The organism is Actinomadura fibrosa (assembly GCF_900659615.1).
In the GTDB taxonomy this organism is placed as follows: Bacteria; Actinomycetota; Actinomycetes; order Streptosporangiales; family Streptosporangiaceae; genus Spirillospora; species Spirillospora fibrosa.
Map to the genome: position 1 here is coordinate 1 of NZ_CAACUY010000064.1, position 42722 is coordinate 42722.

The 42722-nt window shown below is 73.9% G+C and carries 38 protein-coding genes and 1 pseudogene; 30 read left to right on the forward strand and 9 right to left on the reverse strand.

What is annotated here, in order from left to right; genetic code table 11:
• The 5 genes from E1300_RS22065 to cutA all read left to right on the forward strand — a co-directional run.
• Window positions 1–661: PucR family transcriptional regulator (locus E1300_RS22065; protein ID WP_131758935.1), on the forward strand; the 661-nt coding region annotated here is incomplete at its 5' end.
• 244 nt (window positions 662–905) lie between these two features.
• Window positions 906–2363, forward strand: a complete 1458-nt coding sequence (locus E1300_RS22070; protein WP_131758936.1) for a uracil-xanthine permease family protein — start codon at window positions 906–908, stop codon at window positions 2361–2363.
• 12 nt (window positions 2364–2375) lie between these two features.
• On the forward strand, window positions 2376–3239 hold the full coding sequence (locus E1300_RS22075; protein ID WP_131758937.1) for an FAD binding domain-containing protein: 864 nt from the start codon (window positions 2376–2378) through the stop codon (window positions 3237–3239).
• Between the two features lie 18 nt (window positions 3240–3257).
• Window positions 3258–3752, forward strand: a complete 495-nt coding sequence (locus E1300_RS22080; RefSeq protein WP_131758938.1) for a (2Fe-2S)-binding protein — start codon at window positions 3258–3260, stop codon at window positions 3750–3752.
• A complete protein-coding gene (gene cutA, locus E1300_RS22085; RefSeq protein WP_131758939.1) occupies window positions 3752–6148 on the forward strand; it encodes an aerobic carbon-monoxide dehydrogenase large subunit in 2397 nt (798 codons plus the stop codon). The genes E1300_RS22080 and cutA overlap by 1 nt, the downstream gene beginning before the upstream one ends.
• Before the next feature lie 114 nt (window positions 6149–6262).
• Here the strand turns inward: cutA and E1300_RS22090 are convergent, their stop codons facing one another.
• A complete protein-coding gene (locus E1300_RS22090; protein ID WP_131758940.1) occupies window positions 6263–7105 on the reverse strand; it encodes a polysaccharide deacetylase family protein in 843 nt (280 codons plus the stop codon).
• Window positions 7106–7307: 202 nt separating this feature from the next.
• Here E1300_RS22090 and E1300_RS22095 point away from each other — a divergent pair, with 202 nt between their 5' ends.
• Window positions 7308–7991, forward strand: a complete 684-nt coding sequence (locus E1300_RS22095; RefSeq protein ID WP_131758941.1) for an SRPBCC family protein — start codon at window positions 7308–7310, stop codon at window positions 7989–7991.
• 43 nt (window positions 7992–8034) lie between these two features.
• On the opposite strand, the gene E1300_RS22100 is transcribed toward E1300_RS22095, so the two are convergent.
• From E1300_RS22100 to E1300_RS22110, 3 genes and pseudogenes are all read right to left on the reverse strand, one after another.
• Window positions 8035–8844: an ABC transporter permease gene (locus tag E1300_RS22100; protein ID WP_131758942.1), complete on the reverse strand. Its 810-nt coding sequence runs from the start codon at window positions 8842–8844 to the stop codon at window positions 8035–8037.
• Window positions 8845–9086: 242 nt separating this feature from the next.
• A pseudogene (locus E1300_RS22105) lies at window positions 9087–9986 on the reverse strand (ABC transporter ATP-binding protein); the annotation flags it as partial.
• Window positions 9987–10092: 106 nt separating this feature from the next.
• Window positions 10093–10467: an FKBP-type peptidyl-prolyl cis-trans isomerase gene (locus tag E1300_RS22110; protein WP_131758944.1), complete on the reverse strand. Its 375-nt coding sequence runs from the start codon at window positions 10465–10467 to the stop codon at window positions 10093–10095.
• A 137-nt stretch (window positions 10468–10604) separates the two neighbouring features.
• On the opposite strand from E1300_RS22110, the gene E1300_RS22115 reads away from it, so the two are divergent.
• From E1300_RS22115 to E1300_RS22125, 3 genes are all read left to right on the forward strand, one after another.
• Window positions 10605–12641, forward strand: coding sequence for a hydantoinase/oxoprolinase family protein (locus E1300_RS22115; protein ID WP_131758945.1), 2037 nt, complete (start codon window positions 10605–10607; stop codon window positions 12639–12641).
• Window positions 12638–14575, forward strand: coding sequence for a hydantoinase B/oxoprolinase family protein (locus E1300_RS22120; protein ID WP_242619316.1), 1938 nt, complete (start codon window positions 12638–12640; stop codon window positions 14573–14575). The genes E1300_RS22115 and E1300_RS22120 overlap by 4 nt, the downstream gene beginning before the upstream one ends.
• 110 nt (window positions 14576–14685) lie before the next feature.
• Entirely contained in the window at window positions 14686–16098 is a 1413-nt protein-coding gene (locus E1300_RS22125) for an acyl-CoA synthetase (RefSeq protein WP_131758946.1), read from the forward strand.
• Between the two features lie 16 nt (window positions 16099–16114).
• On the opposite strand, the gene E1300_RS22130 is transcribed toward E1300_RS22125, so the two are convergent.
• The gene (locus tag E1300_RS22130; RefSeq protein ID WP_131758947.1) at window positions 16115–16462 is read right to left on the reverse strand and encodes a sensor histidine kinase family protein; all 348 of its coding nucleotides are present in this window, start codon (window positions 16460–16462) and stop codon (window positions 16115–16117) included.
• A gap of 219 nt (window positions 16463–16681) precedes the next feature.
• Here E1300_RS22130 and codA point away from each other — a divergent pair, with 219 nt between their 5' ends.
• Window positions 16682–17989, forward strand: coding sequence for a cytosine deaminase (gene codA / locus E1300_RS22135; RefSeq protein ID WP_131758948.1), 1308 nt, complete (start codon window positions 16682–16684; stop codon window positions 17987–17989).
• Here codA and E1300_RS22140 read toward each other — a convergent pair.
• Window positions 17986–18561: a TetR/AcrR family transcriptional regulator gene (locus E1300_RS22140; RefSeq protein WP_131758949.1), complete on the reverse strand. Its 576-nt coding sequence runs from the start codon at window positions 18559–18561 to the stop codon at window positions 17986–17988. The two genes, codA and E1300_RS22140, sit on opposite strands and share 4 nt — an antisense overlap.
• Before the next feature lie 76 nt (window positions 18562–18637).
• Here E1300_RS22140 and E1300_RS22145 point away from each other — a divergent pair, with 76 nt between their 5' ends.
• The 12 genes from E1300_RS22145 to aroQ all read left to right on the forward strand — a co-directional run bounded on the left by E1300_RS22145 (window position 18638) and on the right by aroQ (window position 31457).
• Window positions 18638–19279 (forward strand): NAD(P)-dependent oxidoreductase, encoded by a 642-nt coding sequence (locus E1300_RS22145; RefSeq protein ID WP_131758950.1) that lies wholly within the window; start codon window positions 18638–18640, stop codon window positions 19277–19279.
• Between the two features lie 49 nt (window positions 19280–19328).
• Window positions 19329–20492 carry a pyridoxal phosphate-dependent aminotransferase gene (locus E1300_RS22150; protein WP_131758951.1) on the forward strand — a complete coding sequence of 388 codons (1164 nt, stop codon included), beginning with the start codon at window positions 19329–19331 and terminating at the stop codon, window positions 20490–20492.
• Window positions 20493–20586: 94 nt separating this feature from the next.
• Window positions 20587–21537 (forward strand): carbamate kinase, encoded by a 951-nt coding sequence (locus E1300_RS22155; RefSeq protein ID WP_242619317.1) that lies wholly within the window; start codon window positions 20587–20589, stop codon window positions 21535–21537.
• Window positions 21538–21596: 59 nt separating this feature from the next.
• Window positions 21597–22703 carry a barbiturase gene (gene bar, locus E1300_RS22160; protein ID WP_131758952.1) on the forward strand — a complete coding sequence of 369 codons (1107 nt, stop codon included), beginning with the start codon at window positions 21597–21599 and terminating at the stop codon, window positions 22701–22703.
• A gap of 68 nt (window positions 22704–22771) precedes the next feature.
• Window positions 22772–23467: an SseB family protein gene (locus tag E1300_RS22165; RefSeq protein WP_131758953.1), complete on the forward strand. Its 696-nt coding sequence runs from the start codon at window positions 22772–22774 to the stop codon at window positions 23465–23467.
• Window positions 23468–23477: 10 nt separating this feature from the next.
• Window positions 23478–24086 (forward strand): A24 family peptidase, encoded by a 609-nt coding sequence (locus E1300_RS22170; RefSeq protein WP_131758954.1) that lies wholly within the window; start codon window positions 23478–23480, stop codon window positions 24084–24086.
• A 41-nt stretch (window positions 24087–24127) separates the two neighbouring features.
• Window positions 24128–24901 (forward strand): phytanoyl-CoA dioxygenase family protein, encoded by a 774-nt coding sequence (locus tag E1300_RS22175; protein WP_131758955.1) that lies wholly within the window; start codon window positions 24128–24130, stop codon window positions 24899–24901.
• Window positions 24902–24958: 57 nt separating this feature from the next.
• A complete protein-coding gene (locus E1300_RS22180; protein ID WP_131758972.1) occupies window positions 24959–27934 on the forward strand; it encodes a glycine--tRNA ligase in 2976 nt (991 codons plus the stop codon).
• Between the two features lie 262 nt (window positions 27935–28196).
• Complete coding sequence (gene aroC, locus E1300_RS22185; protein ID WP_131758956.1) at window positions 28197–29375, forward strand: chorismate synthase; 1179 nt, start codon at window positions 28197–28199, stop codon at window positions 29373–29375.
• 4 nt (window positions 29376–29379) lie between these two features.
• Window positions 29380–29895 (forward strand): shikimate kinase, encoded by a 516-nt coding sequence (locus E1300_RS22190; protein ID WP_131758957.1) that lies wholly within the window; start codon window positions 29380–29382, stop codon window positions 29893–29895.
• A gap of 12 nt (window positions 29896–29907) precedes the next feature.
• A complete protein-coding gene (gene aroB / locus E1300_RS22195; protein ID WP_131758958.1) occupies window positions 29908–30984 on the forward strand; it encodes a 3-dehydroquinate synthase in 1077 nt (358 codons plus the stop codon).
• Complete coding sequence (gene aroQ / locus E1300_RS22200; protein ID WP_131758959.1) at window positions 30981–31457, forward strand: type II 3-dehydroquinate dehydratase; 477 nt, start codon at window positions 30981–30983, stop codon at window positions 31455–31457. Before aroB ends, aroQ begins: the two co-directional genes overlap by 4 nt.
• Window positions 31458–31460: 3 nt before the next feature.
• Here aroQ and E1300_RS22205 read toward each other — a convergent pair whose 3' ends face one another.
• A complete protein-coding gene (locus tag E1300_RS22205; protein ID WP_131758960.1) occupies window positions 31461–32036 on the reverse strand; it encodes a TetR/AcrR family transcriptional regulator in 576 nt (191 codons plus the stop codon).
• 208 nt (window positions 32037–32244) lie between these two features.
• On the opposite strand from E1300_RS22205, the gene E1300_RS22210 reads away from it, so the two are divergent.
• The gene (locus tag E1300_RS22210) at window positions 32245–32910 is read left to right on the forward strand and encodes an enoyl-CoA hydratase-related protein (protein WP_131758961.1); all 666 of its coding nucleotides are present in this window, start codon (window positions 32245–32247) and stop codon (window positions 32908–32910) included.
• 93 nt (window positions 32911–33003) lie between these two features.
• Window positions 33004–34050: an LLM class F420-dependent oxidoreductase gene (locus E1300_RS22215; protein ID WP_131758962.1), complete on the forward strand. Its 1047-nt coding sequence runs from the start codon at window positions 33004–33006 to the stop codon at window positions 34048–34050.
• Window positions 34051–34141: 91 nt separating this feature from the next.
• On the opposite strand, the gene E1300_RS22220 is transcribed toward E1300_RS22215, so the two are convergent.
• Entirely contained in the window at window positions 34142–35644 is a 1503-nt protein-coding gene (locus E1300_RS22220; RefSeq protein ID WP_207399891.1) for a flavin monoamine oxidase family protein, read from the reverse strand.
• A gap of 160 nt (window positions 35645–35804) precedes the next feature.
• Between E1300_RS22220 and E1300_RS22225 the strand changes: the two genes are divergently transcribed.
• The 6 genes from E1300_RS22225 to E1300_RS22250 all read left to right on the forward strand — a co-directional run bounded on the left by E1300_RS22225 (window position 35805) and on the right by E1300_RS22250 (window position 40536).
• The gene (locus E1300_RS22225; protein ID WP_131758964.1) at window positions 35805–36884 is read left to right on the forward strand and encodes a M24 family metallopeptidase; all 1080 of its coding nucleotides are present in this window, start codon (window positions 35805–35807) and stop codon (window positions 36882–36884) included.
• 34 nt (window positions 36885–36918) lie between these two features.
• Window positions 36919–37476 carry an elongation factor P gene (gene efp, locus E1300_RS22230; protein ID WP_131758965.1) on the forward strand — a complete coding sequence of 186 codons (558 nt, stop codon included), beginning with the start codon at window positions 36919–36921 and terminating at the stop codon, window positions 37474–37476.
• Between the two features lies 1 nt (window position 37477).
• Window positions 37478–37894 carry a transcription antitermination factor NusB gene (nusB, locus tag E1300_RS22235; RefSeq protein ID WP_131758966.1) on the forward strand — a complete coding sequence of 139 codons (417 nt, stop codon included), beginning with the start codon at window positions 37478–37480 and terminating at the stop codon, window positions 37892–37894.
• 49 nt (window positions 37895–37943) lie between these two features.
• Window positions 37944–38729, forward strand: a complete 786-nt coding sequence (locus E1300_RS22240) for a methyltransferase domain-containing protein (protein ID WP_242619318.1) — start codon at window positions 37944–37946, stop codon at window positions 38727–38729.
• 4 nt (window positions 38730–38733) lie between these two features.
• On the forward strand, window positions 38734–39999 hold the full coding sequence (locus E1300_RS22245) for a DNA polymerase IV (protein WP_131758967.1): 1266 nt from the start codon (window positions 38734–38736) through the stop codon (window positions 39997–39999).
• A gap of 147 nt (window positions 40000–40146) precedes the next feature.
• On the forward strand, window positions 40147–40536 hold the full coding sequence (locus tag E1300_RS22250; protein ID WP_131758968.1) for an SCO2097 family morphological protein: 390 nt from the start codon (window positions 40147–40149) through the stop codon (window positions 40534–40536).
• Window positions 40537–40817: 281 nt separating this feature from the next.
• Here the strand turns inward: E1300_RS22250 and E1300_RS22255 are convergent.
• On the reverse strand, window positions 40818–42722 hold a 1905-nt coding region (locus E1300_RS22255), incomplete at its 5' end, for a transglutaminase TgpA family protein (protein ID WP_131758969.1).

The window sequence follows — 42722 nt, forward strand, 5'->3', positions numbered from 1 at the left end:
CCGCGACCCTGCACGTGGACGCGCCGTCGTCGCGGATCGACTGGTCCGCCGGTTCCGTCCGGCTGCTGACCGGGGCGCGGCCGTGGCGAGCTTCGCGCACGAGGTCGTGGCGGTCGTGGGCGCGGACGGCGACGACCTCGCCGAGCTGTCGGCGGGACCGGTCCAGGCGATGGTCAAGGAGGCGGCGGCGGTGTTCGCCGAGCACCAGCCGGTGCGGCGGACGTTCTCCACCGGGATCAGCCGCACGGTGACGTCCCCGGCCGCGCTGCCGGAGGCGTACGAGCAGGCCGTCAAGGCCGTGCGGGTGGGGCGCCAGCTGCACGGCGCCGGCGCCCGCGCGCACTTCGACCAGCTCGGCGTGTACCGGCTGCTCAGCCTCGTGTCGGACCCGGCGGAGCTGCACGCGTTCGTCCGGGAGACCCTCGGCGACCTCGCGGCCGACGACGAGCCCGAGCTCGTGGACCTGCGGCGCACCCTCCAGGTGCTGCTGGAGACGAACCTGAACGTCGCCGAGACCGCCCGCAGGCTGCACTTCCACTACAACACGCTGCGCTACCGCATCGGGAAGCTGGAGCGCATGCTCGGGACCTTCACCGAGGACGCGCACCTGCGCCTCAACCTCACGCTGGCCCTTCACGTGCTGCGCATGCGCGGCATCTGAGCGTACTGGCGCCGGAGCGGCGGCGCCCGTACGATCTCCGCGGGTGACCGGAGGGCCCGCGCGGGCGGTCCTCCCAATCGCGGGCCCGGGCTTTGGCAGATGTCGCCGATGCCCGCCCACCTGGGTAGATCTACCTTGCCCGCATGAGCGCGCCAGGGCACGGACGCGCCCCGTGACCATGCCCTGACAGAGCCGCGACCATGCGGGGACCGTGCCCGCAGGGACCGCAGGAGCAGGAGGCCCGATGTCCATCGGCTGGAAGCTGCACGGCGACGGCCGGACGCCGCCGCCCGGCGAGGTCGTCAGGCCGGACGAGCGGCTCACGTGGCCGCGCACCGCCGGGATCGGCGCCCAGCACGTGGTCGCCATGTTCGGCGCCACGTTCGTGTTCCCGGTCGTGATGGGCCTGGACCCCAACCTGTCGATCATGATGTCCGGGGTCGCGACGATCCTGTTCCTGCTGATCGTCGGCGGCCGGGTGCCGAGCTACCTCGGCACCAGCGCCTCGTTCGTCGGCGCCGTCGCGGCGATCCGCGCCGCGGGCGGCGACAGCGCCACCGTGACCGGCGCGATCCTCGTCGCGGGGCTCGTCCTGCTGGCCGTCGGGCTCGTCATCCACTTCCTCGGCGGCGAGGTCGTCCACCGGGTGTTCCCGCCGGTGGTGACAGGCGCCGTCGTCATGCTCATCGGGTTCAACCTGGCGCCGGTGGTCGCGACCGTCTACTGGCCGCAGGACCAGTGGGTCGCCCTCGCCACGCTCTGCTTCGCGGTGCTCTGCACCGTCCTGCTCCGCGGGTTCTGGTCCCGCATCGCGATCCTGCTCGCGCTCGTGTTCGGGTTCGCGCTGTCGTGGGTCCTCGACCGCACGTCCGGCGACATCACGTCCGTGCTCCCCGGCCAGCACCTCCTGGACGCGGCGGGCAAGCCGTGCGCCGCCGAGGGCCCGTACTGCGTCGCGACGGCCTTCCCGCACGAGCGGCTCAGCTTCAGCGGCGTGGACGCGGCCGACTGGTTCGGCTTCCCGAGCCTGCACGCCCCGGACTTCAAGACGTCCGCGATCCTGCTGGCGCTGCCGCCGGTCATCGCGCTGATCGCCGAGAACACCGGGCACGTCAAGGCCGTCGCGGCGATGACCGGCGACGACCTCGACCCCGTCCTCGGCCGCGCCGTCGCCGCCGACGGCATCGGCACCGCCCTCGCCACCGCGGTCGGCGGCTCGCCCACCACCACCTACGCCGAGAACATCGGCGTCATGGCCGCCACCCGCATCTACTCGACCGCCGCCTACTACGTCGCCGCGGCCGTGGCGATCCTGTTCGGGCTCTGCCCGAAGTTCGGCGCGCTCGTCGCCGCGACGCCGGGCGGCGTGCTCGGCGGCATCACCGTCGTGCTGTACGGGATGATCGGCCTGCTCGGCGCCAAGATCTGGATCGAGAACCGGGTCGACTTCGGCGACCCCGTCAACCTCGTCCCCGTCGCCGCCGCGATCATCCTGGCGATCGGGAACGTCACGCTCGACATCACCGACGACTTCCCGCTCCAGGGTATCGCGCTCGGCACCATCGCCGTCCTCGTCGGCTACCACGCGCTGAACGCCGTCGCGCGCGGCGCCCGCGGCCCCGACACCGGCGGCGGCGTCATCGCGCCCGAGGAGAGGGAGATCGGCGGCCCGGTCCGCCCGCCCACGTCCAGCGCCGGCTGAACGGCGGCGCGCGTGAAACCGCCCCCCTTCGGCTACGCCGCCCCCCGCACCCTCGACGAGGCACTGGCCGCGCTCGCCGCCGCGCCCGGCGGGAAGGTCCTCGCCGGCGGGCAGAGCCTCATCCCGCTGCTGTCCATGCGGCTCGCCGCGCCGCCCGCGCTCATCGACATCAACCGCGCCGCCGAGCTGGACACCCTCCGCACCGGCGACGGCGGCGTGCGGGTCGGCGCGCTCGCCCGGCACGCCCGGGTGGAGCGCTCCGCCGAGGCCGCCGCCGTCCAGCCGCTGCTGCGCCGCGCGCTGCGCCACGTCGCGCACCCCGCGATCCGCAACCGCGGCACCGTCGTCGGGAGCCTCGCGCACGCCGACCCCGCCGCCGAGCTGCCCGCCGTCCTCGCCGTCCTCGGCGGCACGGTCGAGGCCGCCTCGCCCGAGGGCCGCCGCACGATCCCCGCGGACGACTTCTTCCGCGGCCCCCTCGAATGCGCGCTCGGCCCCGGCGAGATCGCCGTGTCGGCGTTCTTCCCCGCCGCCCCGCCCCGCACCGGCAGCGCGTTCGCCGAGTCGGCCCGGCGGCACGGCGACTACGCCCTCACCGGCGTCGCCGCCGTCGTCACGCTCGGCGAGGACCTGCGCGTCACCGCCGCCCGCACCGGCCACCTCGGCATCGCCGCGACGCCGCTCGTCCTCGACCTCACCGCCGCCGCCGGATCGGCGGGCGACTGGCCGGCGGCCGCCGCGCACGTCCGCGCGCGGATCGACCCCGACGCCGACATCCACGCGAGCGCCGACTACCGGCGGCACCTGACCGGCGTCCTGACCGAACGGGCGCTGCGCGCCGCCGCCGCGGACGCGCTCCGCCGGGCACGGGACTGAAAGGGAGGGCGCGGACCCATGGAGGAGACCCACGAGATCGTGCTGACCGTCAATGGGACGCACCGCACCGCCCGCGCGCCCGCCCGGCGGCTGCTGTCCGATCTGCTCCGCCACGACCTCGGCCTCACCGGCACCCACGTCGGCTGCGAGCACGGCGTCTGCGGGTGCTGCACGGTCCTGCTGGACGGCGCGCCGGTGCGCTCGTGCCTGATGCTCGCCGTCACCGCCGCCGGCCACGAGATCACCACCGTGGAGGGCCTCGCCGCCCCGGACGGCACGCCGTCGCCGGTGCAGCGCGCGTTCCGCGAATGCCACGGCCTCCAGTGCGGCTTCTGCACGCCCGGGTTCCTCTGCACGGTCACGGCACTGCTGCGCGACACGCCCCGTCCCACCGAGGAGCAGGTCCTGGACGGCATCGCCGGGAACCTGTGCCGCTGCACCGGCTACCAGAACATCGTGAGATCGGTGCACCGCGCCGCCGAGCTGCTGTCCGAGCGGGAAGGCGGGGCCTGATGGGGACGCGCGTGTTCGGCGAGCCCGTCCAGCGCCGCGAGGACGCCCGGCTCGTCACCGGCCAGGGCCGATTCCTGGACGACCTCGGACAGAACGCCCTCGCCGCCGCGTTCGTCCGCTCCCCGCACGCGCACGCGCGGATCCTCGACATCGACGTGTCCGGAGCGCTCGACATCGACGGCCTCGTCGCCGTCTACACCTGGGAGGACCTGCCCGGCCGCGTCGGCGAGCCGCTGCCGCTGCTCATCCCGCACCCCACCCTCACCCACGGCCGCACCGGGTACCCGCTCGCCCGCGACACCGTCCGGCACGTCGGGGAGCCCGTCGCGATGGTCGTCGCCCGCGACCGCTACCTCGCCGAGGACGCCGCCGAGCGGATCCGCGTGGACTACGAGCCGCTGCCCGCCGTCGTCGGCATCGAGAACGCCGCCCGCGCCGACCGCCTCGTCCACGACGACGTGCCGGGCAACGTCGCCGCCGTCCTGCGCCAGGAGAACGGCGACGCCGCCGCCGCGATCGCCGCCGCGCCGCACGTCCTAGAGTTCCGGCTCGCGATCGAGCGCAGCGCGTCCATGCCCCTCGAAGGCCGCGGCGTCTACGCGCGCTGGGACGCCGACGACGGCTCACTGCGCGTCTACTCCTCGACCCAGGCGTCCACCAGCGTGCGCGCCGCGATCGCCGCGCGGCTCGGGCTGCCGAACGGCAAGGTCGAGGTCGTCGCCCCGGACGTCGGCGGCGGCTTCGGCGTCAAGATCGTCCACCCGTGGCCGGAGGAGGTCCTCGTCCCGTGGGCCGCGCGCCTCCTGGACCGCGAGCTCAAGTGGACCGAGGACCGCCGCGAGCACTTCGTCGCCGCCGCCCACGAGCGTGGCCAGCTCCAGGACGTGCGCGTCGGGTTCGACGACGCCGGGCGGATCCTCGGCCTGGACGTGCGGATCCTCCACGACCACGGCGCCTACACCCCGTACGGGATCATCATCCCGATCGTCACGTCCACCCAGCTGCTCGGCCCCTACAAGATCGGCGCGTACCGGGCCGAGGTCACGAGCCTCTACACCAACACGGTGATCGTCACCCCGTACCGCGGCGCGGGCCGCCCGCAGGGCGTGTTCTGCATGGAGCGGACCATGGACCGCGTCGCCCGCCACCTCGGCCTCGACCGCGCCGGCGTGCGCGCCGCCAACCTCATCCAGCCCGACGAGTTCCCCTACGACCAGGGCCTGACGTTCCAGGACGGCCGTCCGCTGATCTACGACTCGGGCGACTACCCCGAACTGCTCCGCAAGGCCCGCGACCTCATCGGCTGGGACGGCTTCGAGGCCGAGCGCGCCGCCGCCGCGTCCGACGGCCGCCGCATCGGCATCGGACTCGGCATCTACGTCGAGGGGACGGGCGTCGGCCCGTACGAGGGCGGCCACGTCGAGATCGACACGGCGGGACGCGTGCACGTCTCGACCGGCCTCACCTCGCAGGGCCAGGGCCACGAGACCGCCTTCGCGCAGATCGCCGCCGCGGAGCTCGGTGTCCCCCTCGGCGACGTCCGCGTCACGACCGGCGACACGCGCCGCTTCGGCTACGCGGTCGGCACGTTCGCGTCGCGGGCCGCCGTGATGAGCGGCAACGCGATCGCGCTCGCCTGCCGCAAGGTGCGCGCGAAGGCGCTGCGCATCGCCGGCGAGGCCCTCGAAGCCGACCCGTCCGACCTGGAGATCACCGACGGCGTCGTGCACGTCCGCGGGGACGCGACGTCCGCGGTGCCGCTGCGCACCGTCGCGGTGCTGTCGAACCCTCTGCGGTACGCGTTCGACGAGGAGGCGGCAGCGGCGACGCAATTCGCGGTGGGCCGCCCGTCCGAGGAAGCACCCGTGGCACCGGGCGACGAACCGGGCCTGGAAGGACGCGACTACTACTCACCAGTCCGCTCGACGTTCGCAGCAGGCGCGCACGCCGCGATCGTCGAAGTCGACCCGGAAACGGCCGAAATCACGATCCTGCGGTACGGGGTCGTCCACGACTGCGGGCGGCTCATCAACCCGATGGTGGTGGAGGGCCAGATCCACGGCGGCGTCGCGCAGGGCGTGGGCGGCGCACTCTACGAGCGGATGGTGTACGACGCGTCAGGACAGCTGCTGAACGCGTCCTTCATGGACTTCCTGATGCCGTACGCGACGGAGATCCCGAAGATCGAGACCGACCACCTGGAAACGCCGTCGCCGCTGAACCCGCTGGGCATCAAGGGCGCGGGCGAGGCGGGCGTGATCCCGGTGTCGGCCGTCATCGCGTCCGCGGTCGAGGACGCGGAGGGCCTCCGCGTGGACGCGATGCCCCTGTCACCGGACGCCCTGTACACCCTCCGCCGCCGAGCCGAACACGACCCGGCGCTGCGAACCGAGTGATGCTGGCGGGGCTGCTCGGGGAGCGGGGGACCTCAACCCCGCCAGCGCTCCGACGATAATGCGGGCGTGTCCGGTCGCACGGGGCAACCGGGATACGTCCGGATAGCTGGTGTTTCAGCCGCCCGCGGGCGCGGTGGGGGCGTTTCCGCCGAGCGAGACGGGCAGGTAGTTCTCCACGGCGGCGGGCCGGAACCCCTGCTGGCGGATCCAGCCGAGGATCATCTGGAACTGCTGGGCGAGCCCCTTGCGGTAGTGCATGAGGATGATGTCGCCGGGCTTGAAGCCCTTGCCGCCGTCCCCGCGGGCGAAGCCGTTGAAGCCGACCCCGGGCCCGGACGTGCCGTTGTAGAACTCCGCCGACCACAGCATGATCGACTTGATGCCGCACTCCCGCGCGACCTTGCGCGTGGTCTCGTTGAAGCTGCCGAACGGCGGCCGGAACACCTGCGGCCGGCGCCCGTACTGCTGGGTGATCGCCTCGGAGGCGTCGCAGATCTGCTTCTTCTGCGCCTCGGGAGGCAGCGTCGCCATGTTCGGGTGGGTGACGGTGTGGTTCTCCATCTGCGACCCGGCGTTGCGCATCGCCCAGAAGTACTGGCCCTCGCCCTTGATGTACGTCGACGTCAGGAACGTCAGGATCGGCACGCGCTCCTTGCGCACCAGGTTCACGAACTCGGCGTCGTAGGTGTAGCCGTCGTCGATGGTCAGGAAGACGACGCGGTCCTGGGTGTCGATGTGGTTGATCACGGGCGGCAGCCCGTCCTTGGACGGCTGCGGCATCGTCCAGGAGCCGGGCTTCGGCTTCGCCCACGTCTGGTCGGCGAGCGCGGCGCTGAGCTGCGTCCGCGTCGACGGTCCGCCGTCGCCCGCCTGGGCCCGCAGGACGGGCCAGCCGCCCGCGGCCACGCCGAGCACTCCGGCGGCCACCATGGCGATCACGGGCGTCTTCCCTCGCATCAGCCGCGTTCTCCGTTCTTCGGGGGGTCGGGGTCCCGCCTCGGTTGACGCACCGGAGCCGTCGGGGGTTCGCGGAAGAGGCGGGACTCCCCGGACATTCTGGCCATGCCCGGCGCCGCCGCGCCGTATCTGCCCAATCCTCGGCGTGTACTCGGCACATGTTGCCGTTCGGCGGACGGCGGCGATTCCCTACAGTCGGTGCATGCAGGTCACCGGCAGTGCCACCGTCGCCGCGCCGCTCGCCCGCGTCTGGGACGCGCTCCAGGACCCGGCCGTCCTGGCCCGGACGATCCCCGGCTGCCAGTCGCTGGAGGAGACGGGCCCGGACGCCTACCGCATGACCGTCTCGGCGGGCGTCGCGTCCATCACGGGCACCTACGTGGGCAGCGTCGAACTGACCGACCCGGACCCGCCGCACGCGTTCACACTCCGAGCCCGCGGCCAGGGCGCACCGGGCACGGTCGACGCGACCGTCCGCGTCCGCCTGTCGGACGGCGACGGCGCCACCCGCGTCGACTACGACGCCGACGCGGTGGTCGGCGGCATGATCGGCGGCGTCGGCCAACGCGTCCTAGGCAGCGTCGCCCGCCGCACGGCCGGCCAGTTCTTCGCCGCCGTAGAACGCGACCTGACCGTAACCCCGATAACCCCAGACGCCAACGAGCCACCGGCGTCGGAAAACGGGGCCGGAGTGGAACCACCCGCCCACCTCACCCGCCCCCTCGCGGCGCCGCCCCCGGCCCCCGGCGGCTTCATGGGACGGATCGTGCCCGCGTCACACCGCGACCCGGCGACATGGCAGATGGCCGCATTCCTAGCCGGAGGCGCGGTAGCCCTAGCAGGCGTAGCCATAGGCCACGCCCTATCCCGCCGCCCCCACCGCTGATCACCCCCCACCACCTACCGCCCAACTCGCGTCCGGAGTGTGGTTAGGCGTCGCGGCGTTTGAAGAGGACTAGGGCTGCGGCTAGTAGGACTAGCGTGTAGGCGGCGAATAGGGCTAGGCCTGTCCAGGGGGCTAGTTCGCCTTGTTGGCGGGTGGGGGAGAGGATCGCGCTGCCCGCGTTGGACGGCAGGTACTTGTTGACCGTGTCGCCCCAGGAGCCGGGTAGGAAGCCGCCTACGATGCCGAGTACGAACATCAGGACGAACACGACCACGATGGAGCCGGCCGTGTGGCGCAGCAGCGTTCCGACGGCGAGTGCCAGGATCGCGATGAGCGCCAGGTAGACGCCGCCGCCGATGACCGCGCGGAGGACGCCCCGGTCGCCGAGCGAGCCGTCCAGGCCCTTCGTGGCCAGGATGAGCTGGCTCGCGTAGAAGGACGCGAACGAGACGGCGAGGCCGACGAGCAGGACGACCACGCCGAGCACGACCGTCTTCGCGGCGAGGTAGGTCACGCGGCGCGGGACCGCGGTCAGCGTCGTGCGGATCATCCCGGACGCGTACTCGGCGGTGATGACCAGCACGCCCAGCGCGCCGAAGATGACCATGGCGAAGTAGAAGGCGGCCTGGATCGGCAGCATCGGCGTGAACGTGGCCCGGTCGTTCGAGCTCATGTCGTCGAAGGACGCGCTGAACGCGAGCGCCCACAGCGCGGAGAACCCGATGAGGACGACCGCGCCGGCGAAGAGCGTCCAGAACGTCGACTTGACTGTCAGGATCTTCGTCCACTCGGCGGAGAGGACGTTGGCGAACCGCATCCGTTTGGCGGGCTTCGCTGCTGTCGCGTCGCTCATGTGAGTCCCCAACCCGGGTTGCCTGTGGTCTGGGTGGGGCCGTTTTGCGGTGTGATCGGGACGCCGTCCGGTGGGGTGGGGGTGCCGCCGGCGTCGGATACCGGGACGGGGGAGGGAGGCGGCGCCTGCGGAGGTGCGGGTGGCGGGCCTTGCGGGAGTGTGGGCGGGTCCTGCGGCGGGGCCTGCGGGAGTGTGGGCGGGTCCTGCGCAGGCGGGGTCTGCGGGGGAGACGGTTGCGGGGTGGCGGCGTGGTATTCGACGGTGTCGCCGGTCAGGCGCATGAACGCCTCCTCCAGGGACGGCTGGACGGTCGCGAGCTCGTGCAGCCGCAGGCCGTTGTCGGCGGCGATGTCGCCGATGTCCGCGGCGGGGACGCCGGTCACGCGCAGGCCGCCGGCGGGGTCGCCCTCGACGCGGTGCCCGCGGGCGGTGAGGTGCCGTGCCAGCTCGGCGAGCTGCGGTGACCGGACCAGGACGTGGCTGGTGGCGTTCGCGTCGATGAACTCGCGCGTGCCGGTGTCGGCGAGGATGCGGCCGCGGCCGATGACGACCAGGTGGTCGGCGGTGAGCGCCATCTCCGACATGAGGTGGCTGGAGACGAAGACGGTCCGGCCCTCCCGGGCGAGGCCCCGCATCAGCGTGCGGATCCACAGGATGCCTTCGGGGTCGAGGCCGTTGACGGGCTCGTCGAACATCAGCACGCCCGGGTCGCCGAGGAGGGCCGCGGCGATGCCGAGCCGCTGGCCCATGCCGAGCGAGAACCCGCGGAACGGCTTCTTCGCGACGCTCCGCAGGCCGACGAGGTCGAGCATCTCGTCCACGCGCCGTTTCGGGATGCCGTTGCTCTTGGCGAGGACGAGCAGGTGGTTGCGGGCGCTGCGGCCGCCGTGGACGGCCTTGGCGTCCAGGAGCGCGCCGACCTCGCGGAGCGGCGCGGCGAGCGAGCGGTAGGGGCGGCCGTTGACGGTGACCTGGCCCGCGGTGGGACGGTCGAGGCCGAGGACCATGCGCATCGTGGTCGACTTGCCGGCGCCGTTCGGGCCGAGGAAGCCGGTGACGCGGCCGGGCAGGACGGTGAAGTCGGCATGGTCGACGGCGGTCTTGCCCCCGTACCGCTTGGTCAGCCCGCGCGCCTCGATCATGTGCTGCTGATACCGGACGGCCCGCGTCCGGAAACGGCGGCGGCGGGCATCCGGGGTGAAGTTTCACCCGCGGATTGCCCGCCGTTGAGGCGTCCCCGCGGCGCGGTCAGTTCACCGAGACGAGGTCCACGACGAAGATGAGCGTCTCGCCGGGCTTGATGGCGGGGCTCGGGCTGCGGTCGCCGTAGGCGAGGTGCGGCGGGATGACGAGCTTGCGGCGGCCGCCGACCTTCATCCCGACGATGCCCATGTCCCAGCCCTTGATGACGCGTCCGGCGCCGAGCTGGAAGTCGAAGGTGCCGCCGCGGTTCCAGGAGGCGTCGAACTCCTCGCCGGTGGACCAGGAGACGCCGACGTAGTGCATCGACACCTTCGAGCCCTTGGTGGCCTCCTGGCCCTCGCCCTCGGTGATGTCGGTGATGTCGAGGTACTCGGGCGGCCGGCCCTCGGGGAAGTCGATCTCGGGGCGTTCAAGCGCCATGGACGGGCTCCAGCGGTCGTCGTCGGTCGTGCGGACGCCGCTCAGCCTAACGGCACGCCCGGCCACGAAAGAACGACCGTCCCGTTGGCACATTGCGACGGTTTCGCAGGTGGGCGGGGTCCGGTAGACCCTTGGGCATGGCGCGGCTGCGGATCGGGATCGACACGGGCGGGACGTTCACCGACGTCGTCGCGCTGGACGAGGACACCGGCGAGGTCGTCACGACGAAGACGCCCTCGACGCCCGCCGATCCGGCGGCGGGGTTCGCGGCGGGCGCGGCGAAGGCGCTGCGGCTGGCGGGCGCGGCGCGGGAGGACGTCGCGGCGCTCTGCCACGGCACGACGGTCGCGACGAACCGGCTGCTGGAGGACCGGATCGACGACCTCGGGTTCGTGACGACCGAGGGGTTCGGGGCGCTGCTGGAGATCGCGCGGCAGAGCGTCCCGGACGGGTACGGCAACAGCTACTTCTGGGTGAAGCCGCCGCGGATCGTCCCGCCGGGGCGGGTGCGGGAGGTCGGCGGGCGGCTCGACCACACCGGGGCGGAGCTGCGGCCGTTCGACGAGGGGTCGGCGGTGGCGGCGGCGCGCCGGCTCCGGGACGCGGGGGTCCGCGCGATCGGGGTGTGCTTCCTGCATTCCTACGCGAACCCGGCGCACGAGCTCGCGATGCGGGACGTGTTGCGCCGCGAGCATCCGGACGCGGTGGTGTCGCTGTCGTGCGAGGTGCTGCGGGAGTACCGGGAGTACGAGCGGGCGGTGACGACGCTGGTGGACGCGGCGGTGAAGCCCGCGATGGGCGGCTACCTCGCGCGGATCGCGGCGGGGGCGGCGGCGCGTCCGCTGGTGATGAACAGCAACGGCGGCGTGCTGTCGGCGGACGAGGTGGCCCGGCGCCCGATCACGACGGTGCTGTCCGGCCCGGCGGCGGGGGCGCTCGGCGCGGCGTTCGTCGTCGCGCACAGCGGCCACGGGTCGGTGGTGACGCTGGACGGCGGCGGGACGTCCACGGACGTCGCCGTCGTCGTGGACGGGGAGCCGACGCTCACGACGGAGGGCGCGGTCGGCCGCCATCCCGTCAAGATCCCGATGATCGACATCGTGACGGTGGGGGCGGGCGGCGGCTCGGTCGCGTGGCGGGCGCCAGAGGGCGCGCTGAAGGTGGGGCCGCGCAGCGCGGGCGCCGATCCGGGGCCGCTGTGCTACGGGCGCGGCGGCACGGAGGTCACGGTGACGGACGCGCACGCCGTCCTCGGCCGGATCCCGCCGCACCTGCTCGGCGGCGAGGTGCCCCTGGACGTGGCGGCGGCGCGCGCGGGCGTGGAGGCGCTCGCGGCGGAGCTCGGGCTCGGGGTCGAGCGGGCCGCGGCGGGCGTCCTGGAGATCTCGGCGTGGAACCAGGCGAACGCGATCCGGCAGATCACGGTGAAGCGGGGCCTGGACGTCCGCGATTATCCGCTCGTCGCGTTCGGCGGTTCGGGTCCGCTGCTGGCGTGCCGGCTGCTGGACGTGCTCGGCTCGCCCGCCGCCGTGATCCCGGAGAATCCCGGCAATCTGTCGGCATTCGGGCTGCTCACCGTGGACGTGCGGAACGACCACGTCCGGACCCGGGTCGTCCGCGACACCGAGCTGGATCCGACGCTGCTCGGCGAGGTGTTCGGCGAGCTGGAGCGGGAGGCGGCGGAGGCCCTGCAACGGGAGGGCTTCGGCGAAGGTCGCTATGTCCGGTCCGCGGATCTGCGGTATCACGGTCAGGCGTTCGAGGTGCGGGTTCCCGCGCCGACCGGCCCGCCGGACGAGGCGTTCCGCGCGGAGGTCGTGCGGCGCTTCCACGACGCGCACGAGGCGCTGTACGGGTACTGCCACCGCGACGGTGGCGGGCAGCATCCGGTCGAGTGGGTGAACCTGCGGGTGTCGGGCATCGGCCCGATCACCCGGCCCCGGCTGCGCGAGCGGCCGCCCGGCGACGGCGACCCGTCCCGCGCCCGGACCGGGACGCGGCGGGTCTACTTCGACGCGTGGGAGGACGCGACCGTCTACCGGCGGGAGAGGCTGGCGCCCGGTGACGTCGTGGACGGTCCGGCCGTGATCGAGGAGTTCGGCTCCACGCTGCCGCTGCACCCCGGCTTCCGGGCGCGCTTGGACGGCTACGGCAACCTGGTGGTGACCCGATGACCGAGACGGCGGGCGGCAGCGCGGCGGACTCCACGCGGGGTCCTGCGGCGGGCGGCGACGCGGCGGACTTCGCGCGGGATCCTGCGGCGGGCGGCGGCGCGGCGATGCCGGACCCCGTCCTGCTGGAGATCGTCGAGGGAACGCTCGCGTCGGTGGAGCGCGAGGTGGAGACGGCCATCGCGCGGACCGCCCGCTCCCCGATGATCCGGGACGCGCACGACTTCCGGGCGGGCATCCACGACCGGCGGCTCCGCAAGCTGACGGGCCGCTCGTACTCGGCGCTGGTGCATCCGGTCGCCCGCGACTTCCCGCTGGAGGAGATGCGGGAGGGCGACGTGTTCTTCCACAACGACGTGTACCTGTCGGAGGGCGGTATCGGGCATCTGCCCGACCTGTGCGTGACGGTGCCGGTGTTCCACGCGGGGGAGGTCGTCGCGTTCGTCCAGGCGTTCGGCCACCACGACGACATCGGCGGCGCGGTGCCCGGCTCGATGCCGAGCCACGCGCGCAGCGCGTTCGAGGAGGGCCTGATGGTCCCCCCGATCAGGCTGTGGGACCGCGGCGTCCCGAACGAGGCGGCGCTGCGGATCATGACCCGGAACTCGCGGATGCCCGACTCGCTCGCGGGCGACCTCGACGCCGAGTGCTCGGCGTGCCTGATGGGCGCGCGGCGGCTCGGCGAGCTGTTCGGCCGCTACGGCCGTCCCGCCGTGGAGGCGTGCTTCGACGCGATCCTCGACCGGACGACCGCGACGTTCCGCCGCGAGCTGATCGCCAAGATCCCGGACGGGACGTTCGTCTGGGAGGACTACGCCGAGCACGACGGCGTCGACCCGCCCCGGCTGCACGCCCAGCGGATCACGCTGACCGTGGACAAGGCCGCGGACGTCCCGCTCGTGATCGACTTCACCGGGACGTCCCCGCAGGCGAAGGGGCCGATCAACCACGCGGGCGACTACGCGGACGGCGTCTTCCTGAAGAAGTGGCTGGCGCCGGTGCTGCGCAACCTGGCCGACACGCCGGAGCGCGCCGCCGAGCTCGACGTCAACGAGGGCGTCGTGCCGCTGGTCGAGATGCGGTTCCCGGAGAAGGGCACGCTGCTCACGCCCGTCTTCCCGGCGCCGACCAACGCCCGCACGTTCGTGATCCTGCGGCTGCTCGGCGTCCTCGCCGGGGTCCTCGCCAAGGCCACCGGCGGCCGGATGCCCGCCGACCAGGAGACCATCCGCTACACCGGCGTGTACGGGGAGGACGACCGCGGCCCCTACCTCATGCGGGAGGTCCTCGGCGGTGGCTCCGGCGGCCGCTACTACGCCGACGGCGAGGACACGATCCACGTCGTCCCCGACTCGCGCAACATCCCGGTCGAGTTCGCCGAGGCCCGCTGGCCGTTCATCGTCGAGCGCCTGGGCCTTGCCGTCGACTCCGGCGGGCCGGGGGAGTACCGCGGCGGGCTCGGCTATGACAAGCACTTGCGGATGCTCCGAGACGCCCACTTCATGTCCATCGCCGACCGGTCGATCCTGTCCTGCTGGGGCGTCAACGGGGGGCGCGCCGGACGTCCCTTCCGCGTCGACATCGACGGTGAGGAGATGGACGGCCTGGTAGACGACCATCCCGTCCGCGCCGGGCAGGTCATCCGCATCCGGACGACGGGCGGTGGCGGCTGGGGCGACCCCCTGGACCGCGACCCGTCCCGCGTGGCGCAGGACGTCGAGGACGGGAAGGTGTCCGTACAGGGCGCGCTGGACGACTACGGCGTCGTCCTGAGGGATGGGGCGGTGGACGCGGAGGCCACCGCCGAGCTGCGCGCGCGCCTGCGTGCCGAGCGCGGGCCCGCGCCGTTCTTCGACCGCGGCCCCGGTTACCCGAAACTGTCCGGAGGCCGCACCTCAGCGGACGTCGACTCCATGGATCCCGGCTCGGCGGAGTAACGACGCCATCTGCCCGAGCGGATGCCCGCAGCGGGGCGGGCGGGGCCGGAGGCGACACGGGCGGCATACTTCCGGGTGTCCGGGGCGCGGGATCGGGAGAGGGGCCAACGATGGAGCTGTTCGGCACGGCGGGCGGGCCCGTGCGGATCGCCGGCCGCGAGCTGGCACGGGACGAGCTGCTCGGCCGCGCGTCGGCCGTCGCCGCCGAGATCGCCGGCGCGGACGCCGTCGCCGTGCACGCCACGGCGAGCCTGGAGACGGTCGCGGCGGTGCTCGGCGGGATCGTCGCGGGCGTTCCCGTGGTGCCCGTCCCGCCCGACTCGGGCCCGGACGAGCGCGCGCACATCCTCGGCGACTCGGGCGCGGGCCTGCTGCTGGCCGCGCGCGGCGCCGCGGAGTCCCTCGGGGACGGCGGCCCGCCCCTGGTCCCGGTGGACGACCTGCCCGGCGGCGCGTCCGCGAGCCCGGCGGAGCCGCGGCCCGGCGCCACCGCGATGATCCTCTACACGAGCGGGACGACCGGCGCGCCCAAGGGCGTGCTGATCTCGCGGGACGCGATCGCCGCGGGCCTGGACGCGCTCGCCGAGGCCTGGGAGTGGACGCCGGACGACGTCCTCGTCCACGGCCTGCCGCTGTTCCACGTGCACGGCCTGATCCTCGGCGTCCTCGGGCCGCTGCGGGTCGGGTCGCCGCTCGTCCACACCGGGCGGCCCAGGCCGGAGTTGTACGCGGCGGCGGCGCGCGACGACGGCGGCTCGCTGTTCTTCGGCGTCCCGACCGTGTGGTCGAGGACGGCGGCGGACCCGTCCGCGGCGGAGGCGCTGCGCCGGGCGCGGCTGCTCGTCTCCGGGAGCGCGCCGCTGCCCGTGCCGGTGTTCGAGCGGCTCGCCGCCCTCACCGGGCACCGGCCGGTCGAGCGCTACGGCATGACCGAGACGCTGATCACCGTGAGCGCCCGCGCCGCCGGGGACCGCCGTCCCGGATACGTCGGCACGCCGCTGCCCGGCGTCGAGACGCGGCTGGTCGCCGAGGACGGCACGCCGGTCCCGGCCGACGGGGAGACGCCGGGTGAGCTGCACGTCCGCGCGCCGATGCTGTTCCAGGGCTACCTCAACCGGCCGGAGGCCACCGCGAAGGCGTTCGCCGAGGACGGCTGGTTCCGCACCGGGGACATCGCCGCCGTCGGACCGGACGGCTGGCACCGCATCGTCGGCCGCGCCTCCACCGACCTGATCAAGAGCGGCGGCTACCGGATCGGCGCGGGCGAGGTCGAGAACGCCCTGCTCGCGCATCCGGGCGTCCGGGAGGCGGCCGTCGTCGGCACCCCGCACGAGGACCTGGGGGAGCAGGTCACGGCGTTCGTGGTGGCCGACGGCGTCGCCGAGCGGCAGCTCATCGACTTCGTGGCCGAGCGCCTGTCGGCGCACAAGCGCCCACGCACGGTCCACCTGGTGGAGTCGCTGCCGCGCAACGCGATGGGCAAGGTCGTCAAGACCCGCCTCGGCGAGGCGACGGCACCCTAGCGTCGTCCGGCGCGCGTCAGGGGATGAGCGGCACGCGGATCGCGGTCACCGACCCGGCGGAGCTCACCTCGACGCGGTCGCGCAGGCGCGGCGCCGGGCCGGGCGGCGCGGGGCTGCCCTCGGGCGCCCGGAACGCGCAGACCAGCGCCTGCCGCTGGGGCCACACGCCCACGGTCGCGTGGTCGCCGGACCCCTGCCGCGCCAGCGCCGCGGCGACGTCGCCCGCCGCGACGACCATCAGCGCGGCCCGGTTGCCGAGGACGCCGTGCCGGGCGGCCTGCGCCGCGACGAACCCCCACACGGCGGGCAGGTCGTCGCCGACCTCCAGCACCGGCGTGCCCGGCGGCGGCTCGGGTACCTCCATCGTCACCGGTTCCTTCCCCGCCGCCGTCCCTTCGAGGGCGCCCCCGCCACCTGGTGGTGCCGGGGGCGACGCGGAGTCCTCGCGCGTCGGCGGCCGTCCACGTCGGCGAGTACCCGAGATCGTCGCGGGCTAACGCGCCGGCCCGCGGCGCGCTGACCAGTATCGTCGTGGCGCCGGCGGCCTCCATCACCTCCCGTCCGCCGCCGGAAGGAGCCCCGCGTGAACCGAACCCTCGTCGCGAACGCCCGCCTCGCCGGGCGCGACGGCCTGCACGACATCGAGATCGACGGCGACCGCTTCGGACGGATCGCGCCCGCCGGTGAACTGGCGGGGGAGACGCTCGTGGACGCCCGGGGCGGCCTGGTGAGCCCGCCGTTCGTCGAGCCCCACGTCCACCTCGACACCGCACTGACCGCCGGGGAGCCGCGCTGGAACGCGTCCGGGTCGCTGTGGGAGGGCATCGCGGTCTGGAGCGAGCGCAAGGCGTCGCTCACCCGCGAGGACGTGATCTCCCGCGCGACGGAGGTGCTGCGCTGGTACGCGGCCAACGGCGTCCTGCACGTCCGCAGCCACGTGGACGTCACCGACCCGGGCCTCGTCGCGCTGGACGCCATGCTGGAGGTCCGCGACCGGGTCGCCGACGTGATCGGCCTCCAGCTCGTGGCGTTCCCGCAGGAGGGCATCTGCTCGTTCGACGACGGGCCGGAGCTGCTGGAGGAGGCGGCCCGGCGCGGCGTGGACGCGATCGGCGCCATCCCGCACTTCGAGGACACCCGCGAGGACGGCGTCCGCAGCCTGGAGATCGCCTTCGACGTCGCGCGGCGGTACGGGCTGCTGCTGGACGCGCACTGCGACGAGATCGACGACGAGCAGTCCCGCTTCGTCGAGGTGCTCGCCACGCTCGCCCGGCGCGGCGGCCTCCGCGACCGCGCGACCGCGTCCCACACGACCGCGATGGGCTCCTACAACGGCGCCTACTCCTACAAGCTCCAGCGGATCCTGGCCCGCTCCGGGATCAACCTCGTCTGCAACCCGCTCGCCAACCTGTGCCTCCAGGGCCGGTTCGACGGCTACCCCAGGCGGCGCGGGCTCACCCAGGTCAAGGAGATGCTCGGCGCGGGCGTGAACGTCGCCTTCGGGCACGACGACGTCATGGACCCCTGGTTCCCGCTCGGCACCGCGTCCTCCCTCCAGGTCGCGCTGGTCGGCGTCGCCGCCGCGCAGCTCACCGGCACCGCCGAGATCGACGAGGCGTTCGCCATGGTCACCGGGCGCGCCGCCCGGGTACTCGGCCTCGGCGACCGGTACGGCGTCGAGCCGGGCCGCCCGGCGAGCCTCGTGGTGCTGCCCGCCTCCTCGCCCTACGACGCCGTCCGCCGCCAGACCCGCCCGTCCCACGTCATCGCGCACGGCCGCCTCGTCGCCGAGACGCCCCCGTCCACGACCCGCCTTACCTGGCCCGGCGAATCCCCAGAAGACATCGACTTCAGGAGGGACCGCGACCGCGGGCGGCCGAGCGACGCCTAGGGAAGCAGCGCGGGCAGGACGGGGCGGACCAGGTCGGCGGCGGCGGACTCCGGGAGGTCGGGGCCGTCCGTTCCCTCGGCGAAGTAGTGCAGGAAGCCCTGCTGGAAGCAGGCGCCCATGAGCAGCGCCGCGACGGAGGCGACGTCGGCGTCCGCCGCGACCCGGTCAAGGTCGCGCTCGGCCTCCAGGTAGGCGGCGAGCGCCCGCACCGGCTCCTGCGGGCCCGCGCCGTACCTGCGCAGCGACTCCCGGGTCACCGCCATGAGCCGGGGCTGCGCCACCATCGACGCCATCATCGGGAACGCGCGCCGGTAGAAGGCGAGCCCGCCGTGGACGATCGCCACGAGCGTGGACTCCACGGTGCCCTCGCCGGGGACGCCGACCGCGGTGAAGGCGGGCATGCGCTCGCGCAGCACGTGGAGCATCAGCTCCTCCTTGTCGCGGAAGTGCTTGTACAGCAGCGCCTCCGAGTAGCCGGCGGCCTTCGCGATCTCCTTGGTCGTCGCGCGGGCCACCCCCCGCTCGCGCATGATCTCCGCCGCCGCGTCCAGGATCCGGTCCCGCGCGCCCAATGAGCCCCCTTGACAGGTGAGTGAACGCTAACCAGTCTAGGGGTGAGTAAACATTCACTCACCCTGAGGAGGGCACATGAGGATCACGGTCTTCGGCGCGACCGGCGGCGTCGGCGTGCAGACCGTCCGCCTGGCCGTGGACGCCGGGCACGACGTCACCGCCGTCGTCCGCAACCCGGACGGACTACCGGCGGAGCTGCGCGAGCGCTGCGACGTCGTCCAGGCCGACATCATGGACCCGGCCGCGATCGAGGAGGCGGTGAAGGGCGCCGACGCGGTGATCAGCGCCGTGGGCAGCCGCGAGGGCCGCGCCCCGACCACCGTCTGCGCCCGCAGCGCGGCCGCCATCGCCACCGCCATGCGCGCCGCGGGCGCCGAGCGGTTCCTCATGGTCAGCGCGTCCGGGCTCGCCGCCGAGCGCGGCGACGACCCGCTCACCCGCTTCGTCGTCAAGCCGCTGATCATCGGACCGCTGCTCAGGCACGCGTTCGCCGACATGCGCGCGGCCGAGCGCGAGGTCCGCGGCTCCGGCCTCGCCTGGACGATCGTCCGGCCGCCGCGCCTCCTCGACGGCCCCGGCAAGGGCCGCTACCGCAAGGCCGTCGACCGCGGCGTGACGGGCGGCTTCAGCATCCGCCGCGCCGACGTGGCCCAGGCCCTCCTCGACTTCGCCGCCGACGCCACCACCATCGGCCACACGATCACGGTGTCGGCTTGAAGTGCCCTCGGCGGTCGGCGCGCCGGGGAGGCACTGCGATACTCGCAGGGTGAGTGAGCCACTGGTCGAACGCATGCGGGGGTTCGGGGAGACGATCTTCGCGGAGATGTCGGCGCTCGCCGTGCGGACCGGCGCGATCAACCTCGGGCAGGGGTTCCCGGACGAGGACGGCCCGCGCGCCATGCTGGACGCCGCGGTCGAGGCCGTCCGGTCGGGGGCGAACCAGTACCCGCCCGGCCCGGGGCTGCCCGAGCTGCGCGAGGCGGTCGCGGCGCAGCGCCTCGGGCGGTACGGGCTGTCCTACGACCCGGCGACGGAGGTCTTCGTCACCGTCGGCGCCACCGAGGGCGTCGCCGCGTCGATGCTCGCGCTGGCGGAGCCCGGCGACGAGGTCGTCGTGTTCGAGCCCTACTACGACTCCTACGCGGCCACGATCGCGCTGGCCGGGGCGGTGCGCAGGCCCGTGACGCTGCGTCCCGACGGGGGCCGCTTCACGTTCGACCCGGACGAGCTGCGCGCCGCCGTCACGTCCCGCACCCGGGTCATCCTGGTCAATTCGCCGCACAACCCCTCGGGGACGGTGTTCACGCGCGCCGAGCTGGAGAGCATCGCCGCCGTGTGCCGGGAGCACGACCTGATCGCGGTCACCGACGAGGTGTACGAGTACCTGACGTTCGACGACGCCGAGCACGTCCCCCTCGCGTCGCTGGACGGCATGCGCGAGCGGACCGTGTCGGTGTCGTCGGCCGGCAAGACGTTCTCCGTCACCGGCTGGAAGACCGGGTGGGTCACCGCGCCCGCGCCGCTGATCCGGGCCGTCCAGACGGTGAAGCAGTTCCTCACCTACGCGGTCAGCGCCCCCTACCAGCGGGCCGCCGCGTACGCGCTCGGGAACGAGGTCCCCTGGGTGGAGGAGCTGCGCAAGTCCCTCCAGGCCAAGCGCGACCGGCTGGTCACCGGCCTGGAGGCCGCCGGGTTCGCGGCGTACCGGCCGCAGGGCACCTACTTCGTGCAGGCCGACATCCGGCCGCTCGGCTTCACCGACGGCATGGAGCTGGTGCGCGAGCTGCCCGGCCGGGCCGGGGTCGTCGCGATCCCGACGCAGGTCTTCTACGACCACCCCGAGGCCGGGGCCCACTTCCTCCGGTTCGCGTTCTGCAAGCGGGACGACGTCATCGACGAGGCCGTCGAGCGGCTCGCCCGCCTCCGCTGATCCCGCCCTTCCGGCGGAGGTTGCCCAACCGGGCGGGGGCCTTGGGCGAGTTTCGCCCGTGAGCGCCGCCCGGCGCGCGGCTAGCGTACGGGCGGTGAGCGGCGATGACGGCGGGGAACGGGTGCTGGTCGCGCTCGGCGGCAACGCCATGACCGCGCCGGACGGCAGCGCCACCCCGGCGGCGCAGGCGGCGGCGGTCGAGGGCGCGATGCGGCCGGTGGCCGCGCTGGTCGCCGCCGGGGCGCGGGTCGTGCTGACGCACGGCAACGGCCCGCAGGTCGGCAACCTGCTGATCAAGAACCAGCTCGCCGCGGCCGTGGTGCCGCCGGTGCCGCTCGACTGGTGCGGCGCGCAGACCCAGGCCACCGTCGGCATGCTGATCATGAACGCGCTGGAGCGGGCCCTCGCGGCCCTGGACGCGGCGCGCCCGGTGTCCGCGGTCGTGACGCGGACCCTCGTCGACGCGTCCGACCCGGGGTTCGCCGACCCCGCCAAGCCCGTCGGGCGGTACTTCCCGGAGGCGGAGGCCCGCCGGTTCATGGCCGTCGGCCAGGTGTGGAGGCGGTTCGGCGCCCGGGGCTGGCGGCGCGTGGTCGCCTCGCCCGAGCCGCTGGAGATCCTGGACGCGGGCGCCGCGCGGGCGCTGCTCGACGCCGGGCACGTCGTCGTCGCCGCGGGCGGCGGGGGCGCGCCGGTCGTCCGCGACGGCGCCGGGCTGCGCGGCGTCGAGGCCGTCGTCGACAAGGACCTCGCGGCGCAGCTGCTCGCCCGCCGGCTCGGCGCGACCACCCTGCTGATCGCCACGGACGTCGAGCACGCCGTCGCCGGCTACGGGACGCCCGAGGCGCGGCCGCTGCGCCGCACGACGGTCGCCGAGCTCGGCGCGCTGGCCGCCGCCGGGCACTTCCCGGGCGGCAGCATGGGCCCGAAGGTCGAGGCGGTGCGGCGGTTCGTCGCCGCGGGCGGCCGCCGCGCGGCGATCACCCGTGCGGACCGGCTCGCGGCGGCGGCCCGCGGCGAGGCCGGGACGGTCGTGGAGGCATGACCCGGGAAGGCCGCCGACCGGCGGGTAGGACCAGCGGAGCCGACCAGAGGAGCGATGACGTGCCCGATCCCATCGAAGTCCGCAAGATCCCCATCGAGAGCGTGACCGACGCGTCCGGCCTGGCCCGCCTCATCGACGACGGCGTGCTGGAGGCCGACCGCGTCCTCGCCGTGGTGGGCAAGACCGAGGGCAACGGCGGCGTGAACGACTACACGCGGCTGCTTGCCGACCGCGCGTTCCGCGAGGTGCTGCTCGCGAAGGGGACCCGCCCGGCGGACGAGGTCGCGCGCGTCCCGCTCGTGTGGTCGGGCGGCACCGACGGGGTGCTGAGCCCGCACGCCACCGTGTTCGCGACGGTGGACCCGGCCGCGGTCCCCGCGTCCGACGAGCCGCGCCTGTCCGTCGGCGTCGCGATGAGCGAGGTGATCCGGCCCGAGGACATCGGGCGGCCCGCGATGGTCGAGACGGTCGCGGCGGGCGTCCGGGAGGCGATGAAGACCGCCGGGATCGACGACCCCGCCGACGTCCACTACGTCCAGACCAAGACGCCGCTGCTGACCCTCGACACCATCAACGACGCGAAGTCGCGCGGCCGGGACGTCGTCACCGAGGACACGCTGAAGTCCATGGACATCTCCAACTCGACGACGGCCCTCGGCATCGCCGTCGCGCTCGGCGAGATCGAGATGCCGGACGCCGGGCAGATCCACCGCGACCTGTCGCTGTACTCGTCGGTGGCGTCCTGCTCGTCGGGCGTCGAGCTGGACCGCGCGCAGATCGTCGTCGTCGGCAACGTCCGCGGCATCGGCGGCCGGTACCGCGCCGGGCACGGTGTGATGAAGGACGCACTGGACGCCGACGGCATCTGGGCGGCGATCGCGTCCACCGGCCTCGACCTCCCCGAGCGGCCCCGCGCCGCCGACCTCGACGGCCGGCTCGTCAACGTCTTCATCAAGTGCGAGGCGGACCCGAGCGGCACCGTCCGCGGCCGCCGCAACATCATGCTGGACGACTCCGACGTGCACTGGCACCGCCAGATCAAGGCGTGCGTCGGCGGCGTCGCGGCCTCCGTCACCGGCGACCCCGCCGTGTTCGTGTCGGTCGCGGCCGTCCACCAGGGCCCGTCCGGCGGCGGCACCGTCGCGGCGATCGCCGACCTCGGATAGCCGGAAGGAAACGGAGAGTATCCGAATAGCCACCCACGGCGGTCGCCGGAGGCTATAGCCTTCTCGCCGTGTCCGGACTGACCATTCCCGAACCCCAGTTCCCCGGGGACGACGGCGGCGCCGATCCCCGGCTGTGCGAGGCCCTCTCGGGCTACGCCGCCGGGCGCGTCGGCGAGCACGCGGTGCTGCGGCGGCTCCAGGGGGCGCGGTTGCTGGTGCCCGTGGTCGCCGTCCTCACCGAGGAGGAGGACGTGCCGCCCGGGGGCCTGCGCCGGGAGAAGTCGAGCGACATGGCGCTGCCGACGCTGGTGGGCGAGGACGGGCGCCGCGGCGTCCTCGGCTTCACCTGCGCCGAGACGATGAAGGCGTGGCGGGCCGACGCCCGCCCGGTCGCGGTGCACGCCCGGCAGGCGTGCCGGGCCGCGCTCGACGAGGGCGCCCACGCCCTCGTGGTCGACGTCGCGGGCCCCGTCCCGTTCGCCGTGGACGGCCTGCGCCTGCACCTGCTCGCCGAGGGGCGGCCCGTCCCGCCCCCGCACGAGGACCCCGACGTCCTCGCCGCCGTGGAGGCCGCGTTCGGCTCCGACGCGGCCGTCAGCGGCGTCCGCGTCACCGCCGGCACCGCCGCCGAGCTGGCCGTCCGGTTCGCGGTCGTGCCGGGCCACGACGAGCGGCGCACCGTGCAGCGGGTGTCCGACCGGCTCGCCGAACTGCTGCGCGGCCGCATCGTCGGCGGCGTCGAGCTCAGCGTCGTCCGCCGGTAGGGTCGGCGCCGTGGACCCCCACGACGCCCCCGCCCCGGAGCGCGCCTGGTCGTGGCGCGCCGGCTGGACGGAGCCGCTCCGCCGCCGCCCCGTCCCCGTGGCGCTGCTGTGCGCGGCCGTCCTCGCCGCGCTGGCCTGGCGGATCGGCGCCCGCCCCGAGCTGCCCGCGTTCCTGTGGCTCGGCGCGGCCGGGACGCTCCTCGGCGTCGTCGACACCGCCCTCAAGCGGCTGCCCGAACCGCTGACCCTCCCGTCCTACGCGGCCGGGCTCGCGCTCCTCGGCGCCGCCGCCCCGTTCACCGGCGACGGCGGCGCCCGGTACGTCCACGCGCTGCTCGGCATGGCGGCCCTCGGCGCGTTCTTCGGCGCGCAGTGGTTCCTGCTGCCCGCCGGGACGCTCGGCTTCGGCGACGCCGTCCTCGCCGGGCTGCTCGGCCTCCACCTCGGCTGGCTCGGCTGGCGCGCCTGGTTCCTCGGCGCCACCGCCACGTTCGCGATCGCCGCGCTGGTGTCGCTGGCGCTGCTCGCCACCCGCCGCGCGGGCCGCAAGACCCAGCTCCCGTACGGGCCGTTCCTGCTGGCCGGGACGCTCGTCGCGGTGCTGGTCCACGGCCCGTAAACGGTTGGCGCCGACCCGTCCGCCCCGGGCATGCTGGGCCCGTGGACAAGATCGGCCTCGACACCGCGGCGTTCGTCGAGAACGGGTTCGTCAAGGTGGAGGAGGCGTTCCCCCGCGCGCTCGCCGACGAGTGCCGCGCGGTCCTCTGGCGCGACACGGGCTGCGACCCCGCCGACCCCGCGACCTGGACACGCCCGGTCGTCCGCCTGCCCGGCCACGCCGACCCGCCCTTCAGGGCCGCCGCGAACACGCCGCGCCTGCACGCCGCGTTCGACGCGCTCGCCGGGAAGGGGCGCTGGGAGCCGCCCGGCGGCCTCGGCACGTTCCCGGTGCGGTTCCCGAGCGACGACCCACCCGGCGACGACGGCTGGCACATCGACGGGAGCTTCCCCGGCGACGACCCCGCCGACTACATGACCTACCGGGTGAACCTGGCCTCCAAGGGCAGGGCCCTGCTGATGCTCTTCCTCTTCTCGGACGTCGGCGACGACGACGCGCCCACCCGGATCCGCGTCGGCTCGCACCTCGACGTCCCGCCGATCCTGGAACCCGCCGGGGACGCGGGCCTCGCCTTCATTCCCGCCTGCGAACGCGCCGTGCCCGCGAGCGAGCACCGGCCCGTCGCGCTCGCCACCGGCCGCGCGGGCGACGTCTACCTCTGCCACCCCTTCCTCGTGCACGCCGCGCAACCCCATCGCGGAACCGAACCGCGCTTCATGGCGCAGCCGCCGCTCGTCCCATCCGGGCCCTCCCGCCTGGACGGCCCCGACCCCTCCCCGGTGGAGACCGCCATCCTGCGAGGTCTCGGGCGCTGAGAAGCGCTCCCCGCAGACTTGGACGATCTCACCCACCGGAGGACCCCCGTGCTGACCATGCAGGACGCCCTGATCCGCCTCACCCGCCACTGGGCCGAGCACGGCTGCCTCATCGGCCAGCCGATGAACACGGAGGTCGGCGCGGGGACGCTCAACCCGTCCACCGCGCTGCGCGTCCTCGGGCCGGAGCCGTGGCGGGTCGCCTACACCGAACCGAGCGTCCGCCCCGACGACGCCCGGTACGGCGACAACCCGAACCGCCTCCAGACCCACACCCAGTTCCAGGTCGTCCTGAAGCCGGAGCCGGGCGACGCGCAGGACCTCTACCTCGCGAGCCTCGAAGCGCTCGGCATCGACCTGCGCGCCCACGACGTCCGGTTCGTCGAGGACGACTGGGCCTCTCCGGCGCTCGGCGCCTGGGGGCTCGGCTGGGAGGTCTGGCTGGACGGCCTGGAGATCACCCAGTTCACCTACTTCCAGCAGTCGGGCGGCCTCGTCCTCGACCCCGTCTCCGTGGAGATCACCTACGGGATAGAGCGCATCATGATGGCGCTCCAGGGCGCGACCCACTTCAAGGACGTCCTGTACGCGCCGGGCGTGACCTACGGCGAGGCGTTCGGGCAGGCCGAGTACGAGCTGAGCCGCTACTACCTCGACGACGCCGACATCGCGACGACCCGCGGGCTGTTCGAGGCGCACGCGGCGGAGGCGCGCCGGATGCTCGACGCGCGCCTGCCCGTCCCCGCCCACGTCCAGGTGCTGAAGTGCTCGCACGCCTTCAACGTCCTGGACGCGCGCGGCGCGATCGGGACGACCGAGCGGGCCCGCGCGTTCGCCCGCATGAGGGCACTCGCCCACGAGGTCGCGGAGCTCTGGGTGCGGCGACGGGCCGAACTGGACCACCCGCTCGGCGACGCCACGGCCCGTCCAGCGAAGTCCACGGCTGCGGCCGTCCTCCCGAAGGTGACCGCGCCCGCCGCGTTCGCGCTGGAGATCGGCGTGGAGGAACTGCCGCCCGGCGAGGCCGACCGAGCCGCCGAGGACGTCGCGACCCGGCTGGCCGACGGGCTGCGCCAGGCACGACTGCTCACGGACGCCTCCTCGATGGAGACCTTCACGACGCCGCGCCGGATCATCGTGCTCGTCCGGGACGTGGAGCCGCGCGAGCCCGACACCGAGCAGGTCGTGAAGGGGCCGCGCCTCGCCGCCGCGTACGGCGCCGACGGCGCGCCGACCAAGGCGCTCCAGGGCTTCGCGCGGAGCCAGGGGATCGACGTGGCCGACGTGCGGACCGTGACGGTCGCCGGGCGGGAGCACGCCGGGCACGTCCGCCGGGTCGCCGGACGGCCCGCCGCCCAGGTGCTCGCGGAACTGCTCCCCGGGATCGTCACCGGGCTGCGCGCCGGGAAGAACATGCGGTGGAATGCGCCCGGCCTGTCGTTCGCCCGCCCGATCCGCTGGCTGCTCGCCCTCCTGGACGAGTACGAGGTGCCCTTCACCGCGGCGGGCCTGCGAACGGGCCGCACCACACGAACGCATCGCACGGCCGACCCGTCCCAGATCACCGTGCCGGACGCCGCCGCGCTGATCCCGACCCTGCGGGCGCACGGGATCGAGCCGTCCCGGACCGCGCGCCGGACCCGCGTCATCGAGGACGCGACGGCCCTCGCCCGCCACCACGGCGGAACGATCGACGCCCCCGCCGAGCACCGGCTCATCGAGGAGATCGTCGACCTGGTCGAGGAGCCGGTCGCGGTCCTCGGCGCCTTCGACGACCGCTACCTGTCACTCCCCGAGGAGATCCTCACCACCGTCATGCGCAAGCACCAGCGGTACCTCCCGGTGCGCGACCCCCGAGGACGGCTCCTCCCGCGCTTCGTCACCCTCGCCAACGGCACATGCGACCCGGACACCGTCCGAGCGGGGAACGAGGCCGTCCTCCGAGCGCGCTACGAGGACGCGTCCTTCTTCTTCCGGCAGGACCTCCAGCGCACCCCGGAGCAGATCAAGGAGGGCCTGGAGAGGCTCACCTTCGCCGACCGGCTCGGCTCGATGGCCGACCGCTCCGCCCGCATCGCCGCGATCGCCGGAGAACTCGCCGACCTTGCCGACCCGTCACCGGACGACCGGGCGGCGCTGCGCCGCGCCGCCGCCCTGGCCAAGTTCGACCTGGCCTCGTCCATGGTGATCGAACTGCCCGCGCTGGCCGGGACGATGGCCCGCGAGTACGCGCGCCGGGCAGGCGAGGACGAGGCCGTCGCCCGCGCGCTCGACGAGATGGAACGCCCCCGCGCCGCCGGAGACGCGCCGCCCGCCGGCGTCCCCGGCGCGCTGCTGGCCGTCGCCGACCGGCTCGACCTCCTCACCGGCCTGTTCGCCGCCGGAGCCGCGCCGTCCGGAGGCTCGGACCCGTTCGGGCTCCGCCGCGCCGCCCTCGCGCTCACCGTGATCCTGCGGGCCGTCCCGCAACTGTCGGCGATCACGGTCGGGGAGGGCCTCGCGATCGCTGCGCGGCACCAGCCGATCGAGGTTCCGCCGGACGTCCTCACCGAGGCCGGACGGTTCGTCGCCCGGCGCCTGGAGCAGAACCTCCTGGATGAAGGCCACGCGATCAACGTCGTCCGAGCCGTCCTCCCGCACGCGGATTCCCCCGCCCACGCCGAACAGGCCGCCAAGGACCTGGCCGAACTGCTGCGCTCGGACACCTTCACCGCCCTGACGACGGCCCTCCAACGCGTCCTACGCATCGTCCCGGACGGAACGCGCCCCGCCTACGACCCCGCCCTGTTCCAGGAGCCCGCCGAACACCACCTACACGAGGCCTTCACCCAAGTACACGAAGCACTGCCCCCTCGCCCAGACCTGCGAGTGTTCAACGTCACCGCAAACCCACTGGTGGATCCCATCAACGCCTACTTCAACGAAGTCATGGTGATGGACGAGAACGAGACCCTAAGAACCAACCGCCTAGGCTTCCTAGCAACCCTGAAAGACCTGGTGAACGACATCCTGAACTGGCGCGAGATCGCTTGAAGCCCGAGAATCAGCGACCGAGACGTTGCGATCGCGTGCGGAGCCAAGTGCGAGCGAAGCGAGAACTTGATCGCGCAGCGAGCCCCTGGGCGAGCCGGAGCGATGCAGCGATCGCCGCCTCGCCCGTTGAAGGAGGCCCGCCAGGGCCGACGCCAAGGGCGATGCAATGAATACAGCGATCGCCGCAGTGCCCGTTGAAGGAAGGCCCGCCAGGGCCGACCGCCGAGGGCAGTGCCATGAGTACTGCAATAAGCTCTCCTCCATGCTGCGCTGGTTGACCGCGGGGGAGTCCCACGGCCCGGCCCTCACCGCGATCGTTGAGGGCCTGCCGGCCGGTGTGCGCGTTACCTCGGGGGACATCGCCGAGGAACTGCGCCGCCGGCGGCTCGGGCATGGGCGGGGTGCCCGGATGAAGTTCGAGCAGGACGAGGTGACGATCCTCGGCGGGGTCCGGCACGGGGTGACGCTCGGCGGCCCGGTCGCGATCGAGGTGGGGAACACCGAGTGGCCGAAGTGGGAGACGGTGATGGCGGCCGATCCCGTGGACGCCGACGTGCTGGCCGCTCAGGCGCGCAACGCGCCGCTGTCCCAGCCGCGGCCCGGGCACGCCGATCTGGTCGGCATGCAGAAGTACGGGTTCGACGACGCCCGTCCGGTGCTGGAGCGGGCGAGCGCCCGGGAGACGGCGGCGCGGGTCGCGCTCGGGACGGTCGCGAAGGCGTTCCTGAAGCAGGCCCTCGGTGTGGACGTGCTCAGCCATGTGATCGCGCTCGGCGAGGTCGAGGCGCCGGTGGACGTCCTGCCCGGGCCGGACGATCTCGCGGCGGTGGACGAGAGCCCGGTGCGCTGCTTCGACGCGGACGCGGCCGCGGCGATGGTCGCGCACATCGACGAGACCAAGAAGGCGGGGGACACGCTCGGCGGCGTGGTAGAGGTCCTCGCCTACGGGCTGCCGCCGGGGCTGGGCAGCCACGTCCACTGGGACCGGCGGCTCGACTCGCGGCTCGCCGGGATCCTCATGGGCATCCAGGCGATCAAGGGTGTGGAGCTCGGCGACGGGTTCACGACGGCGCGGCGGCCCGGGTCGCGGGCGCACGACGAGATCGACGGGACGCCGGAGGGCGTGCGGCGGCGGACGAACCGGGCGGGCGGCGTCGAGGGCGGCATGACGACCGGCGAGGTGCTGCGGGTCCGCGCCGCGATGAAGCCGATCTCGACGGTCCCGCGGCGGCTCGACACGATCGACGTGAAGACCGGTGCGCCCGCGAAGGCGATCAACCAGCGCAGTGACGTGACCGCGGTCCCGGCCGCGGGGGTGGTCGCGGAGGCGATGGTCGCGCTCGTGCTCGCGGACGCGGCGCTGGAGAAGTTCGGCGGCGACCACGCGGAGGAGACGGCGCGGAACCTGCGCGGCTACCTGTCCTCCCTGACGATCAAGTGAGCGGATCATGACGCGACCGAAGGCCGTCCTCATCGGGCCGCCGGGTTCGGGCAAGACCACGATCGGCACGGCCCTCGCGGAGCGGCTGGGCGTGCCGCTGCGCGACACGGACGCCGACGCGGAGGCCGCGGCGGGCAAGCCGATCGGCGAGATCTTCATCGACGACGGCGAGGAGCGGTTCCGGGCGCTGGAGCGCGCCGCGGTCGCGGCCGCGCTGGCGGAGCACGAGGGGGTGCTGGCCCTCGGCGGCGGCGCGGTCCTCGCGCCGGAGACGCAGGAGCTGCTCGCCGGGCACACCGTGGTGTACCTGCGGGTGGGGCTGGCGGAGGCGATCAAGCGGGTCGGGCTCGCGTCGGCGCGGCCGCTGCTCGTGCTGAACCCGCGCAGCCAGATGCGCAAGCTGCTGGAGGAGCGGCTGCCGGTCTACGAGCGGCTCGGCACCGTGCACGTGGACACCGACGGCCGCCTCCCCGAGGAGATCGTCGAGGAGATCGCCAAGGCGATCGAGGGCGGTGCCTGAGGTGGTGCGCCGGTGAGCGAGACGCGGATCCGGGTCGGGGGCGCCGAGCCCTACGACGTCGTCGTGGGCACGGGTGTCCTCGGCGAGCTGCCCGAGCTGGTCGGCGAGCGCGTCCGGACGGTCGCGGTCGTGCACGCGGAGGGGCTGCCGGAGATCGCGCGCCCGGTCTGCGGGGTGCTGGAGAAGGCCGGGTACACCGTCCATCCGCTGCCCGTCCCGGACGGGGAGGCGGCGAAGGAGGCGGGGGTGCTCGCCGGGCTCTGGTCGAGCTTCGCGGCGCTCGGCATGACGCGCAGCGACGCGGTGGTCGGGGTCGGCGGCGGCGCCACCACCGACCTGGCCGGGTTCGCCGCGGCGTCCTTCCTGCGCGGCGTGCGGGCGGTGCTGGTGCCGACGACGCTGCTCGGCATGGTGGACGCGGCCGTCGGCGGCAAGACCGGCATCAACATCCCCGAGGGCAAGAACCTCGTCGGCGCGTTCCATCCGCCGGGCGGCGTGCTGTGCGACCTCGCGACGCTCGTGACGATGCCGCGCGAGGACTACGTGAGCGGTCTCGCGGAGATCATCAAGGCGGGGTTCATCGCCGACCCGCGGATCCTGGAGCTGGTCGAGGAGGACCCGGCGGGCGCCGCGTCGCCGGACGGGCCGCACACCCGGGAGCTGGTGGAGCGCGCGATCCAGGTCAAGGCGGACGTCGTCGCGTCCGACCTGAAGGAGAGCGGGCTGCGGGAGATCCTCAACTACGGGCACACGCTCGCGCACGCGATCGAGAAGGCGGAGCAGTACCGGTTCCGGCACGGCCACGCCGTCGCCGTCGGCATGGTGTACGCCGCGGAGCTGTCCCGGCTCGCCGGCCGGCTCCCGGCGGACGTCGTGGAGCGGCACCGCGCCGTGCTCGCGTCGGTGGGCCTGCCGGTGTCCTACGGTGCGGACGCCTGGCCGGAGCTGCGCGCCACCATGACCATCGACAAGAAGTCGCGCGGCGCCACGCTGCGGTTCGTCGTCCTGGACGGGGTGGCGAAGCCCGGCCGCCTCGAAGGCCCGGACGAGGAGCTGCTCGCCGCCGCCTACCGGGAGGTCGGCCGATGACCGCGGACCGCGTGCTCGTCCTGAACGGCCCGAACCTGCGGCGGCTCGGGACCCGCGAGCCCGACGTGTACGGCTCGACGACGTTCGACGACCTGGTGGCGCTCTGCCGCGACACCGGGCGCCGCCTCGACCTGCACGTCGAGGTCCGGCAGACCGACGACGAGGCGGAGCTGGTGCGCTGGGTGCACGAGGCCGCCGACGAGCGCCTGCCGATCGTCCTGAACCCGGCGGCGTTCACGCACTACTCCTACGCGCTGCGGGACGCCCTCGCGCAGCGGACCGCCCCGCTGGTCGAGGTGCACATCAGCAACCCGGCCGCGCGGGAGGAGTTCCGCCACACCTCGGTGGTCGCGGGGGTCGCGACCGGCACGATCGCCGGTTTCGGCATGATGTCGTACGTCCTGGCGCTCCAGGCGGTCGCGGAGATCCTCGCCGAGCAGGCGGCGGAGAGGGCCGGGGCGGCGGGGGGCTGACCCTCAGCCGCCCTCGACGGCCTCGCGGGTCATCGCCTTCAGCTCGGCGACCACGTCGTCGAGGGGCGCCACGTCGCGGTGGGCGCGGCAGAGGATGGTCGCGCCCTCGACGGCGGCGACGATGAGCCGCGCCAGCCGCGCCGCCCGGCCGTCGGGGACGCCGGCGTTGCCGAGCCCCGTCGCGAGGGTGTCCTGCCAGCGGTCGAAGGCCGCCGCGGCGGCCGCGGCGAGCTGCGGCGCCTCGTCGTGGGACTCGACGGTCACGGCCACCACCGGGCAGCCCGCCCGGAACTCGCTCCTGATCAGCACCTGCCGCCACCAGCCGGTGAACGCGTCCACGGCGGACGCGGCGTCGCCGCCCTCGGTGGCCGCGAGAATGCCGGCGTTGAGGAACTCCCCGGCGTAGCGGACGGCCTCCTCGGCGAGCTGCGCCTTGCCCTCGGGGAAGTGGTGGTAGATCGACCCGCGGGGCGCGCCGCTGTGCGCGATGACGTCGCGGAACCCGGTGCCGCTGTAGCCGCGCTCGCGGAAGAGGTAGGCGGCGCTGCGCACCATGCGTTCCCGGCTGTCGGTCCCCATGCCCCGATTATGACATTCATCATAAGCATCGCGGCTTGACCATGACGGACGTCATAGAATTCGCTGACTATGACGGACGTCATGCCGAGTGCGGCGCGGTCCGGAGCCGAAAGGACGGACTGAGGGCGCGCGGCGCGGCCGTCCACGTGGTGTTCTCGTGGGTTACCGGCAAGTAGGGTCGTCCCGGGAACGGATGAAGGAGACCTTCGTGATCGACCTCCAGCGTGACGGAGACGTGTTCGTCCTGCGCTTCGACGCGGGCGAGAACCGGTTCGGGCCGGACTTCCTCGGCGCGGTCGAGGGCGCCCTCGACACCGTGGAGAAGCACGAGGGGCCGCGCGCGCTGGTCACCACCGGCACCGGGAAGTTCTACTCCAACGGCCTCGACCTCGAATGGCTCGGCGCCAACGGCGACCGGTTCGAGGACTACCTGCGCCGCGTCCACGGGCTGTACGCGCGGCTGCTCGCGCTGCCGATGCCGACGGTCGCGGCGGTCAACGGGCACGCGTTCGCGGGCGGCGGGATGCTCGTCCTCGCGCACGACTTCGCGGTCATGCGCACCGACCGCGGCTACTTCTGCCTGCCCGAGGTGGACCTCGGGATGAGCTTCACGCCCGGGATGAGCGCGCTGATCCAGGGGCGGCTGCCGAAGGCGACCGCGCACGAGGCGATGATCACCGGCCGCCGGTACACCGCCGAGCAGGCGCGGGACGCGGGGATCGTCCAGCACGTCGCGGCCGAGGCCGAGGTGGTGCCGGTCGCGACCGGGGTGGCCGCGGAGCTGGCCGCCAAGGACGGCGCGATCGTGGGGAGGATCCGCAGGGACATGTACGGCCCGGTGCTCGCGGCGCTGGACGGCCCCGTCCTCTCCTGACCCGGACCGGGTGGGCGACCCTGGGACGAGCGGCCGCTCCGCGCTAGGTTACGTTCAACTGAATCGCATTCGGTTCTAGGAAGGGATGGCGGCATGCGCATCGGGATGGCGCTCAGCTACTCGGGCGGTTTCAAGGAGACCGTCGAGGAGCTGGCCGACTACGAGAAGGCCGGCCTCGACATCGTGTACGTCGCCGAGGCCTACAGCTTCGACGCCGTGAGCCAGATGGGCTACATCGCCGCCAAGACCGAGCGCGTGGAGATCGCGTCCGGCATCCTCAACATCTACTCCCGCACGCCGACCGCGCTGGCCCAGACCGCCGCCGGCCTCGACTACGTCTCCGAGGGGCGGTTCACGCTCGGCATCGGCGCCTCCGGCCCGCAGGTCATCGAGGGCTTCCACGGCGTCCCCTACACCGCCCCGCTCGGCCGCACCCGCGAGATCATCGAGATCTGCCGCCAGGTGTGGCGGCGCGAGCGCCTCCAGCACCAGGGCAAGTACTACACGATGCCGCTGCCCGAGGGGCAGGGCACCGGGCTCGGCAAGCCCCTGAAGATCATCAACCATCCGGTGCGGGCCGACATCCCGATCCTGGTCGCCGCGATCGGGCCGAAGAACGTCGAGCTGACCGCCGAGATCGCCAACGGCTGGGAGCCGATCTTCTACCTGCCGGAGAAGGCCGCCGACGTGTGGGGCGCGTCCCTCGCGGCGGGCAAGGCCAAGCGGGACGCCTCCCTCGGCGATCTCGACGTGGTCGGCCAGGCCCCGCTCGCGATCGGCGACGACGTCCAGGGCTTCCTGGAGTTCGGCCGCCCCATGGCCGCGCTGTACATCGGCGGCATGGGCGCCAAGGGCCGCAACTTCTACAACGACCTCTGCCGCCGCTACGGCTGGGAGAAGGAGGCCGAGGAGATCCAGGACCTCTACCTGGACGGCAAGAAGGACGAGGCCGCCGCCAAGGTCCCCTACGAGCTGCTGGAGAAGATGTCGCTCATCGGCTCCGAGGGCCACGTCCGCGAGCGGCTCGCCGCGATGAAGGAGTCGGGCGTCACCACGCTGAACGTCAGCCCGATCGCCGGCGACCACAAGGGCCGCCTCGCCCTGATCGAGAAGGTCAAGGAGATGGCCGCCGACCTCTGAGCCGGACCTCGGGGCCCGATCTTGGAGCCCGTGGCGTGCCAGGTGACCGCCTGGCACGCCACGGGAGTTCGATCTACGGTCCGCGCCGCCATCAGAGGGCGGCGTGGACCTCCTTCGCGACGCGCTCGCCGGAGCGGACGGCGCCGTCCATGTAGCCCGTCCAGTAGTCGGACGTCTCGGTGCCCGCCCAGTGGATCGGGCCGCACGGCGCCCGCAGCGCCGGGCCGTAGTCGGACAGGACGCCCGGGGGCGCGATGCCGACCGGGCCGCCGCCGCTCCACGTCTCGTTGTCCCAGCGCTGGATCGCCGTCCGGACCGGGTTCCGCGCCGTGTCGCCGAACAGCTTGCCGAGGGAGTCGAGGCCCGCCGCGCGGACCGCGTCCGGCGACGCCGCGTCCAGCTTCCGGATGTTGGTCTGGTTGATGAAGCCCATCAGAATGCCGCGCGAGCCGTCCGGTGGGCTGTTGTCGAACGTCGCGTCGATCGCCCCGCTGTCGGCGACGGCCTGGCCCGTGAGCCCGTCGGCGCGCCAGAACGGGGTGTCGTAGACGGCGACGAACTTGGCGATCGAGCCCATCGGGTAGCGCTGCATCAGCTGGGCGCGGCTCGCGGGCAGCCCGGGCGAGTAGTCGATCTTCCCGGCGATGGCCGGGGACATCGCGACCACCACCCGCTTCGCGGTGACCGTGATCCCGTCCGCGACGACGGTGACGCCGCCGTCCTCGGCCGTGATGGAGCGCACCGGGGCGTTGTAGCGGATGATGTCGCCGAGCCGCTGCGCGAGCCGGACGGGCACCTCCTGCGAGCCGCCCACGAACCGGGACTCCTGCGCGCCACCCTTGGTGTTGATGAGCCGGTCGATGGTCCCCGGCGTGGTCTCGTTGCCCGCCGCGGCCGCGTAGTGGAGCAGGTAGAGCAGCGACACGTCCCGTGAGCGGACCGACAGCGTGGAGCTGCAGAACTCGTCCATGAGGAAGCGGGCGCCCGAGCTCAGCGAGTTCGACCGCGACCACGTGTGGAAGGTCTGGCTGTCCCACTCCTCGGCCTTCGCCGCCTCCCACGGCCGCCCGACCGGCACCTGCTTGACCATCTCGCCGAGCTTCAGCAGCGCCACCTCCAGGTCGACCACGCCCCAGTCGGGCGGGACCGCGCCGAGGATGCCGTCCGTCGCGTACAGCGACCGCTGGCCGTTGCGGTAGTAGACGTTCTTGCCGGTGTTGTAGGTGGTGAAGGTCGCGACGCCCATGTCGCGGGCGAGCGCGGCGATGCGGTCCTGGGTGGGGCCGATGAACTCGGCGCCGCCCTCGCTGGTCGTCCCGTCGCCGAGCGGCAGGCCGTACACCCGTCCGCCGGGCCGCTCGCGGGCCTCCAGGACGACGACGGACCGGCCCGCCGCGACGAGGTCGCGAGCGGCGGTGAGCCCGGACAGGCCCGCCCCGACGACGACCACGTCGGCGGTCTCCTGCGGGGCGGCGGGGGCGGCGGGGGATGCGGGCGACGCGGCGGCGGACGGGGCGGACGCCGCGGCGACCACGGCTCCCGCCGCGGTGAGCGCGCCTGTGCCGAGCAGTCTGCGGCGGCTGACTCCGGTCAAGGGAAGTCCCTCCTGCGGGATGGCCGGGGCGAGGGGCGGGTCGTCACACGCGCGGCACGCTAGGGCAGGACGGTCCCGAAAGTCGAGCGTTTCTCATGTTCTGTGACCGCGTCGAGACGGCCCGGGCCCTGTCCTCCGGCCGTGCTCTAGAGTCCTCTCCATGGGGGAGAGGCAAAACGGACGAAGGGCCCGGCTGGCCGCGCACGTCGCCGAGCGGGACGCCGGCGCGCTGCTCGTCACCCGCCTCGTCAACGTCCGCTACCTGACCGGGCTCGACAGCTCCAACGCGGCGCTGCTCGTCCCCGCCGACGGCCCGGCCGTGCTCGCCACCGACGGGCGCTACGCGACCATGGCCGCCGAGGTCTGCCCTGACCTGGAGGTCGTCGTCGACCGGCAGGCCGCCGCGGCGCTCGCGGCCCGCGCCGCCCGCTCGGGGGTGACCCGCCTCGGCTTCGAGGCGCACGCGGTCACCGTCGAGCTGCACGGCGCCCTCACCGCCGCGGCCGAGGGCGCCGACCTGGTCCCGCTCGGCCGCCCGGTCGAGGAGCTCCGCCGCGTCAAGGACGACGACGAGCTCGCGCTGCTGCGCGAGGCGTGCGAGATCACCGACCGCGCGTTCGACGCGATCCTGCCCCTCCTCCGCCCCGGGATCACCGAACGCGAGATCGCGATCGCGCTCGAACGTCAGATGGTCGACCTCGGCGCCGAGGCCCCCGCGTTCGACTCCATCGTCGCGTCCGGGCCGAACGGCGCGATCCCGCACCACCACCCGGGCGGCCGCCCGCTGGAGCGCGGCGACCTCGTCACCATGGACTTCGGCGCCCGCAGCGGCGGCTACCACGCCGACATGACCCGCACCGTCTCCCTCGGCGAGCCCGCGGGATGGCAGCGCGACGTGTACGACCTCGTCCGCCGCGCCCAGAAGGCCGCCGTGGACGCCGCCGTCCCCGGCGCCGACACCAAGGACGTGGACGCCGCCGCCCGCGACCTCATCCGCGACGGCGGCCACGGCGACGCGTTCACCCACGGCCTCGGGCACGGCGTCGGCCTGGAGATCCACGAGGCTCCGCTCATGGGGTACGACAGGACCGGTAAGCTGAGGGATCGAGTTCCCATCACGGCGGAGCCGGGGGTCTACCTCGCGGGCCGGGGCGGGGTCCGCATCGAGGACACCTTGGTTGTCCGCGCGGACGGCCCGGAGCTCCTCACCACATCGACCAGGGACCTGCTCGTCCTGTGAGGGCGCGCGGGCCCGCGACCGGGAGAATGACGCAGTGGCGACGACGAACGACCTGAAGAACGGCATGACGCTGAACCTGGACGGCCAGCTCTGGACCGTCCAGGAATTCCAGCACGTCAAGCCCGGCAAGGGCGGCGCGTTCGTCCGCACCAAGCTCAAGAACGTCCTGTCCGGCAAGGTCGTCGACAAGACCTTCAACGCCGGCACGAAGGTCGACGTGGCCAGCGTGGACAAGCGGGAGATGCAGTACCTCTACCGCGAGGGCGAGGACTTCATCTTCATGGACACCGAGACCTACGACCAGCCGCGCATCCCCGCCGCCGTCGTCGGCAGCGCCGCGGACTACCTGCTCCCCGAGCAGAACGCCGTGATCGCCTTCAACGAGGAGAACCCCCTCTACGTCGAGCTGCCCGCCGCCGTCGTGCTGGAGATCACCGAGACCGAGCCGGGCCTCCAGGGCGACCGCTCCACCGGCGGCAGCAAGCCCGCCACGCTGGAGACCGGCGCGCAGATCCAGGTGCCGCTGTTCATCACCACCGGCGAGAAGGTCAAGGTCGACACCCGCTCCGGCGAGTACCTCGGCCGCGGCTGACATGAGCGCTCGCACCAAGGCGCGGAAGCTCGCGCTGGACATCCTTTTCGCCGCGGAGCTGCGCGGGGAGGAGCCCACGGCGGTGCTCGCGGCCCGGGGCCGTCCCAACCAGGACGAGCTGGCCGAGTTCCCGCACGCCGTGCGGCTCATCGAGGGCGTGCAGGAGCACCGGGAGCGCATCGACGAGCTGATCGCGACCTACGCGACCGGGTGGACGCTGGAGCGGATGCCCGTCGTCGACCGCAACGTCCTGCGGATGGGCGCCTTCGAGCTGCTGTGGGTCGACGACGTCCCCGACGGCGTCGCGGTCAGCGAGGCGGTCGGCCTCGTCACCGAGCTGTCGACCGACGAGTCGCCGCGCTTCGTCAACGGGCTGCTGTCGCGCCTCCAGCAGCTGAAACCGTCCCTGTCGCTGTAGTCCCGGCGGGGTCCCCCGCGCCGGTCGCGGACGGCTAGGGTGGGCGGGGATGAGCGACGTTAGGGGAGTGGCCGTGGACGGCCGGCAACAGAAGCGGATGCGGGGAAGCGGCCGCGTGCGCAGCGCCGTCCTCTGGGACGCGCTGCGCACGGTGCTGGACCGCATCGCCCCGGAGTCCGGCCCCGGCGACGTGGTCGACGTCGGCGGCGGCACCGGCGGCTTCGCGGTACCGCTCGCCGAGCTCGGCCACCGGGTCACCGTGGTCGACTCCAGCCCGGACGCGCTGGCCGCGCTGGAGCGCCGCGCCGCCGAGTCCGGCGTCAAGGTGCGCTCCTTCCAGGGCGACGCCACCGACCTGCCCGACCTGCTCGGCCCGGACGCCGCCGACCTCGTGCTGTGCCACAGCGTCCTGGAGTACGTCGACGACCCGGCCGCGACGATGGCGGCGCTGACCGGCACCGTCCGCCCGGGCGGCTCGGTCAGCCTGCTCGTCGCCGGGCAGATCGCGGCGGCGCTGCACCGCGCGGTCGCCGGGCACTTCGACGACGCGCGGCGGGTGCTGGCCGACCCGTCCGGACGCTGGGGCGAGGGCGACCGGATGCCCCGCCGCTTCACCCGCGAGTCGCTGTCGTCGCTGGTGCGCGACGCGGGCCTGCGCGTCGCCGAGCTGCACGGCGTGCGGATCTTCGCCGACCTGGTGCCCAGCGGAATGATCGACTCCGACGCCGACTCCGCCGAGGCGCTGATCGCGCTGGAGTCGGCCGCGGCCGTCCACCCCGTGCTCCGCGACCTCGCGACCCAGCTGCACCTGGTGGCCGACAAGCCGGCGCGGTAGCGCCGTGAGCCGCAAGCAGCAGCTGCACCGGCCGGGCCCGCAGCCCGGCCCGCCCGCCGACGACACCGGCTGCGGCATCCTGCACGTCGACATGGACGCGTTCTTCGTCAGCGTCGAGCTGCTGGAGCGCCCCGAGCTGCGCGGCCGCCCGGTGATCGTGGGCGGCACGGGCCCGCGCGGCGTCGTCTCCGCCGCGTCCTACGAGGCCCGCAGGTACGGCGTCCACTCGGCGATGCCGGTGAGCCGGGCGCGGCGGCTCTGCCCGGTCGCGGTGGTTCTGCCGCCGCGGCACGAGCGCTACGCCCGCGTCTCGGCGGCGGTGTTCGAGATCTTCCGGTCGATCACCCCGCTGGTGGAGGGCCTGTCGCTGGACGAGGCGTTCCTGGACGTGACCGGGGCGCGGCGGCGCCTCGGCCGTCCGGCGGAGATCGCCGCGATGATCCGCGAGCAGGTCCGCGCGCAGCAGGGCATCACCTGCTCGGTCGGCGTCGCGAGCACGAAGTTCATCGCGAAGCTGGCCTCGACCCGCTGCAAGCCGGACGGGCTCCTCGTCATCCCCGCCGACGGCGTCGAGGACTTCCTCCACCCGCTGCCCGTCGCGGCCCTGTGGGGCGTGGGGGAGCGGACGGAGCAGTCCCTCACCCGGCTCGGCCTGCGGACGGTCGGCCAGCTCGCGCAGGTGCCGCTGGCCACGCTGCAACGGGAGCTGGGCACCGCGGTCGGCGCCCACCTGCACGAGCTCGCCTGGGGCCGCGACCCCCGCGAGGTCGTCGCGCACACCCCCGACAAGAGCATCGGCGCCGAGGAGACGTTCGACACCGACATCGACGACCCGGAGATCATCCGTCGGGAGCTGCTCCGGCTCGCGGAGAAGGTCGGCGCGCGGCTCCGCGCCGCCGGGCACGCCGGGCGGACGGTGAGCGTCAAACTCCGTATGGCGGACTTCAAGACGATCACCCGGGCGCGCACCCTCCGGGAGCCCACCGACCTCGCCCGTGTGATCTACATCACAGCGTGCGAGCTGTATGAGGGGGCCGGGCTGGAGCGGGTACGACTCCGTCTGGTCGGGGTACGGGTCGAGAACCTGGGCCCCGCGGACGAAGCCCCCCGTCAGCTGGCCTTCGACGAGCCGGAAACCGGCTGGCGCGAGGCCGAACGAGCGATGGACCAGGTGGCGAACCGGTTCGGCCCGGGTGCCGTCCGGCCCGCCGCCCTGGTGCGCCGCGCGGACGGGAGCGACCGGCGTGACGGCGGGGACGGGAGACGATGAGAGGGGTCGGTGAGGTGACCGGCATGGGGTCCTCGGTTGGCCGTTTGCTTTCGTACGCTCGTCGGGGCTCGTATTCTGGGCATATCACCGTTGAGGTTCCCGTCCTGCATCGGATACCCCGTCGCGGGGCTGTCGTTGGGAGGCGCCGTGCCGCTCTCTGAGCACGAGCAGCGCATGCTCGAACAGATCGAGTCGGCGTTGTACGCCGAGGATCCGAAGTTCGCTCACGCGGTTCGTTCGACCAACCCCCAGGTCCACTACAAGCGCCGGATCGTCAAGGCGGCCCTCGGTTTCGTGCTGGGCGTCTGCGCCCTGATGGCCGGGCTCGTGATCAACGCGGGCACCGCCACGATCGCGATCAGCGTGGCCGGCTTCCTGCTCATGGTGGTCTGCTGCGTCTGGGCGCTGACGAGCTGGAAGCGGATGACGGGCATCGGCAACGAACCCGCCCGCCGCGGCCGCCAGGCCCGTCCCGCCAAGGCCGGGTTCATGGAGCGCATGGAAGAACGCTGGCGCCGCCGCACCGAAGGCGAGTAACCCCACCGCGGTCCCGGTCCCGCGCCCCCGGGTGCAGGCCGGGACCGGCCATACCTGAGCCCAGCCCCGCCCCATTCCCTAGCGCCCCGCGCCCCCACACAGGCCGCGCCTCCTAACGCCCCGCGCGCGCTCCGTAACGCGCCCCCGCGCCTCTCCACGCGTGCCGTGCCTCTCCACACGCTCCGCGTTCCTCCACGTGCGCCGTGTCCTTCACATGCGCCGCGCCTCGATGCGGGCCGCCCTCCGTAACGTGCGCCGCGCCTCTCCACGCGTGGCGTGGGCTAGTGGCGGCGGCGCATTCGGGTGGGCAGGTCGTTGATGCGGCCGGCCAGGTCGTTCACCCGGGCGCCCAGTGCTCCCGTCAGCTCCGACGTTCGGGTGCCTGCCGCGCGGAGCGCGTCCGCCGCCTCCGCCAGGGTCGACGGGGGGAGCAGCCGCGCGCGCCAGCGGGCCCGGCGGCTCACCGCGGCCGAGAACGACTCCCGGACGGTCCGGACGTCGGCGCGCAGCCGCTCCGGCGGCTCGGACGGGACGGACCGCGAGTAGCGCGCCAGCTCCTCCGCGCGGGCGATGCGGCGGAGGGCCTCCGTCCCGGCGCCGTCCAGCTCCAGGAGCTCGCCGAGCCGCCGCGCGGTGGCGCGCGGGGAGTCGCTGGACCGCCATTCCAGGCCGTGGTCGCGCGCGTCGTCGCGCATCTCCCGCCAGGCCGCGTGCGCCGCGCCCGCGGGATCGGGCGTCCAGCCCCGCGAGGACCCGCCGGGCCTCGGGCTCCCGGACGGCGCGTCCGGCGCGGACACCCGGGAGGGCTCCGGCGGCGGCGACGAGCTCGGCATGAGCAGGGCCCAGCGGCGCCTGCGGGACTGCGCCCGCAGCACCATCGGCGCGGCCAGGAGCAGTGCGACGAGCAGTCCCCCGGCGAGCCAGGGCGTCAGCGAGAAGCCGCCCTGGTCCTGCTCCTCCGTGGTGGAGGTGCCCTCGGGGCCCGTGTCGTCCGTGCGGTGCCGGGGCCCGGCGGACGCGGACGCGGAGGCCGGGTCGGTGGGCGACGAGGCCGACGGTGACGGCGACGCCGCCTCGCTTCCGGACCCGTTCTCGGCGACCGACGGCTGGCTGTAGGACGGCGTGCTGGCCGTGCCCTGCCCGGCCGAGCCCGAGGGCGTCGGCTCGAACCGCACCCATCCGGCGCCCTCGAAGTACAGCTCCGGCCAGGCGTGCGCGTCGCGCGACCGCACCACCCACTGGTCGCTGCCCGTCTGCGTGCCCGGCGTGTACCCCATCGCCACGCGGGCCGGGATGCCGAGGATCCGGGCCATCAGCGCCATCGCGGCGGCGAACTGCTCGCAGTAGCCCCGCTTGCTGTGCAGGAGGAAGTCGACGAGCTCGCTGCCGTGCTGCGGCGCCGGCGCGGACAGGTCGTAGGTGAAGCCGCCGCTCAGGGAGAACCAGCTCTGGAGCCGGACGGCCTGCGCGTACGCGCTTGAGGCGCCCGCGGTGATCTCCTGCGACAGCCGCCTGACCTCCGGCGGGATGTTCTTCGGGACGTCGATGTAGCGGGAGAGGATGTCGTCCGGGTAGTAGCCCGCCGAGGCGAGCTCGGCCGGGGTCGGCTGCGCGCGCAGGCTCCGCACGGTGTAGGAGCGCCCGCCCGCCGAGTCGTTCAGCGAGTAGACCATCAGGGACGGCGCGTGCACCCGCCAGTCGCCGCTGATCGACACCTGGGACGGGGCGTACGGCACCGGCAGGAAGGTCATGTTCCGGACCCGGGGCTTGACCTCGATCCGCGTGGTGACCTCGTGGACGGGCGCGCCGTCCAGCCCGGGCGGCGCGGGGATCGGCCGGTCCGCGAGCCGGTCGCGGCGGGCCTTGCTCGACATCTCGCTGTAGGTCCACCGGTCGCCGTCGAACTTGTCGAGGGCGTACATCCGCAGGTAGTCGGGGCCCGCGGGGTCGTCGGTCCGGTAGGTGAGCACGACCGAGTCGTCCACCCGGGTGAGTTCGCGCTTCAGGCTGACGAGCGGGTCGGGCGTCGTCACCGTCTGGGTGCCGCGGCCGCCGGTGCCGCCCATGCCGAACAGGCCGCGCGGGTGGATGCCCGGGACCGCCATCGGCAGCAGCACCGCGACGGCGACCGCGCCGACGCCGATCCGGCGGCCGCTCGCCGCGAGCGCCCCGCCGTCGGGACGGGC

What these genes read in the sequence shown, in the direction of transcription:
- E1300_RS22180 (WP_131758972.1), top strand. Translation starts at nt 24,959, where the DNA reads ATGCAGGACGCCCTGATCCGCCTCACCCGCCACTGGGCCGAGCACGGC.
- E1300_RS22145 (WP_131758950.1), top strand. Translation starts at nt 18,638, where the DNA reads ATGAGGATCACGGTCTTCGGCGCGACCGGCGGCGTCGGCGTGCAGACC.
- aroQ (WP_131758959.1), top strand. Translation starts at nt 30,981, where the DNA reads ATGACCGCGGACCGCGTGCTCGTCCTGAACGGCCCGAACCTGCGGCGG.
- E1300_RS22125 (WP_131758946.1), top strand. Translation starts at nt 14,686, where the DNA reads ATGGAGCTGTTCGGCACGGCGGGCGGGCCCGTGCGGATCGCCGGCCGC.
- E1300_RS22115 (WP_131758945.1), top strand. Translation starts at nt 10,605, where the DNA reads ATGGCGCGGCTGCGGATCGGGATCGACACGGGCGGGACGTTCACCGAC.
- E1300_RS22215 (WP_131758962.1), top strand. Translation starts at nt 33,004, where the DNA reads ATGCGCATCGGGATGGCGCTCAGCTACTCGGGCGGTTTCAAGGAGACC.
- nusB (WP_131758966.1), top strand. Translation starts at nt 37,478, where the DNA reads ATGAGCGCTCGCACCAAGGCGCGGAAGCTCGCGCTGGACATCCTTTTC.
- E1300_RS22090 (WP_131758940.1), bottom strand. Translation starts at nt 7,105, where the DNA reads ATGCGAGGGAAGACGCCCGTGATCGCCATGGTGGCCGCCGGAGTGCTC.
- E1300_RS22130 (WP_131758947.1), bottom strand. Translation starts at nt 16,462, where the DNA reads ATGGAGGTACCCGAGCCGCCGCCGGGCACGCCGGTGCTGGAGGTCGGC.
- E1300_RS22100 (WP_131758942.1), bottom strand. Translation starts at nt 8,844, where the DNA reads ATGAGCGACGCGACAGCAGCGAAGCCCGCCAAACGGATGCGGTTCGCC.
- E1300_RS22240 (WP_242619318.1), top strand. Translation starts at nt 37,944, where the DNA reads ATGAGCGACGTTAGGGGAGTGGCCGTGGACGGCCGGCAACAGAAGCGG.
- cutA (WP_131758939.1), top strand. Translation starts at nt 3,752, where the DNA reads ATGGGGACGCGCGTGTTCGGCGAGCCCGTCCAGCGCCGCGAGGACGCC.
- E1300_RS22080 (WP_131758938.1), top strand. Translation starts at nt 3,258, where the DNA reads ATGGAGGAGACCCACGAGATCGTGCTGACCGTCAATGGGACGCACCGC.
- E1300_RS22225 (WP_131758964.1), top strand. Translation starts at nt 35,805, where the DNA reads ATGGGGGAGAGGCAAAACGGACGAAGGGCCCGGCTGGCCGCGCACGTC.
- E1300_RS22095 (WP_131758941.1), top strand. Translation starts at nt 7,308, where the DNA reads ATGCAGGTCACCGGCAGTGCCACCGTCGCCGCGCCGCTCGCCCGCGTC.
- aroC (WP_131758956.1), top strand. Translation starts at nt 28,197, where the DNA reads ATGCTGCGCTGGTTGACCGCGGGGGAGTCCCACGGCCCGGCCCTCACC.
- E1300_RS22120 (WP_242619316.1), top strand. Translation starts at nt 12,638, where the DNA reads ATGACCGAGACGGCGGGCGGCAGCGCGGCGGACTCCACGCGGGGTCCT.
- E1300_RS22205 (WP_131758960.1), bottom strand. Translation starts at nt 32,036, where the DNA reads ATGGGGACCGACAGCCGGGAACGCATGGTGCGCAGCGCCGCCTACCTC.
- E1300_RS22070 (WP_131758936.1), top strand. Translation starts at nt 906, where the DNA reads ATGTCCATCGGCTGGAAGCTGCACGGCGACGGCCGGACGCCGCCGCCC.
- E1300_RS22110 (WP_131758944.1), bottom strand. Translation starts at nt 10,467, where the DNA reads ATGGCGCTTGAACGCCCCGAGATCGACTTCCCCGAGGGCCGGCCGCCC.